Here is a 57,671-nt window from a genome sequence, read left to right on the forward strand (position 1 = left end):
AATGATGGAGATTTTGCAAATAAGTTGATGCATCCCAAGTATAGGATTGATAAAACATATTTGGCTAAAATTGAAGGATCTCTTGAAGTTGAGGCAATTAAAAAACTTCAAAGTGGAATTAGGATAAAGGGATTCAAGGCAGCACCTGCAAAAGTAAAAGTGGTGTCACATGATAAGAAAAAAAATACTTCAATTGTGCGCATTACAATTCATGAAGGTAAGAATCATCAAGTAAAGAATATGTTTAAAGAAGTTGGTCATCCTGTTGTGAAGTTATCTCGTGAAAAATACGCTTTCCTCACATTAGACGGATTGGTATCTGGAAAATATCGAGAACTAACAAGACAAGAAGTTGCCATGTTGAAGGATCTTAATTAGTCTGTTATATTATAAAAATAAAATATCATAGTTGGTTTTCAGGGCAGGGTGAGATTCCCGACCGGCGGTAAAGTCCGCGACCCAATTTTATTGGCTGAATGGGTGTAATTCCCATACCGATAGTTAAAGTCTAGATGAAAGAAAACAGATGGAGTCTGTTTTGGTGTGCCCAAAGTAGACTCTTTTTATTTGGAAATCAACTCGAAAGGTTGATACTATGAAAAATGAAAAACGATTTAGAAATTTGATAGGAATTTCTATTTTTTCAGCATTAGGAGCAATACTATTATTTTTTGAATTCCCTGTGTTATTTTGGTTACCCTTTTTAAAAGTTGATTTTAGTGATGTGGTAACAATAATTGGTGCATTCGTATATGGACCAATAGGTGGAACTTTAATAGCATTTATTAGATCACTAATACATTTGATTATTAGTGGTTCGGGAGTTGCAGGGGTAATTGGTAACTTCTCAGGATTTGTAGGATCAGTTTCATTAATGTTGCCATTTTATTATTTTTGGAATAGAGATAAAAAAGTTACGGCAGTCATCAGCAGTACAATTTCAATGACCGTAATTATGTCGTTGTTAAATTACTTTGTAATTATGCCATTATATATGAATGTTGTTGGTATGCAGCTAGGAATGAGCTTAGGAAAATATATATTAACTGGTGTTATACCATTCAATATAATTAAGGCATTAATAATAAATATTGCGGTTATTTTAATTTATCCAAGAATGAGAAACTTTTTGACAAAATGGAGAAATGCTTAGTTGGTAAATATTAAATCTTCTTAATATTCTATTAAATTGCTCCATGACAATACCTGATATGTGATATCCTTTAGAGGATAATAATTAGGAGGTTGGTTTTAATGGCCAATAACGATAATAATAATTTTTTTGGCGGATCAAAAATCCCTAAGACAACATCAGGAATCGACGGGTCAGTTTCGCCCGAAGATCTTGTAAAATATAATCTTGGTTCAGCAAAAAATGAACAAAATATTCCTGCAAATGGTAACACTGTAGTCGGTCAAAATAATGATTCGGCATTTAATGACGTACCTTCATTTAACGATACTGATGAAGTTAAGGCAGATTCTGCACCAGAAAATGACTTTACTCGTCCTACGATGACATCAGCAGTTGATCCAGTACCTTCACCTGATGAAGTGAAAGCAGACGCAAATGTTGATGAACAAAAACCTTGGGAAAATAGCTTCGATTCAGATACTGACGAAGAAGGACACATATCAAGAGCAGTAAGTAATGAAAAGAAACGTGGTAATAAAACATTAATTGCTACTTTAGTTATTTTGCTTATTGTATGTATGTTTACACCAGTTGTTATCAAGGCGTTGAATAGCAACAATAACAGTAACTTGGACTCAACACAGACAGCAAAATCTCAAGATTCTAGTTCAAGTAAGTCTAAAGATACATCAAGTACTTCAAAGAAAAAGAAGTCAACTCCAAGCAAGAAGAAATCAAAAGCAAAAGAAACAACTGATAACAGTATAGATACATCAAGTAATACTGATTCAACTAGTGCTACAGATACTACAGGATCAGAAGCAGCATCTACAGATAATAGTTCTCAATCGAATTCTTCTGCAAATGCAGGTACTTCATCAAATAGTTCTACTGCTACAGATACATCATCATCTTATTACACCGTAAAAGCCGGTGATAACTGGTATAGAATCGCTTATAACCATGGAATGACAACAGCACAATTGCAAGCATTAAATGGTGGAGCAACAACACTAACACCAGGTACTACAATTCGTGTAAAATAAATAATAATTGATTGAGGGTCTTTGACATTAATTAATGTCTAGGCCCTTTTATTGTCAGGGAGAAGAAGATAATGCAAATTGCTATTGATGGACCAGCTTCAGCTGGTAAAAGTACTATTGCTAAAATTATTGCCAAAAGGCTCAATTTTGTATATTGTGATACAGGTGCAATGTATCGTGCTGTTACTTTATTAGCTAGGAATAATGGCGTAGACTATGGTGATACATCTAAAATAGTTGATTTAATGAATACTCATAAAATTCATTTCGTCAATGACTTGTCTGGACAACGTATATTTATTGATGATCAGGATGTATCTGAAGAAATTAGAACACCAGAAATAACAAATAATGTTTCGCAAGTTTCAGCAATAAAAGAAGTGCGTGAAAAATTAGTTAGCATGCAAAGAGATTTGTCAAAGGACCATAGCATTGTTATGGATGGACGAGATATTGGTACTACTGTATTACCAGATGCTGAGATCAAAATATTTTTGATTGCTAGCGTTAAGGTTAGAGCGGAAAGAAGATTTAAAGAAAATCAAGAGCGTGGAATAGATACACCTTTGTCAGTTCTTGAAGATGAAATTGAAGCAAGAGATTACAAAGATTCTCACCGCGAAGTTTCACCCCTTAGAAAAGCTGATGATGCTATAGAATTAGACACATCTAATTTAACTATTGATCAAGTAGTAGATGATATATTAAATATTATAGAAAATAAAAAATAGGAGAACAAAATATGCCAGTTCCTGTTGTTGCCCTTGTTGGGCGACCAAATGTAGGTAAATCAACGATATTCAATCGTATAATAAATAAAAGATTGTCTATTGTTGAAGATACACCAGGTGTCACAAGAGATAGAATATACTCAAGTGCCAGTTGGTTAGGTAGAGAGTTTAGACTTATTGATACCGGTGGTATTGATATGAGTGATGAACCAATGTCAGTTCAAATTAAAAATCAAGCTGAAATTGCGATTGATGAAGCAGATGTTATCGTATTTATCGTTAACGGCCAAACAGGCGTTACTAAACAAGATGAAGATGTCGCTAAGATTCTATATAAAACCAATAAACCAGTAGTATTAGCTATCAATAAAGCTGATAATCCTGAACAACGTCAAGATATATATGATTTTTATTCATTAGGTTTTGGAGAACCTAATCCAATATCTGGTTCACAAGGTACCGGTATTGGTGACTTACTTGATGAAATTGTTAAATCATTCCCAACAGATAACGAACGTGAAGAAGATGACACAATTAAGTTTTCATTTATTGGTCGACCAAATGTAGGTAAATCTTCTCTAGTTAACGCTATTTTGGGTGATGACAGAGTAATCGTTTCAGATATGCAAGGTACTACTAGAGATGCAATAGATACAAAGTATCATGATGACTTGCTTGATGAAGATTTTACAATTATTGACACTGCTGGTATTAGAAAAAGAGGAAAAGTATACGAAAATACTGAAAAGTACTCAGTTCTAAGAGCTTTAAGTGCAATTGATAAGTCTGATGTTGTTTGTGTTGTTCTAAATGCTGAAGAAGGCATCAGAGAACAAGACAAAAAAGTTGCTGGTTATGCACATAATGCTGGTAAAGGTGTAATCATTTTAGTAAATAAATGGGATACTTTGAAAAAAGATACTCATACTATGAAAGATTTCGAAGATGAAATTCGACGAGAATTTCAATATTTGTCATATGCACCAATAATTTTTACATCTGCTGTAAAAAATCAAAGATTAGACAAAATACCTGAACTTGTTGTTAGAGTAAATGAGAATAGGGAACGTAGGATACCTTCAGCAATTCTAAATGATCTGTTATTAAGAGCAACATCTATTGCGCCTGCGCCAGTAGTAAAAGGTAAGAGATTACGTATTTACTATATGACACAAGTTGCAGTAGGACCGCCAACTTTCGTAGTATTTGTTAATGATAGTGAATTACTGCATTTTTCTTATGAAAGATTTTTAATTAATCAATTACGTGAAACATTTGATTTTGAGGGAACACCTATTAAAATATTGCCTAGAACCAGAAAATAGTAAAAATATAATTTAAAATTTTACATTTTATTATTTTTTTTGTTAAAAAATAACTTATTTTAATGAGAAACCCTTTAAAACGCTTGAAATAGGCGTTTCACTATGTTAATTTTTAGTAAGAATGATATGTAATGAGTTCATCGTTCATTTATTCTAAACAAACCTATTCCGGAGGAATTTTAAGTATGGCTAACAAAGCAGAACTTATCGATAGTGTAGCAAGCAAAACAGGCTTGACAAAGAAAGACGCAACTTCAGCAGTAGATGCTGTATTTGCTTCAATTCAAGAAAATCTAACAAAAGGTGAAAAAGTACAACTAATCGGCTTTGGTAACTTTGAAGTTCGTGATCGTGCAGCCCGTAAAGGCCGTAACCCACAAACTGGTGAAGAAATCAAAATTCCTGCAAGCAAAGTACCTGCATTCAAACCAGGTAAAGCTTTGAAAGATTCAGTTAAATAATTTACCTTTAAAGAGTGGTCTTATGACCGCTCTTTTTCAATTTAATTAAATGGAGAAATATTTATGAGCAAAGCAGAGGAAGTCATGGAAAGTATCGATTCAGGGGATTACTCTGATATTGAAGTTAAAATTTTAGAATCAATTCAACAAGACGATGAACAGACACAATATTCTCTAGCTGAAACATTGATGAGTATTGGATTTACCGTACAGGCAAAAATTATATATGAACACTTAAATGAATTGTATCCGACTGAGGGACAAATATTATCAAGATTAGCCGAAATATCAATTTCTGAAGATAATATGGATGAGGCTTTGGGTTATATATCAGAAATCACACCAGATTCTGAAGCCTATGCCCAGAATCTCCTTGTATCAGCTGATATATACCAGGCACAAGGATTGTATGAGGTAAGTGAACAAAAGCTCTTAGAGGGGATTAGAATGTTCCCAGATGAAGAGGTATTTAAGTTTGCATTAGCAGAATTATACTTTGATGAAAATAAATTCAGTAGTGCTATAACCTATTATGATTTTCTTTTGGACGAGGATATTAAAACTTATTCAGGTATTTCGATCACAATGAGAAAAGCTAGCGCTTTGTCAGGTATCGGTGAATATGAGGAAGCCATTGAAGAATACAACAAACTTAATGCTCTAGAATTAAACGAGGACTCTCAATACCAATTAGGTTTCTTGTATAATCAAGTTAAAGATTATTCTAAGTCTATCTCCACGTTAGAAAGTCTTTTAGATACAAATAAAGACTACCCTACGGCATATGCGACATTAGCGGATGATTATCTTAATTTAAAGGATAATCAAGAAGCATTTAGATATGCACAATTAGGATTAAATTTAAATGAATTAGACGAAAATTTATATCGTATAGCATTTGAAGCAGGTATTAACGAAAATCCTGAAGAGGCATTATCTATAATCACTAAGGGTATAGAAACAGTAGAAAATCCATTACCACTGATTATCAGTTTAAGTGATTATTATATTTCTCATGGAAGATATCAGTTAAATCTTGATTTATTGGAAAACAGTGAACTGAATAATAACCCTAAATTAATTTGGAATCTGGCAAAATCTTATTTTGAACTGGGCGATATTAAAAAGTCTAAGGAATTCATTGTTACCGTGTTAGAAGATTATAAAGACAATTTAGATTATTTAACTGATTTGGTTCAAATATTACAGTCAACAGGGGATAATGATCTATTGAAAGTTGCTTTGCAACTCTACATAAAAATTAATCCTGATAACGAAGTAATGAATGATCTTTGGGAACAACTGAATTAATGAGGTTTATGAATTATGAAAATCACTCAATTACCAGAAGACTTTAAGACAGCACTGCCAATTTTAGAAGAGCTTGAAAATGCTAATTTTGAGGCTTATTTTGTTGGAGGTAGTGTCAGAGATCACATTTTGGGTTTGCCAATTCATGACGTTGATATTGCTACCAGTGCTTATCCTGAGGAGATCAAGCAGGTTTTTACTCATACTATTGATACCGGAATTCAGCATGGGACAGTAACTGTTTTATACAATAAAATTCCGTATGAACTAACCACATTTAGAACAGAGAGCGGTTATCAGGACTTTAGAAGACCTGATAAGGTAACTTTCGTCAGATCTTTAGAAGATGATCTTAAACGTCGAGATTTTACAATAAACGCATTAGCTGTTGATAGAATGGGTAATGTCATCGATAAGTTTAATGGTATTCAAGATTTAGATAATAAGATGATTAAAGCAGTAGGCGTAGCCTCTGAAAGGTTTCATGAAGATGCGCTTCGCATGATGAGAGCAGTGAGATTTCAATCACAATTAAATTTTGAGATTGAAGAAGAAACAATTAAAGCAATTGAATCAAATTCTGAGCTTTTAGAAAAAATTGCTGTGGAACGTATCCGTGAAGAGTTCATTAAGATGATGTTAAGTAATCATTGGCAAAAAGGCTTTAAAGATATGATTGACATGGAACTATCTGAGTATTGTCCAGAATTTAAGGGGAATAGTTCAAAGTTAAGATCATTGTTGAATTTTGATGAACTGTTATTTGAAGATGAAGAATCTATTTGGATGGGACTTGGTTATGTACTTGAATTAAATTCAAGTGGACTCAATAAACTTCTAAGAAGTTGGAAAGTATCCAATAAAATACGTGAAGCTAGTGTTAATAGCTTTAAAATGTTGAAGCTGATTGAGGAAAATCAATTAGACACATATGATTTTTATAAGTTAGACATATCTAATTATGAACGAGTTAAAAAATTCAAAAACTATCTATCCATTGAAACTAATTTGGATGAATTGAGTGATGAAATTAATAAAATTTCAATAAAAAATTCAAATGATATCAATTTTACTGGTCAAGATATAATGACTGTTTTAGAGATAAAACCAGGACCTCAAATCGGTAATTACATGCTAAATATTGAAAAGGCTATCATATCTGGTACGATAGGAAATAATCATGATGAAATACGTGATTTTTTGTTATCAATTCGTTAATCATAAAGTACTTGCTGTGTTATTATAATTAAAGAAAGTATTTTTTATTTGAAAGGATGAATATTATGTCAAAGCACGTATTTAAAGAACTAAAATTTTATTTTAGAAATGATGATACATGGACTGTCGATCACGCAGAAATGAGTGATGTATGGATTTCACGTGTTACAACTAGTTATGGACGTATTTCAGGTGGACGTATGCAAGAGATACATCCATGTAAGAGTTTTAAGATTGAAATTCTTCCTGAAGCTGATTATATTAAGGACGCGGATGTTTCAACTGCTGCTATGGTAGATGGAATGTTCAACCGTGTAATTAAGTATCAAGATATTGAAAAATGCGAAATCGTTTTTGAAGATGAAAAAGATAAAGAACCTATGGAAATTTATTTCCCATTCAAAGCAAAAGACGCTGAAGAAATTGATAACGTTTATCAAACATCTGCTATTTCAAAAGAAAATGGTAAACTTTACATCGTAATTGATGCTGAAGAAACAGTTTTGGATGTCTATAAAGGACAACTCTAAAAATAAGAAGCCCAATGGGGCTTTTTTTTATGCATTCAGTAACTTAAAATAGTATTTAATAATTAAATAAAGTGGTGAAAATGTGAAAACCTTAAATATAACAAATGCATCAAAGTCTTTTGGAGATAGAACCTTATTTTCTGATGTTTCATTTACGATAAATGAACACGATAGAATTGGTCTTTTAGGATTAAACGGTCAGGGTAAAACAACGTTATTAGATGGAATTGTTGATAGTTCATCATTGAATACTATAAATATTGAAAAACCTAAAAACTATAAAATTAACTATTTAAAACAACAACCAGAGTTAAATGAAGAGCATTCTGTGATTGATGCTGTATTCGAAGGAGATAACGAGAATTTTAGATTAATCAAACAATACGAATTAGCTTTAGAAGAATTTAACAAAAATTCTGAGAATAAAAAAGTTCAAGATGAATTTTTTAAATTACAAGAAGAAATGAATGCTAAGGATGCTTGGCAAATAGAATCTGATGTAAAAACAATCTTGAACAAACTGGGTATTACTGAACTAGGTGCTATCATAAGAAATCTTTCAGGTGGTCAACAAAGAAGGGTTGCTTTAGCACAAACGTTAATTTCTGATGCTGATTTACTGATATTAGATGAGCCCACTAACCACTTAGATTACGAAGCTATTGAGTGGTTAGAATCATACTTGAATAAATTTCAGGGTTCTCTTTTATTTGTTACTCATGATCGTTATTTCTTGAATAAAGTAACAACAAGAATTTTAGAGTTAGAAAATCAACATATCATTGAATATGATGGAAATTACGAAAAATATTTACAACAAAAAGCAGCAAATGAAGAGATTAGTGCTGCTGAACAACAACACAAAACTCAACTATTTAAAAAAGAATTAGAATGGATGAGGGCAGGTGTTAAGGCCAGAGGAACTAGACAACAAGCCAGAGTGGATAGATTTAAAAATCTAAAGGATGACCTTTCAAATCAACCAGATTCTCAAAAGGAAATGTCAATCGATATTGCTCAAAAGAGACTTGGAAATGATGTTTTTGAGATCAAAGATGCTAATTATGAAGTAGATGGACACAAGATAGTTAGTGATTTTAGTTATTTAATAAATAATGGTGATCGTATAGGAATTACTGGATCTAATGGATCTGGTAAAACATCATTTTTAAATATCTTAGCTGGCAGAAATCAATTAGACTCTGGAATTTTAAAAATTGGTCAAACAGTAAGTATTGGTTACTACACACAACATACAGAGAAAATGGATCCAGAAAAACGTGTTATTAGATATCTTGAAAGTATTGGTCAAGGTGTTAAAAATACAAGTGGATATTCAATGTCCGCTTCTCAATTGCTGGACACCTTTAAGTTTGATCATAAGATGCAGGGTGCTTATATTAGAGAGTTATCAGGTGGAGAGAAAAGAAGGCTTTACTTATTGGCAATTCTTATTCAACAACCAAATGTTCTATTACTTGATGAACCAACAAATAACTTAGATATTGGTACTCTAACTATTTTGGAAAACTATCTTGATAATTTTGAAGGAACAATTTTGGCAGTATCTCATGATCGCTACTTCTTAGATAAGGTTGCAGATAAACTGCTAATTTTTGAAGGTAATGGTAAAATTTCTGAGAGTTACTTGAGTTATTCTGAGTATCTCGCAGAAAGTAAAACAAAACAAAAAGATAAAGCTGTGGTAACTGAAAATGTAAAATCAGATACTGATGAATCAAAAGAAAAAACTAAGTTAACGTATGCAGAAAAAATCGAATTAGAAAAATTAGAACCAAAAATTGAAAAAATTGATGAAGAATTAACGAATTTAAAATTAGAACTAGAAAACTCAGACAATGGCTATCAGGAATTAATGGATTATCAAAAGCAATACGATGAAAAATCTAAAGAAGCAGATGAACTGATGGAACGCTGGGAATATCTTAGTGAGTTTGCATAGGAGAGTCTTATGAATGAAGATCAATATTTGACGCTTTTAAGAAGTGTTCTTGAAACCGGTGATACAAAAACAGACCGTACAGGTACAGGAACTATTAGTAAATTTGGTTACCAGATGAGATTTGATTTAAATGAGTCATTTCCTATTTTGACGACAAAAAAAGTTCCCTTCGGTTTGATTAAAAGTGAATTATTATGGTTTTTGCATGGTGATACTAATATTAAATATTTACTAGAGCATAAAAATCACATATGGGACGAGTGGGCATTTAAAAAATATGTTGAAAGTTCAGATTATACTGGTCCAGATATGACTGATTTTGGTATAAGATCTCAAAAAGATCCCATATTTGCTGAAGAATATCACAATCAGATGAATTTATTTGACGAAAAAATTTTAAATGATGATTCATTTGCTAAAAAATATGGTGATTTAGGATTTGTTTATGGAGCTCAATGGCGACACTGGCAAAAACGTGATGGTGGATTTATAGACCAAATTGCTAATGTTATTGATCAAATTAAGAAAACACCTGACTCTAGAAGATTAATTGTCAGTGCTTGGAACCCTGAAGATGTTCCAACCATGGCACTTCCACCATGTCATTCATTGTTTCAGTTCTATGTAAACAATGGAAAATTATCTTGTCAGCTTTATCAGCGAAGTGGGGATCTGTTTTTAGGTATTCCATTTAATATTGCTAGTTATGCACTTCTCACACATTTGATTGCACGTGAATGTGAACTACAAGTGGGAGAATTTGTCCATACAATTGGAGATGCACATATTTATTCCAACCACATAGAACAAGTTAAGGAACAATTGAGCAGAACACCATCTTCATTAAAACCTCAATTGAAAATTAACAGTGAAAAGAGCATATTTGACCTTGATGTAACAGATATTGAGTTGGTTAATTATGACCCACAACCAGCTATTAAAGCTGTAGTGGCAGTATAGGAGATGTTGTAATGATGGGATTTGTTTGGGCAGAGGATATTAATCATGTTATTGGTAATCAGGGACATCTCCCTTGGGTTCTCCCAGATGATATGAAAAGATTCAAAGATTTAACAACAGGGAATGTAATATTAATGGGACGTAAGACGTACGAGAGTTTTCCCAATGGTTCATTACCTAATCGCAAAAATATTATACTTTCTAGAGATTCTAATTATTCTGCCGACCCTGAAGCTATTGTGGTTCATTCTAAAGAAGAATTGTTCCACCATGTGGAATTGGATGATAAGATCATGGTAATTGGTGGTAGATGTGTATTTGAGTTGTTTAAAGACGATGTGGATTACTTATATGTCACAAAAATAGATTATTCGTTTGAAGGTGACGTAAAAATGATTTCGATAGATTATTCTAAGTTTGAATTAGTCGAAAAAAAAGAAGGTATTGTTGATAATAAAAATCATTACCAACATACCTTCGAAACTTATAAACGTATTAACTAACATATAGATAAACTGAGAAGTACATGAATGCTGTTCCAATAAGAACAAAAATATGCCAGATTACATGGACATACTTTAGATTTTTAATAAGATAAACACACGCACCTAGTGTGAAAGCAATTCCACCAGCTATTAATAGATAAATTCCCGTAGCACCTATAGAAATAAACAGAGGGTGCATTGCGACGACTATGGCCCATCCCATCAGTACATATAACATTGTTTCAATAAATTGATATTTTCCAACGTTAAATATCTTGTATAAAATTCCACAGATGGCTAGCAACCAGATGACTGAAAGTAAAATAATTCCGAAAGCAGTACCACGTAAACCAATCAAACAATAAGGTGTATATGTTCCTGCAATCATTAAAAATATAGAACTATGGTCAAAAATCTGGAAAACAGGTTTAGCTTTTGTGAAGTACAAACTATGAAATAATGTAGAACTTAAATATAAAAAGAATAAAGTGAATGCGTAGATTGAAAAAGCAGTTATTGCTAAGGGATCATGCATTTTTGCACCTTTTATGATAATGAAAACAGATGCAATTATTGCAAGGATAATTCCTATCCCATGGGTTACTGCACTAAAAACTTCATTAGTGATTATATAAGTTTTGGAAAAACTATTATTATTATTTTTCAATTGATTATTTTTTTCACTCAAATTATTAATTTACCTTCTTTGAATAGAATGTTAATACATATAGTTTACTCTAAAATTAGATTTTTTTTTTGTAAATCTGTTATAATTTATAAAAAGTAATAAACATGAACGAAAGTTGGAAAAAATGGGTAAGGTAAAAATTATCACAGATTCATCAGCACAACTTACTGATGAAGAAATTAAAGAAAATAATATCGGTGTAGTTCCTCTAACAATTACAATCGATGATGAAACCTTTGTAGATGGAGTTGACATTTCTCATGAAGAATTTGTTCAAAAAATGCATGCTTCAAAAGATTTGCCTACAACATCACAACCTTCAATTGGAACATTTATGGATGTGATTGATAATATTTCTGATGAATATACTGAAATATTATCTTTGAACATGACAGAATCTATCAGCGGTACAGTTAATGCAGCAAAACAAGTTATAGAAATGACTGACAAGAAAATGACAGTTATTGATACAAATTTCACTGATAGAGCAATGTCATTTCAAGTTATTGAAGCTGCTAAGATGTCTGAAGCAGGCAAGAGCCTTGAAGAGATTACAGCTAGATTAGATGAAATTCGTGCTAATACGCGTTTATACATGGGTGTAACTACAATTGAAAACATCTTAAAAGGTGGAAGATTAAGTAGATTTGCTGGTACCTTATCATCACTGCTTAATATCAATTTAGTATTAACTCTGAAGAATAATAGTTTGGATATTGCTAAACGTGGACGTGGTCGCAAAGTCATTGATAATTACCTTAAGGGTGTGATTGATGAAATTAAGGGGCTAGATAATATCAAATCTATTGGAATTTCATATGTAGATAACATGGATTTTGTTAATGAACTTCAAGAAAAAATTAAAGAAGTTCACCCAGATCTTCCAATCTTGATTAGAGTTACAAGTCCTGTAATTGCAACACACGCTGGACGTGGAGCGTTTGCTATAGAATTTTATACTGACTAAAACTGGTGAACTTTCATCAGTTTTTTTTTGAGGAATGGAAAGTTTATGAAAAAGAAAACTATATTTATTATATCTGCAATAGTTATCGTTTTAATTGGTTGTGGTATTGGTGGATATTTTTATTACCAACAACAGAATCAAGAAACACAACAAATCACTAAATCAAAAAATAAAACTACTAAAAAGAGTGAAAAAGTTACTAAAAAAACTAGTGTTTCTATAGTTGCAGTTGGTGATTCCTTGACACAAGGAGTTGGTGATACTAGCAAAAATGGAGAGGGTTATGTAACTCGCTTAAGCAAAAAGATCTCAAAGAAGTACAAAGTTAAAACCTCTACACATAATTATGGTGTTTCAGGTGATACAAGTACTCAAATTATGAAAAGAATTGATAATAATGATAAGATGCATAGCGATTTGAAAAATGCAGATATAATTACAGTCACCGTAGGTGGAAATGATTTCATGCATTTGTTACAAAAAAAAGGGCTTGATTTGACTTCAAAAGATATATCTACTGAAGAAGGCAATTTTGATAAGCGTCTTGTAAAGTTATTAGATGACTTGAGAATTTACAACAAGAATGCCCCCATTTATCTTATAGGAATATACAATCCATTTAGTATTTATTTATCTAATGTTACAGGTGCTACATCTGCATTTAAAAAGTGGAATGAGTCTTCTGAAAATGTTACAAAAGATATGTCAAATGTACACTTTGTTGATATCAATAATTTGTATGCAAGTAAGTATGCGATAAATGTCACTAAGAAGACCGGTTCTAATCCTTACTTATTTGATGAAGATCATTTTCACCCAAATTCTATTGGATATGATATGATGACAAATAAAATATTTAAAGAAGCTAAGAAAACTGATAAAGAATGGATTGATAAGTAAATGAAAAAAAGAAATTATTGGATGTATGCTTTTATAACTTTAGTAAGTGTTCTAGTAATTTTTCTATTGTTTTTAGGGACTAAAATATTTAGTTCACCAAGTGAAAAATATGAAGTAACTTCTAAAATTCAAAATGAAAATTCAGAAGTTTTTAAAGTTACAATGAACAAGAAACAAGCCAATCAGATGGCTGAGTATTATTTGAAGAACACTTTAAATAATGGAAAAACAGAATATCAGTTTAAGGTAAAAGACAATGCTGAATTAAGTGGTGACGCTGATTTCTTGGGCTCTAAAATTCACTTTGTTATTGTACTCAAGCCCTATGCGAAGACAAATGGTGACGTATTATTGAAAGCCACAAAAATTAAATTGGGTGATATATCACTTCCAATATCATTTGTTTTAAACTATGTAAATAACATGTATAATATTCCAGATTGGGTATCAATTAATTCTAAGGATAAGACTATCTTAATGAAATTTACTGAATATAAAACAAAAGATGGATATGGTATTAGAGCCAAGAAAATAGACTTAAAGAACGATGTTTTAAAATTTGATATGTTTAATTCTAAAATTACGGGAAACTAGGTGATTTTATGAGAAGAAGTTTCTATACTTACTTAATGACTTTGAGAAATGCTGAGAGTGTCGAGCCAGAAGCAGAATTTGCTAACAACGCCTTCTATGATCATTCTTTCCCAAAGCAAGAACAAAATTATGAAAAAATTTCAGAGTACTTGGAATTGAATGCTAACTATTTGCCAAGTATGAGTATATTTGATGAAGTTTTTGAAAAATATAAAGAAAATGATAAAAAGTAGACTACTGCATATGCAGTAGTTTATTTTTTTAGAAATATTGGTATGATAGGTCCAACATAGTTATAATTAAATTAAGAATATTTTTACAAGTTTAAGGAGGTAGACTTTATGGTTTTACAGTGGTATCCAGGTCATATGAATAAAGCAAAAAATCAAGTTCAAGATCGATTGAAACAAGTGGATATTGTTCTAGAGATTGTAGATGCTAGATTGCCGTTTTCTTCAAGAAACCCCGTTCTAGAAGATATAATTGGTCAAAAGAAACACATAATTATTTTAAATAAATCTGATTTAGCAGATCCTCAGAGAACTAAAGAATGGAAATTGAGTTTTCAACAAGAAGGATTGGCAGTAATTGATTTAGATGCAAAACATACAAATGCTTTAGGAAAAATAAATAGTGCAATCAGAAGAGAATTGTCTGAAAAAATTGCCAAATATGAAAACAATGGTGTTAAAAACTATCAAATTAAGGCTATGTGTGTAGGAATTCCTAATGTTGGTAAATCAACTATTTTGAACAAAATGGTTGGAAAAAATGTTGCGGTTACTGGAAATAAACCAGGTGTCACAAAGAATCAAAATTGGCTAAAAACAAGTGTAGGAATTGATTTATTAGATACTCCTGGTATTTTGTGGCCCAAAATCGATGATAATCGTGTAGGTTTGAAATTAGCCTTGTCAGGCGCTATTAAGGATCAAATTTTTGCACCAGATGATGTGGCAATATTTGCATTGTCATTTTTAGAATCATTTTATTTGGATAGTTTATTAACCGTGTATAATATAGAACCCAATGATTTAAGGAACAAAACTACACCTGATATATTGATGTTCCTAACAAATAAATTTGGCTATAAAGACGACTATGATCGTGCAGCACGCAAGATTATTAATGATGTTAGAAAGTTGAAGTTTGGTCCAGTTACTTTTGATGTGCCAGGTGAATTTTATGAAGAATAGCGAATACACTATTTCTGAAATAAAAAGTATCTTGCAAGATTCTCCAAGTGAAGATCAATTAAAGCACTTTCGTGAAGATAAACGAGCTGGAGTAATAAAACTATTAGAGCAATATAATAGAAGAAAACTTCAGTATGAAAATCAAATTCTCAAATTTGAAACTAAAAAAAAGTTTGAAGAACCTTTTTGGGATAAAGGTTTATACGTTGCTGGTGTTGACGAAGTAGGTAGGGGACCACTTGCTGGTCCTGTCGTCAGTGCTGCAGTTATTTTGCCTGAAAATAATACGTTAATAGACGTTGATGATTCAAAAAAATTGTCTGCCAAAAATCGTTTGGAAATATACAATCAAATATGTGAGCAAGCAGTTGATATAAGTGTTTCTATAGGATCAGTGGAATTAATTGATCAGGAAAATATATATCATGCTACTGAACTAATTATGAAAGATGCTATTGATAGTCTTTACATAAAACCTAATCATATTTTGGTAGATGCCATGACTATCCCAGTTGACATTGAACAAACAAAGTTGATTAAAGGAGACGCTAAATCAATTTCTATTGGTGCTGCAAGTATCGTGGCAAAAGTAATGCGTGATAACTTAATGAATTACTATGACCGAAAGTATCCAGAATTTAAATTCAAAAAGAATGATGGTTATGGAACAAAAGATCATTTGGATGCACTAAATAAATACGGAAGAACTCCGATACATCGTATGAGTTTTTCACCAGTCAAAAAAATCACTAAACTGTATTAACACCATTTTTCGTAATTTTAAAATAAAAGTGGTGTTTTTATTATGGAAAATTTTACTGAGTTCTTAATTAAGTGTCGTTATACACAAACTCTATCAAACCAAAATCTACTTAGTATTATTGATATATATTTAAAAAATGAAAATTACGAAAATATAGTGTTTGATTTTCTATTGTTAAAATTAGGTACTGATAAATTTGAAAAATTTACAGAAAAATTTGACTCTATTGCTGAAATACAGGAAAAGGCAATCACTTTTATAGATTCCAAATATCCTGAACAGCTCAGGCAAATATACAATCCACCAGCTTTGCTTTTTTATAGAGGAGATATAACTCTTTTAGAGACAAAGTGTATAGGAGTTGTTGGATCTAGAAAAGCAACAAAATATGGTGAAAAATGCTGTAATAACTTTATTCCTAATCTTGTTGGAGAGTACACAGTTGTAAGCGGACTGGCTAAAGGGATAGATGGCATGGCACATGTTGCCGCACTTAATAATAATGGCAAAACAATTGCTGTTTTGGGGAATAGTTTAGATATCTATTATCCTAAAATAAATGAATCTGTCCAAAAAGAAATATTTGAAAAAGGGTTAGTTATTACAGAATATCCTTCGGGTTCAAAAATCAATCGTTGGCATTTTCCTCAAAGGAATAGAATTATTTCAGGATTATCAGAAAAAGTTATAGTAGTTGAAGCTGAGGAAAGAAGTGGTGCTTTAATAACTGCCGACTTAGCTTTAGAAAATAATAGAGATGTTTTGGCGGTGCCTGGAAGAGTTGATTCTAAACTATCTGCAGGCTGTAATAAATTGATAGAACAAGGTGCTATTCCACTAATTAATTTAAATAATTTTTAGACTTTACTTTCTAAATTTGAAAATTAATGTATCATTTAGTTTGACAAAATTGTAAATGGTAATTAATATATCATCTCAGTAGAACCAATTTGGAAAGGAGCACTATACGTGCCACAACAAAAAAACTTAGTAATAGTAGAGTCACCATCAAAAGCTAAGACAATTGAAAAATATTTAGGTAGAAATTATCATGTTATCGCTAGTTTAGGTCACGTCCGAGATCTTCCTAAGAGTCGCATGGCAATTGATTTTGAAAACGATTATGAACCACAATATATTTCTATTCGAGGCAAGGGCCCTGTAATTAAGGACTTGAAAAAAGAAGCCAAAAAAGCAAAAAATGTTTATCTTGCAGCCGATCCGGATCGTGAAGGGGAAGCCATTGCATGGCATGTTTCGCATCTCTTAGATTTAGATCCAGAGGGTAAAAATCGAGTTGTATTCAATGAGATTACTAAAGATGCAGTAAAGCAAGCATTTAAAAATCCAAGAAGTATTGATATGAAACTTGTTGATGCTCAACAAGCTCGTCGAGTTTTGGATAGAATTGTTGGATACTCAATCTCGCCTATTCTTTGGGCTAAAGTCAAAAAGGGTCTTAGTGCTGGACGTGTTCAGTCTGTAGCACTAAGACTGGTAATTGATAGAGAAAATGAGATTAAAAAATTCGTTCCAGAAGAGTACTGGACAATTGAATCTACGTTCAAAAAAGGCAAGAGTAAATTTACTGCTAATTTCTATGGATTAGATGGTAAGAAACTAAACTTGAATGATAATGATGGAGTTCAAGAAGTCTTAGGACGAGTTGATAAAAAAAGTAAATTTAATATAGATAAAGTTACTAAAAAAGAACGTAAAAGAACTCCTGCTGCACCATTTACAACAAGTTCACTTCAACAAGAAGCTAATAAGAGATTAAACTTTAAGACTCGTAAGACCATGATGATTGCTCAGCAATTGTATGAAGGAATTAATCTTGGACGTAAGGAAGGTACTGTTGGTTTAATAACTTATATGCGTACTGATTCAAAACGTATATCAAGTATTGCTCGTGCTGAAGCCGCAGAATTCATTCATGAAACTTATGGTGAAGAATACGCTGCCGAAAAGTTAAGACACGACAAAAATCAAGAAGGTGCACAAGATGCCCATGAAGCTATTAGACCTTCATCAATTCTAAGAACACCCGAATCTCTTAAAGACATACTTTCAAGAGATCAGTTCAGATTATATAGTCTGATATGGTCAAGATTTGCTGCTTCTCAAATGACACCTGCAGTTTATGACACTATGTCAGTTGATTTATCACAATCAGGTGTAATGTTTAAAGCAAGTGGTTCTAAACTGAAATTTGCAGGATACCAAAAGGTTTATCAAAATTCTTCTGATAGTAGTAAGGACAATGTTTTACCAGATTTAAAAGAATCAGATCAAGTTGATTTAGTATCAAATGATCCAGCACAACATTTTACTCAACCACCTGCAAGATTTACTGAAGCTTCACTAGTTAAGACTCTTGAAGAAAACGGTGTAGGACGCCCATCTACTTATGCTCCCACTATTGATACAATTCAAAGAAGATATTATGTAAAACTAAATGGTAAAAGCTTTGAACCTACAGAATTAGGTGAAATAGTAGACGATTTAGTACAAAACTACTTCCCTGATATTGTGGATACTGATTTTACTGCTAATTTAGAAACAGAATTAGATAATATTGAAGAAGGCAAAGAAGATTGGGTTAAGGTAGTAGATCGATACTACAAACCATTTGCCAAAGAACTAGAATCAGCTGAAGAAAAGATTGAAAAAATTCAAATCAAAGATGAACCAGCCGGCATAGATTGTGAAATCTGTGGAGCTCCTATGGTTATTAAAATGGGACGTTTTGGTAAATTCTTTGCATGTTCTAGATTCCCAGATTGTCGAAATACAAAGGCAATTGTTAAAGAAATCGGTGTTACTTGTCCACAATGTAAAAAAGGACAAGTTATTGAACGCAAATCTAAGAAAAATAGAACTTTCTATGGTTGTTCAAGATATCCAGATTGTGATTTTGTAACTTGGGATAAACCAGTAGGTCGTGATTGTCCAAAAGATGGCCATTACTTAGTTGAAAAGAAGGTCAAAGGTGGCCGCCAGGTACTATGTCCAAATGGAGATTATGAAGAGGAAGTTCAAAAATAGTGGATAATCAAGAGTTAATTGATAAATTCATTGAAAATTTAACTGTCAATCATCATTATTCAGACGAAACAAAAAAATCTTATCTTGAAGATATCAAAAGCTTTAGAAGTTTCTTAGAAAATAATGGCGGATTTGAAAACTTTACTAAAGTTAACAAATTGGATGTAGAAACTTTTCTTAGTTACATGGAAGATAAGGATTATGCAAAAGAGACAGTTGCTAGAAGGATCTCAGGATTGAGGTCCTTTTATAGTTTTATGAAAAAAAATTCGATGATAGAAACCAATCCATTTGATATTGTAAGATTGAGAAATAAAGGTCGAAGACTTCCTCATTTTTTCTATGAAGAAGAAATAAATCAATTATTCAAAGCAGTTGAAGGTGATGATCCCTTATCACAAAGAAATTCTGCACTTCTTGAAATACTTTATGCAACAGGTATGCGTGTCAGTGAATGTGCCAACCTGCAAGAAGATCAAATTGATTTTGTGAATGGTATTATATTAGTTCATGGTAAGGGTGATAAAGATCGATATGTACCTTTTGGAACTTTTGCCCAAGATTCTCTTAGATTTTATATAGAAAATGGTAGAATAGACTTAATGGCAAAATATAATGAAAATCATAATTATATTTTTGTCAATAATAGAGGTAAACCTATCACCAGTCGAGGTATAGAGTATATTCTTGATCAGATTATCAAGAAAACTAGTTTGACTGCTGATATTCATCCCCATATGATTAGGCATACATTTGCTACTCATATGTTAAACAATGGTGCTGATTTGCGAACTGTTCAAGAATTATTAGGACATTCGAGTTTATCTACTACGCAAATATATACCCATGTAACCATGGATCATTTGCAAAGTGACTATAAAAAATATTTTCCTAGATGAGGTAATGAAATGACAACAATCGTAGCTGTTAAGCATGACGGACATACTGCAATTGCAGGTGATGGTCAAGTAACAATGAGTGAAAAATTCATCATGAAGGGTACTGCACATAAAGTGCGTCGTATCTTTGATGATCAAGTAGTTATTGGTTTCGCCGGTGGTGTTGCAGATGCAATTACACTTCAAGACTGGTTAGAAAAGAAGCTAAAAGAATATTCAGGTAATTTACAACGTGCTGCTGTTGAATTAGCACAAGATTGGCGTAAAGATCCATCATTACAAAAATTAGAAGCAATGTTGTTAGCTATGAACAAAGAAACATTGTTACTTATTTCTGGTAGTGGTGAAGTTATTGAACCTGATGAAGATGTTGTTGCAATTGGTTCTGGTGGTAACTTTGCACAAGCTGCTGCTATTGGATTACAACGTCATGCAAAAGATATGGATGCAGAAGAAATTGCTGTTGAATCCATCAAAATTGCATCTGAAATTGATATTTTTACGAACAATAATATTATCTCTGACAAATTTTAATTAAAGGAGTCTTAAAATATGACCCAAATGTTAACACCCAAAGAAATCGTTTCAAAACTAGATAATTATATTATCGGTCAAAATGATGCTAAAAAAGCTGTTGCTATTGCTTTGTATAACAGATATCGTCGTATGCAGGTAACTGATAGTCTAAAACAAGAAATTACACCCAAAAATTTACTAATGATTGGACCTACTGGTGTTGGTAAAACAGAAATTGCTAGACGTCTAGCAAAAATTGTTAATGCACCATTTGTTAAAGTTGAAGCAACTAAATTTACTGAAGTTGGATATGTTGGACGTGATGTTGAATCTATGGTTCGTGATCTAGCTGATGTTGCTGTAAAAATGGAAGAAGATGATCGCATCGAAGAGATGAGATCAAAAGTTTCCAAAAAAGTTGATAAAAAGTTAGTTAAATTGTTAGTTCCTGGACAAGAAAAGAAACAAAAGAACAACGACAATGGCATGAACTTTGGTGACATGATGTCTATGTTTGGTAACCTACAATCTGGTAATATCGGAGACGTTTTAGGTGGAAACAACGATGACGCCAATGATGACCCTGATAATAATAAAGATGTAACAGATAAGATTAGAAATGAAAGATTATCTGTAAAAGAAAAATTAGATCAAGGCTTACTTGAAGATGAAGAAGTAACTATTGTTGTTGAAGAATCTAAAAAAGCACCAATGAATGATCAAATGAACCAAATGGGTATCGATGTTGGCGAAATGATGGGTGCTATGATGCCTAAAAAAATGATTTCAAGAACATTACCAGTAAGAGAAGCTCGTGAAGTTCTAATTCAACAAGAAGCACAAAAGAATATTGATCATGATGCTGTATATCAAGCAGCTATTGATAGAACTCAAAATAACGGAATTATTTTTATAGATGAGTTTGATAAAATTGCTGGAAATGAGAAGAAGCAATCAGGTGAAGTTTCTCGTGAAGGTGTTCAAAGGGATATTCTGCCAATAGTTGAAGGTTCTCAAATCAATACTAAATACGGTCCTGTAAATACAGATCATATTTTATTTATTGCTTCAGGTGCTTTCGCAGAAAGTAAACCAAGTGATCTGATTGCAGAATTACAAGGTCGTTTCCCAATTCGTGTTGAATTGAAAGACCTAACAGAAGAAGATTTTGTTCAAATTTTAACTCAACCAAGCAATTCACTTACAAAACAATACGTTGCTCTTACAAGAGCAGATGGTCTAAACTTAACATTTACTCAAGAATCTATTGAAGAAATTGCTAAGGTATCATTTGACTTGAATAATACAAATCAAAATATTGGTGCCAGAAGACTATCAACAGTTTTAGAAAGAATTCTTTCTGAAATCCTATTTGAAGGTCCTGATATGCAAATGGGTGATGTAACAATTACTCAAGAATATGTCCAAGAACGAGTTGGTGAAATTGTATCTGATAGAGATCTTTCAAGATACATTCTATAGGAGACTGATTGAATGGGACTTTATGAAATAAAAAATGATTTTTTAACTGCTAATATTAACTCTCTTGGTGCTGAAGTTTACAGCGTCAAGAATGAATCAGGAACTGAATTTATTTGGCAGGCAGAACAGGATGTATGGGGACGCCATGCACCTATTCTCTTTCCAGTTGTTGGACGTTTGAAAGATGATTACTACAAAGTAGACGGTAATGATTATCAAATGGGACAACATGGTTTTGCTAGAGATAGAGAGTTTGAAGTTACATCTCAAACAGAAACAATGCTGGAATTTACACTTGAATATGATGATGAATCACTTACAAGTTATCCTTATAAATTTAGTTTGAAAGTAGTCTATCAATTAATTAAAGATAGTTTACAAATTAGCTATCTGGTTGATTCACTTGAATCAGAAAAAATTATGAATTTTTCTGTTGGGGCTCATCCAGGATTTAATATACCTTTTGATAATCAGTTAGAATATGAAGATTATCAAATCAAATTAGAACCACAAGAAACTCTTAATCGTATTCCACTAAAAGAATCTAATATTGATTTAAGCAAGGAATTTAGTGTTGATAATCAAAATGAACACTTAACTCATGATTTATTTAAAAATGATGCGATAATCTATCGTTTAAATAATCCATTAGTAATTTCAATTTCTTCAGAACAATCAGAACATTCAATTACCTTGGATACTGGAAATGCTAAGTTTGTTGGATTATGGTCACAATATCCTAGTGAAGGTAACTTTGTATGTATTGAACCTTGGTGGGGGATAGCAGATAAAGTAGATACTGATCACAATTTGGAAACTAAGTATGGTATTAACAAATTGAATCCAAAAGAAAGATTCGAAGCATATTACAGTATTTCGTTCAAATAAAAAACATCCTACACAATTTGTGTAGGATGTTTTTCTATATTCATAATGTTATTTATTCTGTTGTTGCTTTTTATATCTAAGTCCAATAGGTACCAAATTCTCAGTACCATTGAGAAGTCTTTTTATATTTGGTATATGTCTAATGTAAACAATAACCGCGACAATACATGCAGCTGTAGATAATACCCAATCGTGCATGAAGAAAGTTGATATGGCAAAAACCAGAACGGTAACTAAACTTGCCACGCTTACCATACTGGTAAGATAAACAATTGAAGCTAAACATATAAAACAAATTAAAAATAATATTGGACTGTATGCCAATAATATTCCAGCACTTGTTGCAACAGCTTTACCACCACGAAACTTCAAAAATATAGAGAAAACATGTCCAATAACAGCAAAAATACCTACAAATAAAATGAGATAATGATCTAAACCAAAGAAAGTTGGCATTAAAGCACCAAGTGTTCCCTTAAGAATATCCATAATTAAAACTGATGTACCAGCTACTGGCCCGAAAACTCTATAGGTATTTGTTGTACCAACGTTTCCACTACCATAGTCGAAAATATTTTTTTTGAAAAAGATTTTGCCAACGAGGTATGCAGAAGGGAATGAACCAACTAGATATGCCAAAATAATAGATATAAAAAGTTTCATAAAATCTCACATTCTTTTCTTCGTATTTTTAATAAATAAAAGCAATTAAAACTTATCCTATACATTATCTAATAAATCTCCAAAAATTAAAAGATAAGACTTAACTTATAGGAATATGGATGAGAACCTCTGGAAAGTGTTATAATCTCTAAGATATGTAAAAAATTTTAACAAAAAGGAATGAGTGAAATGCCTAAATCATCTTATGATGACTCGTCAATTCAAATTCTAGAGGGCCTTGAGGCTGTTAGAAAAAGACCTGGTATGTATATCGGATCAACAGATTATCGTGGTTTGCATCATCTAGTTTATGAAATAGTTGATAATGCAGTTGATGAAGCATTATCAGGCTTTGGTGACGAAATCAATGTAACAATTAATAAAGATAATAGTATTACCGTAGTTGATCATGGCCGTGGAATGCCTACAGGAATGCACTCTTCTGGAAAACCAACAATTGAAGTAATTTTAACGGTACTTCATGCAGGTGGTAAATTTTCAGAAAATTCTTATAAGACTTCCGGTGGTCTACATGGAGTTGGTTCATCAGTAGTTAATGCATTATCTGAATGGATGACTGTTAGAGTTGTTCGTGATGGACAAGTTTATGAAGAAAGATTTGAAAATGGTGGACATCCTGTAGGAACTTTAAAGAATACTGGAACCACTAAAGAATCTAATGGAACAACTATTAGTTTTAAACCTGATCCAGAAATTTTTCAAACTATAAAGTATAACTATGACACTTTAGCTGAAAGATTAAGAGAATCAGCTTTCTTACTTAAGGGTGTAAAGTTTACAATTACCGATAAACGTGGAGAAGAAGACAAGACTGAAGTCTTTTATTACGAAGATGGTATTCAATCTTTTGTTAAATATCTAAACGAAGATAAAGATACTATCGGTGGAATTTTCTACATTGAAGGAACAAATAGTGATATCGAAATAGAATTTTCTGGCCAATACAATGACGGATACTCGGAAAATGTAATCTCATTTGTTAATAACGTTCGTACTGTGGACGGTGGAACACACGAAGCCGGTATGAAATCAGGTCTTACCAAAGCATTTAATGACTATGCACGAAAGATCGGACTTTTAAAGGAAAATAGTAAAAATTTAGAGGGTACTGATATTCGAGAAGGACTATCAGCTATAATTTCTGTCAGAATTCCTGAAGAATTATTACAATTTGAAGGTCAAACAAAAGGTAAACTAGGAACACCTCAAGCAAGATCAGCTGTTGATCAACTAGTTTACGAACAAATGAATTTCTTCTTGATGGAAAATGGTGAACAAGCGCAAACACTTGTTAAAAAAGCTATCAAAGCACGTGAAGCACGTGAAGCTGCACGAAAAGCACGTGAGAATTCACGTAATGGAAAGAAAAACAAAAAAAATGATGGATTACTATCAGGTAAACTAACACCTGCTCAGTCTAAAAATTCATCTTTAAATGAATTATTTCTTGTCGAGGGTGATTCTGCTGGAGGTTCAGCAAAACAGGGTAGAGATCGTAAATTTCAAGCTATTTTGCCATTGAGAGGTAAAGTATTAAACACTCAGAAAGCAAAATTAGAAGATATTTACAAAAATGAAGAAATTAATACAATGATTTATACAATTGGTGCCGGTGTAGGTGCTGAATTTAATCTTGAAAATAGAAATTATGACAAAGTTATTATCATGACCGATGCCGATGATGATGGATCCCATATTCAAATTTTGTTACTTACATTTTTCTATAGATATATGAGACCACTAGTTGAAGCTGGACATGTATATATTGCTTTACCACCACTATATAAACTTCAAAAGGGTCGTGGGGCAAAACAAGTTATCGATTATGCATGGACTCCTGATGAATTAAAAGAAGGTATTAAAAAAATCGGTAAGGGTTATGACCTTCAAAGATTTAAAGGACTGGGCGAGATGAATGCTGACCAGTTATGGAATACTACAATGGATCCGGAAACAAGAATGTTAATTCGTGTAAATATTGATGACGCAGCTCTTGCTGAAAGACGAGTTACTACACTAATGGGTGACAAAGTTCAGCCTAGACGTGATTGGATTGAAAAAAATGTTAGATTTAATGGTAGTGAAGAAGGGGATAATATTCTTGAAAAGATTGATGAATCCACTGACTCTACTATTGAATTAGATGATTTATTGAATAAGGAAGAGGGTGAATAATTTGGCAAATGGTACTCCTAAAATTCAAGATCTTTCTTTAGAAAAAATTATGGGAGATCGATACGAAAGATATTCACGATCAATTATTCAAGAGCGTGCTCTTCCTGATATTCGTGATGGTCTAAAACCTGTTCAACGTAGAATTTTATATTCTATGAATCTTGATGGGAACACCTTTGAAAAGAGTTTTAGAAAGTCTGCCAAGGGTGTTGGTAATGTCATGGGTAATTTTCATCCCCATGGTGATTCATCAATTTATGAAGCAATGGTTAGATTATCTCAAGATTGGAAGTTGCGTAATCCATTAATCGAGATGCATGGTAACAATGGATCAATGGATGGAGATCCACCAGCCGCTATGCGATATACTGAAGCCCGATTAAGTAAAATATCAGCAGAAATGTTAAGAGATATCAACAAAGATACTGTTGATGAGGAATGGAATTTTGATGATACAGAAAAAGAACCTAAAGTTCTTCCTGCAAGATTCCCCAATTTACTTGTAAACGGTGCAACAGGAATTTCTGCTGGTTATGCTACTGAAATTCCACCTCATAATTTGGTAGAGGTTATTGATGCTACTATCAAATTAATTGAAAATCCAGATTCCACTCTTGATGATTTAATGAGGATTGTCAAAGGTCCAGATTTTCCAACTGGTGGTATTTTACAGGGTGCTAAAGGTATAAGAGACGCCTATGAAACCGGACGTGGAAAAGTTTACCTGAGATCAAAAACATCTATTGAAAAGTTGAGAGGTCACAAATCTCAAATAGTTATCTCTGAAATACCTTATGAAGTTAATAAAGCTATTTTAGTTAAAAAAATGGATGAAATTAGAGTTCTAAAAAAGGTTGATGGTATTGCTGAAGTTCGTGATGAAAGTGATCGTCAGGGACTATCAATTGTAGTTGAATTGAAGAAAGATGTTGATTCACAAGGTATTTTGAACTATTTGTTCAAAAATACTGATTTACAAATCTCATATAACTTCAATATGGTTGCAATTGCTGATATGCGACCTCAACAAGTTGGTTTAATGAAAATTTTGACTGAGTATATAAAACATCAAGAAGATGTTGTACTTAGAAGAAGTAAATTTGATTTGAACAAGGCACAAGCAAGAATTCATATTGTGGAAGGTCTTATTAAAGCATTATCAATATTAGATCAAGTTATTAAAACAATTAGAGCAAGTAAAAATAAATCAGATGCTAAAAATAATTTAGTTAAAGAATATGATTTTACTGAACCACAGGCAGAAGCTATTGTTTCATTACAACTTTATCGTTTAACAAATACTGATGTGACTGAGTTACGTTCAGAGTTTGATGATCTTCAAAAGAGAATTAGCTACTTAAACGAAATCATAAATAATCATGATAGGTTGATGTCTGTCATTAAAGAGGAACTTACTGAAGTTAAGAAAACTTATGGTAATCCTAGAAGAACTAAGATTGAATCTAAAGTATCTGAAATTGAAGTTGATACTAGTGTACTAATACCTAGTGAGGAAGTCAGACTTCTTGTAAGTCATAATGGATATATCAAGCGTAGTAGCCAACGATCGTATCAAGCTTCTTTTGAATCTGGTAACGGATTGAAAGACGAAGATTATGAAGTAATGAATGTTGAAGCTAATACAAGAGATCACTTATTCATGTTCACTGACAAGGGTAATTTAGTTTATCGTCAAGTCTATGAAGTTGAAGATGCTAAGTGGAAAGATACTGGTTCACATTTGTCTCAAGAAGTAGGATTATCGACGGATGAATCTGTTATTAAATCGTTTGTTTTTAAGGATTTAGAACAAAAAGGAACTTTCTTAATAGGTACAAATGAAAATACTATTAAACAAGTTGCATTTTCTGATCTATTACCAGGTAGAACTTATAAATCCAAAGCAAGTAAGTATGCTAAATTAAAATCTCTTGATAATTCCGTTATCGATATTAACTATATTGAACCTGATAAACAAGAAAGTTTAATCTATGTATTTACTGAAAAATCATATACATCAGCATTTCCTATTTCGGAAGTACCTGTAGTAGGAAGTAAGGCTGCTGGTGTGAAATTTGTAAGCTTAAAAGATGACGACGAATTAGTGAGTTACTTTGTAAGTTCAAATGATGCAGATATAATTGCATTACTAACACAGCGTGGTTCTTACAAACAGATGAAGCTTAAGGAAATACCAACAACCAGTCGTGCTCGTCGAGGAGTACTGACTCTAAGGGAACTAAAACGGGATCCACATCGTATTAAACTAGTAACAAATGTAAATAAGAGTCAAAATCTAATAATTGAGACTGATTTACAAAATGAAATAAATATAGATTTATCAGAACATCCATTGGTAGATAGATATTCTAACGGTTCATTCATTATGGACATTGAATCAGACGGAAATCCATTGAGATTTATGAAGATTGATAGAGATGATCCTATATCCGAGATACCATCTCAGGAACAAAATTTATTTTAATTATTAAATCTTTTTATACCCCAGGAGGATTTGTCTATTGCTAGACGAAAATGCTAGAAGAGTCTTTAGTTCCAAAGCTTTAAATTATTTTGATGAGTTGACGAAGAACATGAGTTACACAAAGACAGCTCAATCATTAGGAATTACACAACCTGCTTTGACTCAACAAATCAAAAAGATAGAAAAAGTTGTTGGAGCACCTTTATTCTATAGTATGGGAAAACAGATTTATCTTACAGATGCTGGGGAAACATTGCTTAAATCAACACATGAAATGTTTGATTTAATCAATGATGTCACTGTTAAGATACAACAGGATTCAAACTCTAAATCAGGTATTATAAGAATTGGTATATTATCTACAATTGCATCATCTGTAGTTGATGATTTTATTGTTTATTACAACAAAATTAATCCTGATATTGAATTGGATTTGCTTTCTTTGAGTAGAAATGAACTTTGGGATAACATGCAAAATAATAAAATTGATCTTGCTATCATGTATCTTCCTGAGAAAAACATTAAAAACTGGAAGCATTTTAGAACGCATAAAATTATGGATGATAAGATTATGCTGATTCATAATGATGATAGATTGAAAGACAAGAAATCTGTAACTTATAAAGAAGCTATAAAGTTACCATGGGCATCATATTTAGAAGGTTATTATATTTCGGATTTAATTATAAATAGTTTTACTAATTCATTAGTTGATCTGCCTCAAGTTGTTGCTAGATTTTCATCGCCATACCAACTACTAAAATTTACAGATAGAACTGAAAATGTATATACAGCTCTTCCTGAGAGCTTCTGTTTAGGTCATCTGACAAAAAATACTAATTTATATCAAGTAGCACTTGAACCTAACATATCATTTGAATTATCATTTGTTTATAAAGAAAACAAGGAAAAAATTGGAAAAATTAAGGATATATATAGTGAGTGGGAAAAATTCTTACTTGAAGAAAGCTATAAAAATAGACTTATTTCATCCAGCCTTGTTGTATAGGAGAATATTATGACTAAAGAAAAACAATTTGTATTTGGACACAGTAATCCTGATACTGATGCAGTAGTTGCAGCAATTGCATACTCATACCTATCAAATCAATTGGGATATAACACTGAAGCCATTGCTCTAGGTGAACCAAATGAAGAAACAAAATTTGTATTCGATAAATTTGGTTATGAATATCCAAGAGTTATGAACTCAACTAATGGTGAAGTTTCTAGTGTCATGCTAGTTGATCACAATGAATTCCAACAAAGTATTGATGACATTGCTGATATGGAAATTACACATGTTGTTGATCATCACAGAATTTCAAACTTTGAAACAGCTAATCCATTGTTCTATCGTGCAGAACCACTTGGTTGTACAAGTACAATATTATGGAAAATGTTTGTTGAACAGTCTGTTGAAATTCCAGCTCAAATAGCATCATTGATGTTATCAGCTATAATTTCAGATACATTACTTCTTAAATCACCAACAACTACAGATCAAGACGCTACTGCAATGAAGAGCTTGGCTGAAATTGCTGGTATTGATTACGAAACTTATGGTCTAGAAATGCTTAAAGCTGGAACAAATTTGGATAGTAAATCTACTAAAGAACTAATTAATATGGATGCTAAAACTTTCGATATGAAAGGTAACAATGTCCGAGTAGCTCAAGTAAATACTGTCGATGTTAATGATACTCTTACTAGGGAATCAGATTTTGTAAATGATATCCAAAGTGAAATTGCTAGTGAAAATTACAATTTATTCATTCTTTTGATAACTAATATTCTTACAAGTGATACAACTGGATTGATTCTTGGAGATGATTCAGCTATTGCTGTGTTTGAAAAAGCCTTGAATACTAAGGTTTCTGACAACAAAGCTTCACTTCCAGGAGTTGTCTCACGTAAAAAACAAGTTGTTCCTCCTCTAAATGAAGCATTTTAACAAAAAAGAAAGTTATTGTAAGATTTTCTTGAAAACGCTATCTTACTAACGTATAATAACCTTTGTTAATAAAAACTGCTAGTTTGTTAACTAGCAGTTTTTTTATTTAATCAAATGATCTATAGAGGGAGTACTATATTATGAATATAACTAATATCTTAATTGGATTAATTCCAGTTATTGGCTGGGGATTTTTCCCAGTGTTGACAGGTATTTTTGGAGGAAAACCTGTTAACCAAATTATGGGTGCTACATATGGTACATTGATTGCATCAATTATCGTTGCACTTGTTACACAAACACCAATACTAACAGGAAAAGAATTCCTATTTACATTCTTGTCTGGTGTTTCATGGGCATCTGCACAAATTCTTGTATTCTATGCATTTACAAAAATGGGTGTTTCAAGAACAATGCCTATTTCAACAGGATTTCAATTAATTGGAGCATCTTTATGGGGTGTCTTCGTACTAGGAAACTGGGGATCTGCAGTATCTAAAATTGCAGGATTTTCTGCAATTATCTTGATCATCGTAGGTGTTTGGTTGACAACATATAGTGAAAAGAAAGATAACAGTGAATCAAATAGCTCAGATATCATGGTTGGTCTAATTCTTGTATTAGTTGCTGAAATAGGATATCTTGCATACTCTGCCTTCCCACAAGCAGTTACTGTTAAAGGATTCGAAGCATTCTTCCCACAAGCATTGGGTATGGCAGTAGTTGCTACAATCTTTGCATTCGCAACAAAAGACAACAGAGCATCAAAACCATTTACAACAAAGAGTTCATATACTAATATCATTAGTGGTTTCTTCTTTGCTCTTGCAGCACTATCTTATCTAGTATCAGCTCGTCCAGAAGTTAATGGACTTGCTACTGGATTTACATTGTCACAAATGAGTGTTATTGTAGCTACTCTTGGTGGTATCTATATCCTTCATGAAAAGAAAACAAACAAAGAAATGGTTTATATCATTTCTGGTTTACTTCTTGTAGTTGTAGCTGGTGTTGTAACAGCATTCTTAAAATAATTTCAAAAGCAAAAAGCACATCGGAAAATCCGATGTGCTTTTTTGTTAGGGTTATATATTATGATAATAGTTCTTAAAAGTACGTGTTATAAAATTGGAGGATTTTACACATAAATACTTTCAATATTTACATTGCATCTAAGTCAAATAATCATTGGCTATTCAACACACTCAATATAACGCGATTTTACTTAGTCGTAAAATGGTTAGCATAAAATATAATTTTAATAATGGCTGTTACGAATAGGTTTATAATTCTCTATATATTCTCCAATTTCATCTAAGGATTCAGAAAATAGGATAGAGTCTCTGTCAGACTGTTTCAAAAAACCGTCAGTTACCATTTGATCATAAAAATGTTTTAAATGATCATAATATCCATCAATATTATAAAAAATTGATGGTCGACTGTCTTCTCCGATAATTGCCCATGAGAATGTTTGAGAGATTTCTTCCAATGTACCAGGTCCTCCAGGTAAGGCGATACTAGCCATTGAATCTTTCATCATCATATATTTTCTAATGTCCATATTATCAACAATGTCCAATTGAGAAATTTTACTATTAGCTAATTCCACATTAGATAGATTTTGAGTAATAATCCCATGAGCGTAACCACCACTAGCCATTACACTACGAGATACAACTCCCATCAGTCCAGCGTTACCGCCGCCGTATGTCAATCCGTAGCCATTTTTGACCATCCATTCACCAAGTTCAGTTGCCAAATCTACGTATTTTTGATTGTTTCCGATAGATGAACCACAATATACTGCAATACTTTTCATAATTTAATGCTTCTTTCTTTAAAATTTATTTTTATTTTCACGATATAGCCGACTATAGTAGATAAAAGACGATTCCGACAAATGGGATATTTTGTATTGTTGAAATTCGTCAGGATTTATTTGGCCAAGTGCTACAATTATTGATGCTGAATTTAGTTTTTTGATTGAAAGATCCATATCTAAGATATCAGAATCAATTTTCAAATCACGATATAATGACTGAACCTGTAATAAAGGCGATTTAGCAGAAAAATTACGGCTCAAAAAAAGATTATTATCTTTCCAGTAGTCTGAATATGGTTTAATATAATTTCTATACTCATTTAAAAATTTTAGTTCAAAGTCAACAAATTGCAACTTTAAGAATTTACGATAGAAATTAATTTCTAGAGCCTCTTCATATGTAAATCCCTTAATTAAGCAGAGGATAAGAAGTCTTGTGTAAACCTTCAAATCAGTTCTGTTCAAATACAAATCGGGGTGTTCAAAGATATCTATAGGTAGATCATCTGTTTTTTTTATTGGAACACTTTTGATAAACAAGCTCGGTATTTGGTTAGTTACTTTTATAGAGTATAAATATTTAAAATATACATTGAGGTTACTGATGACTTTATTAACGGTAGTAGGGCTGTAATCTAATATGTTGAGTAGATATTCTTTGAATTCTTTGATATTGAGTTCATCAATATCATTTAAATTGTTCGATTGTGAAAAACCAGGATTATTAACTTTCTCATAGTTTAAAAAATTACTTAATGAGTTAAGATATTCAGTTTTAGCTCGTTCGCTAATATTTCGACCATTAAGGTAAATTTTGAATGATTCCCAATGTGGAATTTGAGTCATGGCTACCTCCGATTACATTGATTATTATACAATAACGAATGGATGTGGGATAAATGAATATTTATTTCGATAGTTTAAATTACAATAATAATAAATACTTTATCTGTGTTACCGATAATGGGATAAATTTTATAGGATCACCCAATCAAGAATTAGAAGAAGTACTAAATTTTTATCCAGAAGCTAATTTAACTCATAGAAAGTTAGATAGAGAAAAACAAGAGATTTCAGAGTATCTTGCTGGTGAGAGAAAGAAATTCGATTTACCAATTGATCTGGTGGGAACAGAATTTCAAATGAAAGTATGGAATGCTATAAGGTCAATACCATATGGAAAAACTATTACTTATTTAGAAATTGCCAATATGATTAATAATCCAAAAGCAATTAGAGCAGTTGGAACTGCAGTGGGAAGAAATCCAATACTAATGATTATTCCTTGCCATAGAGTCATAAGAAGCGACGGTATAGATAGTGGATATCGTGGGGGATTAGCAATGAAGAAAGAATTATTAATCTTAGAAAAAAGGGGTTAGATGTTGGAACCTGAACAAATACTAAAAACAAATTTTGGTTACGATCAATTTCGGACAGGTCAATTAGAGATTATAAATCGAGTTATGGCAGGCAAGAGGACAATAGGTATTATGCCGACTGGCGGTGGGAAATCAGTTTGCTATCAAATACCTGCTCTGATGTTTTCTGGTATTACATTAGTCATATCACCCTTAATTTCATTAATGAAAGACCAAGTAGACGGGTTAAATGAAATGAATATACCTGCCACTTTTTTTAACAGTACCTTAGATTATATAGATATGTCGGAGAGAATGAGATATGTTGAAAGTGGTGCTGTAAAACTTATCTATGCAGCACCTGAGCGCATTGAGAATACCGATTTCTATGGTTGGCTGTCTAGTCTGCCTATTGATTTAGTTGCTATTGATGAAGCCCACGTTCTATCTTCATGGGGGCATGATTTTCGACCTAGTTATCTGGCTATGGTTAATTTAATAAATCAATTACCTGCACAACCAAATGTATTAGCATTGACTGCTACAGCTACAAATAGCGTTCAAACTGACCTGGCACATACATTAAATGTTAGTGATGATAATATTATAACTACAGGATTTGAAAGAGATAATCTTGCATTAACTGTAGAAAAATCAGTAAGTAAACTGCCTTATATATTGAGATATGCTAAAGAACATAAAGATCAATCTGGTATTGTTTATGTCGGTCGCAGAAAAGATGTCGATCGAATTTATGAATACTTAAATGATCACGGTATAAAGGCGGGGAAGTATCACGCCGGAATGAGTGATGAAGATCGTAAGAATGAGCAAGAAAGATTCTTGTTTGACGAAGTTGACGTCATCATTGCAACTAATGCTTTTGGTATGGGAATTAATAAAACTAACGTTAGATACGTGATTCATTATTCTATGCCTGGTACTATTGAGAATTACTATCAAGAAATAGGAAGAGCGGGTAGAGATGGATTACCATCAGAAGCTGTTTTATTATATTCACCAGCAGATATTCATCTTCATTTATTCTTTATTGAAAAATCAGAAGCAGATGAAGAATATAAGCAGAGTTTGAACAATAAACTTCAAAATATGAATCAATTAGCTACAACTGAGATGTGCTTAATGAAGTATATTTTGAAGTATTTTGGTGAAACTAATTATGATAAATGTGGCAAATGTAGTAATTGTACTGATGTACGCGAATCAATTGATGTGACTAAAACCACTCAAATGGTTCTTAGCTGCATCATAAGAATGGATCAAAGTTATGGTAAAAAATCAGTAGCGAGAGTTCTGGTGGGAAAACAATCTTTAAACAAGAATGCTCGAGATTTTAGTCATTTATCAACTTATGGGTTATTAAAAGATAAAAGTTTAAAAGAAGTAGAAGAATTTATTGACTATGCTCTTTCGTCGAATTACATTGAGATGACTTCAGATCAATATCCAGTTTTGAAGGTTACTCAAGAAGGGTTAGAAATACTAAAATCAAATAAGAAAACCTATAAGAAGGTATCCAAAAAAGCACCTGCGGTTAATAATATTAAAATTGCTGATGGAACATTTGATGAGGGATTATTCCAAGAGTTACGTCGTATAAGATTGACCATAGCTCATGCACAGGATATACCACCATTTGTTATATTCTCTGATAATACGCTTAAAGAAATGGCACAAAAACAGCCAGTTTCTTCATCACAATTTTTAGAAATATCTGGTGTTGGTGATGCTAAATTAGATAGATACGGAAAGAGATTCATGGAAGTTATTTCTGAGTATATTTCTGCATAAAAAAATCCTGACAAAAGTTGTTGGGATTTTTTTATATTAAAGTATTGACAACTTTATAATCACTGTTATGGTTAAGCAGTACACTAGAACGGAGGAACGATAATGGAATTCAAAGATAATATTCCCATATATCTCCAAATTGAGGATTTGATTCGTAATAATATTGTTAATAATGAATATCATTTAGGTGACAAAATTCCATCGGTAAGAGAACTGTCACTGGAATTATCAGTGAACATAAATACCGTGCAAAAAGCGATCTCAAATTTAGTAGATGATGGAATAGTAATCACTAAAAGAGGGCAGGGTAATTTTGTGACTGAGGATGTTTCAGTTATTGATAAGCTTAGAGAAGATCAAATCCACGAGATTGTAGAAGAAATGTATGATGCATTATCTGCATTAAACTTAGATAATGATCAAATAATTTCAAAAGTAAAAACTTATATAGAAAAAAGGGGGAATTAAAAAATGGAAAACGTAATAGAAATAAAGGATTTATCATACAGTAAGGTAACCAAAAAGATTCTTGAAGATGTCAACTTGAATATTGATAGTGGAAAAATTGTTGGATTAATCGGTGAAAATGGGGCAGGTAAGACTACACTTATGCGTATCATGGCCGGTTCACTACCAAACTATACTGGAGATGTAATACTATCCAGTGAAAAAATCATTGAAATGAAAAAACAAAAAGTTAGCTATAGCTATACTTTAGAAGGATTTTCTAAAGGTACTAGAATTAAAACAATTTTAGATTACTATTCTACAGTTTATGCTGATTTTTCAAATGAAAGATATCAAGAAATTGCAAAATTCCTGGATATTGATGATTCTAATAAATTGTCACAACTTTCAAAAGGTATGAAAGAAAAATTTATTATTGCACTGACTTTGGCAAGAAAAGTTCCTATCTATCTTTTAGATGAACCATTCAGTGGTATTGATAGCATGAGCCGCAAAAAGATAATTAATAGTATTTTAGGGTGGGTAGACGATGATTCTATTGTTATTATTAGTAGTCATCATATTGAAGAAATTGCCAATATTTTAGATGAAATTGTTTTAATTAAGGATGAAAAAATTATAGCGCACGAATCAACAGAGGACATTCGTGAAAAGAAAAATATGAGTATTGAAGATTATTATGAAAGTTTTTACATGTAGGAGGGGATAAAAAATGACAAGTCATTCAACAATGTTCAAAGCACTATTTAAGCAAAAAATGAGATACACAGGAACCGTGGGTATTTTATGGGTATTAGGAACAATAGTAATGTCACTATTTGCAATTGGCAGTAGCAATAATATAATAGATTCGATTACAGTTATTGCGTCTTCATGGGGAAGTCTTTTACTAACATTTGGAATGCTAATTGGCTTAACGTTTGCCGATTATGGAATATTTAATAATAATAGATATAGATTAGTTCCAATTTCAGATTCAAAATTGTACTTAGCTAATATTGAATCAAGTATTTTGGCAATGATAATTAGTTTTGCTGTATATCTTTTTGGACTTGCATTATTACAAGCTCATCCAGTAATAGAAGCTATGAATCAAGTTATTAAAGAAATGCCAAATATACCTGGAGATGCATATCTAGCATTCATTCTTATTCTATTGATAATTGCACTTAATGTTGTATTTTTTGTTAGTATTGTAGACTTTTTGATTATGGGATCACTTTATTTTTCTCATTTTGTTGCTGATAGATATCAAAAAGTAGCAAGATTTGGACTTTTTGTAATTCTTGCAATTGTTTGTTCTTATTTATTCGACAGTGCAACTACACTAATTAACAATTATTCAAACTTTTTTGACTTTTTAAGTAATCAAGGAAGTTTACAAGGTCTTTCTATTGGGTTGTTAATAACAGTAGCACTTGTTGCAGTATTTGTTGTAATAGATATCTATGTTCTACCACATATAGAAGCTGATAAATAAAAAAACATATGGATTAAATTCCATATGTTTTTTTATTTAAATTTATCTAATTCATTAGTCAAATGATCCAAGCTATGAAGAAGAACTTGTTTTTCTTCGTCAGACCAATCGGATAGAGCTTCTTTAATAATAGAGGTACGGGTATCGCTAATTTGTTTATTAAGCTTATTACCTTCCTCGGTTAGTGTAGATATTCTAACGCGTGAATCCTTCAGGGAAGGAGAGGAAGTAACTAGATTTGAATTTTCTAATTTATCTATCTGTCTACTAACACTTGAATAATTTTTACCAACAATATTGGCAATCTCACTTACACTTATTGGTTGTTTTCTTGCAATGGCTGAAAAAATTGGAAAAGCTGGTGCTTCTAATTTAACATTTGCACTACTAAGTAGTTTTTTGTCATTTTGAGGATTATTAAAGAACCCTACTAGATTTATGAGTGTATTAAATATTTGATTATCCATAATGTAGCTATTTTACCACAATTACAGCACGTGGATTATTAGGTGCAGACCAAGCCTCTTCAATTTGTTCAATTGAAAATTTAGAAGTAGGGACGGTAATATTATTATTACCTGCCCAATCAAATAACTCAGAAATAGACATGAATAAAACTTTCATAGAAACACTGCGGACTCCACTTCCTAGTATTTCTATCATCGATGATCGTAGCAGAGTTGATGGAAGATTGATTTCTGTTTCTCCTGAAGCAGTACCGATGCTAACAAATTTTGTTGGTTTACCTGAACTTGCAGTGGCAATTAATTTCATAATTGATAAGGAACTTTCTCCCCATAAATAATCTAGAACAATATCTATGGAGTTATCAGATAAAATTTTATTTAAATCATTCTCAAAATTATTTCCAATAACAGCGTAACCTTCAGCATCCAATTTTTTTAAATTATCTTCGTTTCGACCAGAAATAAATACTTTTTTCGCTCCCAATTCTCTAGCTACTTTTATTGCAAGAGAACCTGCTACACCTGTAGCACCATTAATAAGGACAACTTGACCTGCTTTTATTTGTGCACGATATTTCAATGCAGCCCATGAGGACATTCCAGGATTAGCAATTGCAGCGGCAGTTACGTCGTCTAAATTATCTGGAATAGGTAAGATCAATTTCTCATTAACTAAAGTTTGTTCAGCAATGCTACCATATGGTTTTTCTGTTTTGCCGAAATATATTCGTGTACCATCTTCAAGAGTACCGACACCATCTGTTCCAGCAATTAATGGGAATTCATTGGTTGAAGAGTAGTGTTTTCCCATAGATGAAGATTTTGAAAAATTACTCAAAGCTGTAGCAGTAACATTTACTATCTTAAATTTATCTTTGTTTTCTGGATTTTTAAAATTTCCTAAAGTGGGAATTGTATTTTGTTCTTTTATTATTGCAGCTTTCATATTATACCTTCTTTATATATATTAGTGCATTTTGCACTTATTTATAAAAATAGAATAACATATAAATGTGCAAAGTGCACTGTTTTTTTACTTTAATTTTTTTATGATTAGTGTCATTCTATTAATTATAAGGGGGATTTTAATATGAAAAAAATAAAGACTTTTGCACTAATGTCTACAGCATTGATAGCAATGACTTTTGCTCCAATTACTAATGTGGCTCAGGCTTCAACAGATACTGACAATATTGGTACAGAAAATATTATGTCAGTTGCATGGTTCCAGACGTCTTCAGAAGCTCGTGCACTGTATTATCAAGGATATAATACAGCTACAAACAATATGAGAAACAAGCTTGCTCAACCATCTGATAAGCCATATGCTGTGGTTTTAGATATTGATGAAACAGTATTGGATAATTCTCCATATCAAGCATATGCATTGAAGAATAACGTTAGTTATCCAACAAATTGGCATAATTGGATTTTATCCGCTCAAGCTAAAGCCTTGCCAGGAGTTAAAAACTTTTTGAACCTTGCTAATGCAAATGGAGTATCCATTTTTTATGTTAGTGATCGTAGCAAATCAACTGAAACAGATGCTACAATTAAAAATCTTACCGAACAAGGATTACCACAAGCTGATACTGACCACGTATTGCTAAAATCTGACGGCGAAAGTGGAAAATCTGCACGTAGATCACAAGTAGAATCACAATATAATGTTATCGAGTATATCGGTGATAATTTAACCGACTTTAATGATCCTGAAACAAATAGTATTGACGGAAGAAACGATGATGTTAATACAGATTCCACATATTTTGGGGACAAATATATTATATTGCCTAATCCTATGTATGGTGGTTGAGAATCAGCAATATATAACAATAATTACGCAATATCTGATGCGGAAAAGAGTAAACTACGTCAATCGTACTTAAATTATTATGATCCAAACACAGACAGCGTTACTCAAATAAAGGCATTTTAAGTGAAGGAAGATATATTATGAAAATTGATCATGTAGCTATTTGGACGAGTGATTTGGAGAAAATGAAAAATTTCTACCAGAAATACTTTGATGTGGAGATTTCTGATTTATATGTAAATAATAAAACTACATTCAAATCTTATTTCATAAAATTTGAATCTGGTAGTCGAATTGAATTAACCACAAAACGATTTTTATTTGATAATGCTATGGATACAATAGGATATTCACACATAGCGATAGCTGTTGGTGATCAGTCAGCTGTTGACGAATATGTTGAAAGGTTCATGGCTGATGGTTATCCAATAGTTAGTGGTCCTCGTACTACTGGCGACGGTTATTATGAAGCAGTTATACAAGATCCTGAAGGAAATTTAATTGAATTAACAACAGATTAAATTAAGATGTCCACGAAAGTGGGCATTTTTTTGTGCTTGATAAATTGTCGAATACTTACTTCGTATAATATATATTATGTAACCTTAGTTTGGAGAATTCACATTTGAAATTATTTAGGTATTTCCTATTACCTATTATTGGTGTATAAAGATAGTTTCCTTATGCTGATAAGTTTTCAAACAAAAAAGACCATCCAGTCCCACTTATATTGGAGTAGAACGATCTTTTACCGATACTTGCATTTAATCTAACATTTTAGAAAATAATTGAATATAAATTTCAATGAATTCCAGATACATATCCTTACTTATGTGTTCATTTATAACGTGAGCTTGTCTGGCATCTCCCGGTCCAAAAACAAGAAATAGAAAATCAGAGGGTTTATCTCGAACAAGATTTGAAGCATCTGTAATTCCAGAAAGCGGTAAAACAGGAATTGTTGTACTAGAGAATGTAGTTGCAATTTCGCGGGCATAATTAATAAATTTAGAATCTGCTTGTGCCTGAACTGGTAATTCATTCATCAGCACTTCTAACATTAACGGTACAGGGACAGCTTCCGTTGCATACCTAGAATTATATCTGGAAATGATCTTATTTAATTCCGTTAATACCATTTCATTGTTATATTCTGGAACAGTCCGTACATTAATTTCTGCTTCTGCATAATCAGGGATAGAGTTAACTTGGGTACCGCCAGTAATAACATCAGCATTAAAATCCATTGGTCCAAATAATTCACTTTTTGGATTATTTGGATCGCTAAATGTTTTATTTGCTTCGCTAATAACGTTAATCAATGAGTTGATTGCATTATATCCTAGTTTAGGTATTGAACTGTGAACAGTAATTCCCTTAGAGATAATCTTAAGATCCATAGATCCTTTTTGTGCATGTCCAATATTAAAACCAGATGGTTCAGCAACTAGTAAAGCACTTGCATCTTCCATGTAGCCATTTTCAAAAAATGCACGAGAACCACTTTCACCAACTTCCTCCCCTGCAGTTGCTAACAAACGGATAGTTCCTTTTGTTGGTTTTCCAGCATGATTCAGTTCAATCATAGAAATTACTAGAGCAGCAAGACCCGATTTCATATCGTTAGTTCCTCTACCAAAAAGATTGCCATGCTTCTCAGTCATTGTAAAGGGGTCACTATCCCATGCAGTAAGATTTCCTGAATCAACTACATCCATATGACCAGTTACTGCTATAACTGGACTACCAGTTCCTATTTCAGCAACTAAGTTAGATCGGTTTCCACTAATGTGTAAAATAGTGGATGAAATATTATGCTTTTCAAAAAGATTATTAAGATATTGTGCGACCTCAGTTTCATTATCATTAACAGACTGAATAGCAACTAGGTCCGCTAAAATTTGAATGCGTTCTTCTGTGTTAATAACTGTCATAATGTTCTCCATAATTAGACTAATTTAGTTGCTAAAATTATACCAAAACTTATTGTTCCTAGTGCAAGAATAGCATTTGTTAATTTTACAATATCTGAAAATTTTTCATTTGCAATGATTTCTCGTATTGAATTGGTAATGACAATCGTATACGAATTTACAACCAATACCGTATTTAAAAGATAACAGAGCTAGCAAACTAACAACAAATTCACCAACTACCAAATCCTGCAATTCCAATAAAAAACTCAAAATTGAATCATTCTATAGTACAAGCAATGGAGCTATAGATTACTAATCTTGCACATATAACTTGCATATATAATGAAATCTTTTCCGATTCAAAATCACGAGATAATTGATTGATCGAAACTTCTAAAGTTTTGAAATTAAATCAAGAGAGTCCGTAATTGATTCTGATGAGCAATCCAAACTTTTTTCAACATGATTTTTAACTATTAAACTTTTAACACTTTTGATACTTGATTCGATAGCTGTTAATTGAGTTAACACATCAGAACATTCTCTTTGATCTTCCAACATTTTTTGAACTCCACGAGCTTGTCCTTCAATTCTTTTCAATCTGTTTAAAACTTGGGAATCACAATCCATATTCAAGATCTCCTTGCCAAGACGTTGTACCGCCACTCACATTTACTACATCATATCCATTTTGCTCTAAGTATGCTGATGCCTGTTGAGATCTGGCTCCAGAGCGACATATCACATAATACTTGGTATCTTTATCTAGTTGCTTAATATTTTTTTGTATAGAGCTTAATGGGAAGAATCTTGCACCAGGAACGTGTCCTGATTCAAACTTGTCTGATTCTCTAACATCTAAGATATTAGCGCCATTATTCAATTCCTCAGCGAATTGATTTTGATCTATTGATTTCATTTTACTATCTCTTCTTTTTTAATTTCTGAATACAGATTGTATGCACCGTCAAGATTTTTGACGTCAAAGCCATGTTGTCTCAATATTTGTTCAGCTGTATAGCTTCTTTGCCCAGTTAGACAGCTGACAATGTATTTATTACTTTTGTTTAGTTTATCTAAATTATCGCGTAATACATCTAACGGAATATTAATTGCACCTTCGATGTGTCCAAGTTCAAATTCAGATTTACTTCTAACATCAACCAATAATTCTCCGTTAGCAAGTAAATCTCTTAATTCGTGCCAGTAAACTGGAACTGTATTTCCTTCTAAGATATTTTGGCCAATGTATCCAGCCATATTTACGATATCTTTTGCTGAACTAAATGGGGGTGCATATGTAAGCTCAAAATTAATTAAATCTTCGATGCTTAATTTACTATATATAGCAGAAGATATGATATCTATTCTTTTATCTACGCCATTTTCCCCTATAGCTTGAGCACCGTATATTAATCCGTTATTTGGATTGAATATAATTTTAAGTAAAATATTTTTGCTGTCAGGATAGTAAGAAGCGTGATTTGTACCTCTGACATGTAGAGATTTGTATTCTATATGTTGTTTCTTTAATTGTTTCTCGTTCAAGCCTGTACTTGCTGATTCTAAGTTAAAAGTTCTAACAATCGATGTACCAATAGTTCCTTGGTTTATTCTATTTTTTCCAGAAATAATATCAGCAACCATACGTCCTTGGCGGTTAGCAGGTCCTGCAAGTGAAATAAGTGATTCTTCTCCAGAAGTATACTGATTGACCTCTATAGCATCACCAATCGCAAAAATATCGCTTATATTTGTTTGATATTGATCGTTAACCTTGATACTATTTCTGATTCCAAGTTCAATTTTTGAATTATTCAAAAATTCTGTATTTGGTATAACTCCAATGGAAATAATATTCAGATCACTTTCTATTTTTGAATTATCTTCTAAAACTATCAATTTACCATTATCTTTAAATGTCTTTATGGAATTTTGCTTAATGATTTCTATGTTATTTTTTATAAGTTCATCTTCCACGAATAAAGCCATTTCTTCATCGAGAGGAGGCAATATTTGCGTCCCTTTTTCAATTATGTGGACTTTAATCCCTCTTTTTACTAGAGATTCAGCCACTTCTAATCCTATAAATCCAGCACCTGTAATTGTTGCAGTTTTTATATTATTGTTCTCAATAAAGTTATATATTTTATCTACATCAGGAACATTTCTTAGTGTGAAAATGTTATCAGCTGATTCAATTCCTTCAATTTCTGGTACGAATGGTTTAGCACCTGGTGACACAATCAACTTATCATAAGTTAATGAATACTTTTGATTATCGTTCATGATAGTTACTTGATGTAATTCGGGATTAACTGCAATCACTTCACTGTTAACACGAACGTCAAGATTATATCTATTTTTTAGTTTTTCGGGTGTCTGCACAATTAAATCGTCATGATTAGTTATCTCTCCACCTATATAAAATGGTAGTCCACAATTAGCAAAAGAAACATTTGGCCCCTTCTCAAGAACAATAATTTCTGAATTTTCATTTAATCTACTTAATCTAGTTGCAGCAGACATTCCACCTGCAACACCACCGATAATAACGTATATCATTAATATTTACCCCACAGTATTTCTGTACTTTATTTATACCCCCTAGGGTATATTGAATTAACAAAAGTATCAATAAATAAGTATTGAAATATAAATATAAAATAAAAAAACACCTATCCAAAGGTGTTTTTTTAAAATTAATATCATCATTTGAAAATCTTTCTATCTTATCAAAATTTGGTATGTTTAGATCCAGAATCAAAAGTTAGTTTTTATTTTCTGCTATCTCTTCTAATCTGAATAATACGATATCTTGGATTAATTTTTCTGGTAATTTTTCGTTATATGGAAATTGAATTGCACCCTTACTAGTTTTGTATTTAGATAATTGATCAGAGAACTTAACTATTGGACTTGAAGATGGATAATATCCCAAATGATTTTTTGACGCATTAAAGTGAACTAAGTTTTCTTTATAATAAAATGTTGGCATTCCATAGGAAATTTTTTCTGTCGTGTCTTCTGGTACTACGGATTTTATTATAGAGTAGATCTCAATCATAGAGTTCTTTTTGATGGGATCTTTTTCTTTTTCAATGTAATCAGTTATTAAAGTCATTTATTTACCTCATGAGATAAAAAAAGAATACTTTTCAGTATTCTTTTTTAGTTTAATTTTTATCTTACTGTTGTGTCGATGCTGTTTACCCAAGTGTTGTTACCAATTAGGTAGTATGTTACACCGTTAACTGTAACTGTTGCACTATATCTCCAACCAGAAGCTGCTGGAAGAGTACGTGATGAAGGGTTAAGATTTGCACCATCTTTAGTATAAACTAGTGCACCCCAGTGTTTAACATTAACAACACCTGAAGCTGAAACAATCTTGTCACCTGCATCAGTAGCAGGTTTTGTATCGTCACTGTTTACCCATAGGTTTTGTCCGATTAAGTAGTATGTAACACCATCTACATCTGCTGTTTTTGAGTAGTTATAGTATTGACCAGCAGGCATAAGTTGATCCATTGAACGGAATCTGTTTAGGCCATAACGATATGAATAGTTCATTGCGCCCCATTCTCTAACCTTGATTGTACCTGAAGCGTCTACAGCGTTTGATGGCATTGATAGGTCAGTTGTAGCTGAAGTTGATGTAGCTACATCAGCAGCTTGAGCTACGTTTTGTGTAGCAGAAACACCCATCAAAATAGTAGAACTTAATAGTAATCCAGTAGCGATATTTCTAGTTTTCATAAATAAAAAACCTCCTATATAGTGAAACTGTTATACTCACAGGATATCATATATTATCTTAAAAAAAAATTACCTTTTTAAATAAAAATTCTAAAATAATATATTTTTCACAAAAAAAAGACATGTTTACACATGTCTTTTTAAAATTATCTATTTGATTGTTATATCTGATGCTTTTAACCAAGCGTTTGTACCAACACGGTACATCTTACCAGCATTTGTTTGCATGTTAACTGTAACACGATCGATAACCCATGTAGAACCCTTTTCTACATATCTACCACTTAGTTTTCCATTATTGTCATATATAGGAACAAAGTTATTTGCTGTTATTGGTTTTTGTGATGATAGGAATGATGCCCATGAAAGAACATCATTTGATGATACAAATTGATTTTCAGAGATATGGAAGAAATAACTGTTGTTCATTATAGCAATCATATCTGAAGAATACTCATTGTTAGGAGCTAGGACAACATTATTCAACTTGTTACCATTTCTATCATAGACTGGAATAGAGTTATTAGGTACTGTTACCCCACCCCTTAAGTCTAGATATGTGTAATTAGCAGTTTTTGTGTAGTCACTACTTGTTTTTGATGAATCAACTAAATCATATTTTGATACATTAGCATAGTCATTTGATCTTGATAGAAAATAATTGTAGTTGTTATTTTGGTTAACAGAACTTGAAGCAGCTGCATCATTACCGAATTCTTGTGCAACATAGATAACACCGTTTGAAGTAATTGTTATTCCAATACCTACATAACTAACGTATGGATTTAACATTGATTTTCTGTGGCCAAAGTCAGGCTTAGGATCATGTGTTTCTAAATAAAATTCTTTAATCATTTTTTGTGAAATTGTAGTAGGATCAGTCGAATTAATCAAAGAGTATCCCATTAAAGAAATATTCTCGGCAGCATTGTAATTATAAGGAGCCATTTGACTGGCACTCCAACCAATATGATTATCTAGCTGTCCTTCTGAAGATAAACTATCAGTTCTTTTTTGAGCATATGTGTTTAGTTCAGTTCTAGTTTGTAGTGTAGGTAATCCATTTTGTGAACGTAATCTATTAAGTTCTTTCAGGATTGCTTGTTTAGTAGCTTCAATATCAATTGAGCTTGCTGCAGATGATTGTGTAACTGCAACATTTTCATTGTTGGAATTAGTTACATTTTCAGTTTGTACTGTGTTTTGGTTTTCTGTGTTGACATTATCAGCTAAAGCAACAGAAGGAAAACTGGATACTAATATTAGACCAGCAGATATAAGTACGATTAGCCTTGATTTTTTAATATTCATAAATTAATACCTCTAATATAAAATAATACACCAATTATCACATTAAAATGTAATTAAATAAAGATTGAATTTTAAAAAAACAAAATAAAAAACCCACCAAATAATTATTGATGAGTTTTTTATTTTGTTTAGCTAGCAGGAACAACAAAACTACGAGGAATAACAAAATCAGATTTTCCACCATTTGGGAACATTCCTTGAGTATAACCTCTTAAAGATCCGTAATATCTACCTGGTGTTGCGCCAAATGTTTTACTATATCCAATTGGACCATCGGTAGAGTATCGTTTAAATGAGTCAAGATGAGTATTATTCATATACACATCTGTATTAAGAGCATAAGGCTGTGTTGAATAAGGAATATATAAATCATATTCAACTAAGTTATGACCAACGTAGTATATTTGGAAGTCACCTATAGCTACACCTACGACAATAGGTGCAGTTGCTCCTTCAGTAACTGCCGGTTGACCAGAAGTATTGCCACCTCCACCGTTCATACCATAACCAGCATCCTTAATATCTAAATTAATTTTTCCATCAGATATTAGTATTTTTCCACCAGATGAAAGCTGCTTTGTTTGGTATTGTACAGAACTAGCATCAAAGCTACTTGAATCAGACACAGTTTCAGCATTTGATCCGGTTAGTGTAGCCTGAGAAATTCCAAGAAGTCCAATCGTTACAATTAAGCTCCCCAATAAATATTTTTTTAACATAATATTAACCCCCTTTATGTTATATGATGATTATATCATATATAAATTAAATGTGTTATAATTATTGCATCAAAAAAATATTTATTTTTGATGCAATAATTATAAAAGGGGTGTTTTATTATGAATAAAAGAGTTAATTTAATTTTGACTACTTTTGTACTTATGTTGGGATTGATAACTAATTTTTCTGTGACAAAAGCAGATAATTTGGTTCAAAGTATTGATACTAGTTCAATAGCAAAATACAATGATAACGGAGATATAATTTCTTCAAATATTTTAAATGTTAAAAATGATACCAGCATATATAAAATAATTTCAGGAGAATTTGTTAAAACAACTGAAAGTATCAAATCAGGAAGTTCTTGGTTAGTTGGTGTAAACGTATTAACAGATGACAACCACACTTATTATCAAATATCTACTAATCAATATGTGATAGCTAGTCCTGATGTCTCATATGTATTTTCATTAGGTATATCTTCACTATAAAAGATCTTACGGTCTTTTTTATTTTTGCTAACATAATAATGTAATCTAGTATTATGTAGATATATGTGCAATAATGCACATATACAAATATAAATTCGGGGGAATTTAATTATGAAAAAAATTATTTTTGGTATCATCACAGCTGTATTACTATCATTAGGTTTATCTGCAACAGGTAATGTTGTCAAAGCTGACAATATGGTTCAGTCAATAGATGCTAGTCATGTGGCTAAATATGATGAAGATGGAAATATTAGAAGTGCTAACACTTTGGAAATTATGAAGTCAGTAAATGTATATCAATTGAAGAATGGTCAATTTGTAAAAACAGATGCAACTCTAGCTGTTGGGAGTGAATGGCTTGATGGAGTTCAAGTGACAACTGATGATAGTAAAGTCTTCTATCAAATTTCATCAGACCAATATATTACGGGTGATTTAGGTGATATTGCAGTTGGATTTATCGTGTATTTACCTATTGTTGCCAATTCATAAAAGACCGCAAGGTCTTTTTTTATTTCTATAAATTATTATGTGTTCTTAAGATGTTAACAAAATAAATCTATTTAAATGTATAATAGTCCGGTTCAAATCTTATGAATTGGGGTATTTTTTATGAAAAGAACATTTTATTTGGCAAGTGCCATAGTAGTTTTATTTTCTGCTATGTCTTCTATTGGTAATGAAGTTCAAGCAGCTACTGATAAGGAAACAACTACATCTGAAGTTGTAAAAGATGATGGTAGTAAGGTTAAAAATGTTGATACTAGTTTGGTAGCACAATACGATAACATGGGGAAATTAGTATCTAAGAATCTTATCACTATTAATAAGCCAGTTTATACATATACTATTGAAGACGGTGAAATGGTAGCTACAAAGACAAAATTAGACGTTAATTCTTCTTGGCTTGTTGGAGCTCAAGTAACAACTCAAGATGGGAAAACATTCTATCAAATTTCAACAAATAGTTATGTACTACAAGATGACAATGTTTCTGTAGTGAAGATGCAAACTGTATTTGCACCTAAAGATACAAAATAAAAAAAGACACTTCAAAGTGTCTTTTTTTTATTTATCAAATTCTTTGATCCAAGCTACTGCCAAAGCGCCTTTACCAAGATGAGTTCCAATTACAGGGCCAAAATATGAACGGTCGATCTTAACATCCGGATATACTTCTTTGAGATGTTCAGCCCATTCATTTCCTGCTTGAATATCATCCCCATCAATAACTAGCATACGGAGTTGATAATCAGCGTTTTTATAAGCATTAGCCAATTTTTCTTCGGCTTTTAACTTTGCCTTTTTGATTGATCTAACTTTGTCATAAGCAACTATCTGATGTGTTTCGTTATCAAATTCAAGTAGCGGTTTAATTTGTAACATTGTACCAATGACAGCAGAAGTATTGGAAAGTCTACCACCTTTAACCAAATTCTTAAGATCGTTAACTACGAATGCTTCACCAGTTGTAGTTTGTAAATCATGAATTCCATCGATAATTTCATCAACTGACTTACCTTTACTTGCTTGCATAGCTGCGTATTCTACTTGATAACCCATTAATCTGGTTGTTATTTGTGAGTCAATAACTCTAACATCTGCGTTTTCAATTGTTTGAGCTGCAGTTTTTAGGTTATTAACAAAACCCGAGATTGTGCTTGCTAAGTGAATGGATATTATAGTATCATATCCTTCTTTGGCAAGGTCATCATATATGTTTATCATTTCTCCCATTGAAGGTTGTGCTGTAGATGGTAGTTCTGGTGAACTTTGTAATAAATCATAAAATTCGGAAGTATTTATATCAATATCTTCCTTGTATGTTTTACCATCAAAGACTACTTCAACTGGGACTATTTTTATATCATATTTCTGCACTAATTCTGCTGGCAAATATGATGTACTATCAGTAACAATAGCGATTTTCATAAATTATCAATTCCTTGTTTGATTAAAGTATAATGAAAGTATATGTTTTAGATTATAGCACAATAGAATTACTATTTTATCGTAAAGAATAATTAATTTCTCTAAAAGAAAGGTCGAATTAAATGTCATTTGACGGAATGTTCACCCATTCAATGGTTGATGAACTCAATAAAGAATTGGCTGGTGGTCGTATTAGTAAGATACAACAGCCATTCCCTAATGAATTAATTTTAGGTATTAGAAGTAATAGAAAGAGCAAAAATTTGCTGCTATCTGCTCACCCTAGTTATGCAAGAATTCAAATTACTGAGCTACCTTTTGAAAATCCAGCAAAACCTTCTACATTCGTAATGTCACTTAGAAAGTACATTACTAGTGCCATTGTTCACGGATTTAAGCAAGTTGATAATGATCGTATTGTTATGATTGATCTTAGTGCAAAAAATGAACTTGGGGATGTTCATGAGTACACTATGGTTATAGAAATAATGAGTCGTCATAGTAATATTTTTCTAATCAACAAGGAAAACAACAAAATAGTGGATCTTATTAAACGAGTATATCCGGAAAACAATAGTTATCGTGGTCTACTACCTAATGATGATTACGTATTGCCACCTTCCCAAAATAAAGAAAATCCTTTTAAATCAACAATTGGAGATTTCCAAAATATTACTGATAAAAGTGAATTACGTGAAAAATTTGAGGGTCTTGGTGTTGATACGGCTGATGAGTTTTCGGCTTTGTTATCGAAAGATAAGGATCCCATAGAATTTGTATATCAGTTTAAAAATGGTGTCTCCCCTACTGTTCAGAAATTGAACAAAAATGGTAAATTATCAGTTTCCGCATTTCCTTTTGAAGAAACAGCCTCTGAATTTGTTAAATATGAATCGTTAAGTCAGGCACTTGATAATTATTATGTTGATAGTGCGAGAATTGATCGTATTGAGCAACAGACCAAAAGCATAATTAGCCGTTTAAACATTGTTTTAAAGAAGGATAAATCAAAACTAAAGAAGTTACATGAGCAACTGGAAAAAACTTCTATAATGGACAAATATAATCTTTATGGTGAACTTCTAACTACATATATGTCTCAAGTTAAGCAAGGCGAGTCAAGTATCACCCTACCTAATTATTATGACAATAATTCTGATGTAAAAATAAAGTTGAATCCTGAACTTTCACCTTCTAAAAACGCGCAAAGTTACTACAAGAGATATAGAAAATTACAAAACTCTATACCTCATATTGAGGAGCAGACAGAGATAACTCAAAATGAAGTAGATTATCTTGAATCAGTCCTTGCTTCACTTGAATATGCTGATGTTCACGACGTTGATGGTATTATTGAAGAATTAATCGAGTCTGGATATGTTAAAAATCGAGGAAAAAACAAGAAGAAAAAGAAGAAGCGTATAGTTGGTGAACAATTTAAAACAACTAATGGCATAGAATTTGTTGTTGGAAAAAACAATATTGAAAATGATCAGTTAACAATGAAGCTGTCACAAAAAAATCATTATTGGCTTCATGTTAAAGACATCCCTGGTTCTCATGTGATTCTAAAATCTAGTGAACCAGATGAACAGTCTATTGTAGAAGCAGCGAGTGTTGCTGCCTATTACTCTAAGGCAAGAAATTCATCAAAAGTTCCGGTTGATTATCTGCAAGTTAAAAATATTAGAAAACCAAATGGTGCTAAACCTGGTTATGTTATTTTTGAAGGTCAAACTACTATCTTGGTTGATCCTAGTAGAGAATTAGTGGAAAAATTAAAAGAAGACTAGAATTCTAGTCTTCTTTTTTGTTTGAATCAAAAAGATAATTTTCAATATCTTCTTGAGGCAATATCTTAATTTTTTTATTATCTCGAATCAACAGATAGAATTGATCGGTATTCTTAAATATTTCTTCTAGATTATCTGTTTTCTCTAGAGTATTACCTAAGATTAATTTGACTAAAGTATCAATCATATGAATCGAACTACCTAATTCATGAATGACAATATCTTCATCAATACCGTGATATATCCTAGAAATGACCCAGTTGCCCTTTAAGTAGACTAAATCAAAACTAAAGATATTAATTTTATCGTTTTCTTCTAGAGCATTTGAAATTAATGTGTATATTTCATCTTTTTCAGTTTCAGTTAAAAAGTTATTATATGAACCTATTTCAAAACTTTCAGAATTAGACTCATTTCGGTAAATCAATGATGGGATTCGAATTCCTGATCCATCAGTAATTGACATTAATCTTATGGAAATATCACTTTCCAATTTGTTATCCACTACTAATTCAGAATTTATTTTAAAAACTTTATCACTATCATCTTCATTGAGAACTGTTTCAGATAAATCAATTATCTTAAAGACTTTTTCTTCTGGAATTATATTTAGAGAATTTAATTCATAGTGTGGATCATCTATTTGAAAAACTTTTTCTCTAACTGATAAAGGAGAATTCCATGGTTCTCGACCTACCACGACCATTTCTAATCCATTTTGCTGAATAGATTGCGAGAGTTGCATTAGAACAAATTGTTTAGCCATCAAGGTTCTTTTACCAAAAACTATTGGAGACCTGACAATTATTTTATTCTTATCAGAGAATTTTAGATCATTTGATATTCCTGAAGTAACAAAATAATTATTAAAATTATATTCGTTCTTCTGGACAGGAACAGACTGCTTACGTTTTACCACAGTGTGATTAACAGGATCTTTAGATTCTTGGATAATTTTACTATTACCAATTCCCTTGATACCGTAACTAGTAAGCTGTTCGATATCTTCAATACTTAGTGATTCAGAGTCCATTAGATTAAAATTAGAAATATTTTCCAATGCAGTTAGATATGGCATATTAATATTCGTTATCTGTCTAAGTTCTTCTAATTCAAATCCTCGATGGATTGCCTCAACGATTACATCAATTAACCAATTGGTGGGATGAATGATTTTTTCAAACAGTTCATCATCACTCAGTTTTTTAAGGTAATCATGTTTTTGAGAAGTATTATTCAATTTGTCATTAAGAGATCCACGGTTTAATACTTCCTCAATTCCTAATCCATTGACGATTAGACTGTCATTCGAAGTTTTACTTGGTCCAAGATATTGTGGTTCGCTATCATTCCATTGTGGAATTCTAGATGTTATATGATCCATAAAGTTTTCAGTTGCACCATTAAAGGTTGTTCCAGCATCAATCTGAAGTTTATCAAGCCTATAACCTAATGATAATTCGACTGCGACTGTTGCCATTGGATAACTTGCTGCGTATTCCAAAAATTTAGTTTCTTCACTAAGTCTTGGGATGAATTCGGTTATATAACAATCATGTGTCTCATGGTTGTACGCAAAATGAACAGTACAAGCACCTTGGATATCAAAGACTTGAGCTAATTTTATAGAATAGTTACGTAGTTTTTGATATTTGGAATCGTTTAAAGATATAGCAGGAGAAATTAAATGTGAGTCTAAATGATGGATACCAATAGGTTCAATATCTTCAATAGAACCCATCAAAGCTGAATTATCAAATCGATCTCTAACTACCGTAAATGAGTATTCACTAAAACCTCTAATACTACGTTCAATTTCGATCTTAGATTCTTCAATTTCTTCTAGAGACATAAAGGTATCTAGTTCATAAATATTTTTGATATTGGTCCAGCCACTAGAATTACGGTTGGAATATCTACGTCGAGCAATAATAGGAAAATCTATTGACCTGATAAAATCATAGATCTCTTCTTCATCACTTGAAGAAATAAAGTTAATTACTGGTAGATCATTTTGCATCAGAGTTTTTACAAATACTTCTCTTTTAAAGGTCGATAGAGCAGCGTGCTTATTAGTTCCTAATATTTTAGTACCACGTAATTTATCGTTAAGACCTGAAATAATTCCCAGTGCATTTCTATCCCCAAGTGTAGGTAAAATTGCATCAGGATGAAATTTTTCTAGAAACTCTAGGACACTTTCACCATTGACTTTTCTAACAAATATTTTGTCAAAAAATTTAACTGACGATAATAAGAATGTAGGATCCTCAATGATTATCGATGTTTTATAACCTAATTTGTGTAAAATTTCAGCAGTATCATAAATGGAAGTTGATAAATCAACATTTGTTTCACTTTTAGTAGGTCCTAGTATTAAGATACTGTGGACATCACTTGTTACCATTTATGTATACCTCCCCTATTTTGTTCTTTATTAGATTCCATTGATTGTATAAATTCATCAAAAATATAGTATCCGTCGCTAGGACCTGGAGCTGCTTCAGGTTCAAATAGTGAGCCAGTAATAGGCAGATACTCGTGACGTATACCTTCGATACTTCCATCATTAACACATATATCAGTAACAATTAGATTAGAATTACTGATTGAACTTTTATTAATAGTTAGTGAGTGATTGTGATTTACAAAGTCTATTTTTCCACTGGCTACTTCTTTTACAGCAATTGATGAATCATGGTGAGCCATATCTAAGGTTTCAATATCACAATTGTTTGCAAGTGCAATTAAAAGTGTTCCTAAGCCTATTCCTAGAATTGGGTATTTAGTTTGAAGTTCTTGAATATTTTTTAACGTATTAGGTAAATTTTCCGGATGACCAGGTCCATTAGAAAAGATAATGCCATCTGGGTGTAAAGCTTCTATTTCTTCAACTGAAGTGTTGTAGTTAACAATAATTGCATTGGTACCTCGGTAAGAGAGCTGTCTTAAAATGGAATACTTAAGACCTAAATCCACAATAACAACTTTTACACCTATATTAGGGTTTGGATATGATTGTTTAGTGGACACCCTTTTTACTAAATCTGGTGGTAGAACTAGTGCTTTGATTTGGTCTTTAGCATGTTCATCATAAGTATCCATGATACTTGCTTTCATTTCACCATGTTCAGCAATATGATCAGACAATGCACGCATATCAACATTTTTTATACCAGGTATGCTCAATGATCCTACCCAATTTTCAAAAGGAATAGTACCATCGACGGTGGATCCGATTGTTGTACCTACAACTACACCCTTACATCTGGAATTAATGGATTCATAGAAATCACGGTTAATCCCTGGAGTACCTATTGCTGATGTTGAGAATGCCAAAATTTGGCCTTCAGCGTTAGGGTCAGTGATAGTTTGTTCTATTCCTGTTCTAATGTTAGAAATTATGAGCTGACCAGTTGTAATAACTGATGAACCAAATCCAATTCCAGGAAAAACTGTACCATCTTCAAGAATAAGATAACGTTTCATTATTTTTGTTTCCTTTGTTTTGGAATATTAATCAATTTCTACGCGATCTTCCCCATCGATCTCTTTCATGAGTACTTTAATGGTTTCTTTTTGAGAAGTTGGGATATTTTTACCAATGAAATCAGCACGGATAGGTAATTCACGATGACCTCGATCCACTAATACAGCAAGTGAAATCTTTTTAGGTCTTCCCATAGACATAATTGCATCCATTGCAGCACGAATAGTACGTCCAGTATATAGAACATCATCTGTTAAAATGACATGTTTATCGTTTATATCAATATCAATATCTTCAATTTTATTAGTATTGACGTCATCATTTTTATCATCTCTAAAAGGAGTAATATCTAGCTCTGCAACTGGAACGTTAAGATTTTCAAGTTGTTTTAATCTAGATTCAATTCTGTGAGCAACATATACACCACGAGTTTTTATACCAACAAGTACCAGATTATCGATTCCTTTATTTCTTTCGATAATTTCATATGTAATTCTAGTAAGTGCACGTGTCATTGTTTGACCGTCGATTATTTCTTTAGCCATAATTAACCTCTGCTAATATTTCTTAATTTATTGAGTGTTTCTAAAAAAATAGTTGGTGGTTCAGTAGAAAATTCTAACCATTCTTCAGTTTGGGGATGTACGAATCCTAATGTTTGGGCATGTAGGAATTGACCATTCCCTTTCAAAGTATTCTTTGGTCCATATAGTGGGTCTCCAGCTACTGGATGACCAATATATTGTAAATGAACACGAATTTGATGAGTTCTACCAGTTTCTAGTTTAAGTTTTAGAAGTGAATAACCTTCAAATTGTTCTAAAACCTCAAAGTGAGTAACTGCATTTCGACCATTTTCAATAACTGCTTGTTTTTTACGATCAGATTTGGAGCGACCTATAGGAGCATTGATCTTTCCACTTGTTTCTTTAAAGTTTCCATGAACGATAGCCACATATTCACGTAAATTAGATTTCTCTTTCAATTGTTTCATCAGAGAGAGTTTGGCATCATGATTTTTTGCAATCATTAATAAACCAGAGGTATCTTTATCAATTCGATGCACAATACCTGGACGTATAAGGTCGTCGTCATTAATTTGTGCATGATATAAAATTGCATTTATTAAGGTTTGGTCTGGATGACCTGCAGAGGGATGTACTACCATTCCCTGTGGCTTGTTAACAACCAGTACATCGGAGTCCTCATAAATAACATCTATTGGAATATCTTGTGGGATAGCCTCAATAGGTTTTTCCTCTGGAACAAATATCTCTACTTGATCATTCAGCTTGATTTTAGTACCAGCTTTTAATACACCGTTGTCATTTAATTTTATGTTTTCATCTTTAATTAAATTTTGAATTTGGGATCTGGTAAATTCAGGTAATTTTTCACTTATGTAAGTATCAAGACGAACCTTTGAATTAGAGTCACATGTTAATTTGATAACTTTTTTATCTATTTTTCTTCACCTGCTGACGTAAATAATAGTGAGCAAACCAATAAAATAACACCTACTGTTATATATGAATCTGCTAAATTAAATATTGGAAAATTTATAAAATCTAGTGCAAACATATCTGTTACATATGAATTAATTAAACGATCAATTCCATTTCCAATAGTTCCTGACAATAATAAAAGTAACGAGAAAACATATAGTTTATCTTGAAATTTGCTCTTATAAATAAGATAACAAAGGACGATAATTGCCACCAGAGTAACAACTATAAAAAACAAACGTTGGCCTTCTAGCATACTCCACGCTGCCCCATCATTTCTAATATTAGCTATTGATATTACACCAGGTATAAAATTGTGGAATGATCCTAAGGGGATGTTTCCACTTATATATAACTTCAATAATTGATCAAGAATAACTAAAATAATAACAAATAAAAAATAAAATACTGGCATTAGAATAAACCTGAAATCCTTCCGTTATTATCAACGTCCATATTTAATGCTGCTGGTTTTTTAGGCAAACCTGGCATTGTAAGAACACTTCCTGTAAGTGCGACGATGAAACCTGCACCCAATTTTGGCATTAATTCATTAACATGAAGAGTAAAATCTTTTGGAGCACCTAACATAGAAGAATCGTCACTAAATGAATATTGTGTTTTAGCAATACAAATTGGCAAATTATCCCAATTGTTATCATTGATAATTTTTAATTGTTTTTTTGCAGAAGAACTTAATTCAATATTTTTTGCTCCATAAATTTCTTGAGCAATTATTGATAATTTTTCTTCAATAGCCAAATTTAAATCGTAAATTGGATGGTAATCGTTATTTTTTTCTGCTGCTTCTACAACAGCTTTTGCTAGGTCAATACCACCCTCACTACCATTGTGGTGAATTTCAGTTAGCTCTACTGGAACATTTTCGCTAGAAATTAATTCTTTAAGTGTGCTTAACTCATTATCAGAATCTGTTTCAAAACGATTAATAGAAACCACAACAGGAATATTGTATTTTCTCATATTTTGGATATGTCTCTGTAGGTTCTTGTATCCTTCTTGTAGGGCATCAACATTCTCATTTGCAATCTCTTTTAATGCTTGTCCGCCGTTGTATTTTAGAGCTCTAACAGTTGCTACAATTACAATAACATCTG

At 32.0% G+C, this 57,671-nt stretch carries 61 protein-coding genes and 1 riboswitch (2 of these 62 running past the window's edge); of the genes, 40 read left to right on the plus strand and 21 right to left on the minus strand.

Annotated features, from left to right (window positions below; translation table 11 throughout):
* The 12 genes from EKN01_RS02900 to EKN01_RS02955 all read left to right on the plus strand — a co-directional run.
* On the plus strand, positions 1-378 hold the 3' portion of the coding sequence (locus tag EKN01_RS02900) for a pseudouridine synthase (RefSeq protein ID WP_129044894.1). It extends 348 nt beyond the left edge of the window; the window shows 378 of its 726 coding nt (coding positions 349-726); its start codon lies off the left edge, out of view; its stop codon occupies positions 376-378.
* A 30-nt stretch (positions 379-408) separates the two neighbouring features.
* Positions 409-528: riboswitch (FMN riboswitch) on the plus strand.
* A 67-nt stretch (positions 529-595) separates the two neighbouring features.
* Positions 596-1,153, plus strand: coding sequence for an ECF transporter S component (locus EKN01_RS02905; protein ID WP_129044895.1), 558 nt, complete (start codon positions 596-598; stop codon positions 1,151-1,153).
* 101 nt (positions 1,154-1,254) lie between these two features.
* Complete coding sequence (locus tag EKN01_RS02910) at positions 1,255-2,181, plus strand: LysM peptidoglycan-binding domain-containing protein (protein WP_129044896.1); 927 nt, start codon at positions 1,255-1,257, stop codon at positions 2,179-2,181.
* 71 nt (positions 2,182-2,252) lie between these two features.
* Positions 2,253-2,912 carry a (d)CMP kinase gene (gene cmk / locus EKN01_RS02915; RefSeq protein ID WP_129044897.1) on the plus strand — a complete coding sequence of 220 codons (660 nt, stop codon included), beginning with the start codon at positions 2,253-2,255 and terminating at the stop codon, positions 2,910-2,912.
* Between the two features lie 11 nt (positions 2,913-2,923).
* Entirely contained in the window at positions 2,924-4,237 is a 1,314-nt protein-coding gene (gene der / locus EKN01_RS02920) for a ribosome biogenesis GTPase Der (protein WP_129044898.1), read from the plus strand.
* A 185-nt stretch (positions 4,238-4,422) separates the two neighbouring features.
* Positions 4,423-4,698, plus strand: a complete 276-nt coding sequence (locus EKN01_RS02925) for an HU family DNA-binding protein (protein WP_099974731.1) — start codon at positions 4,423-4,425, stop codon at positions 4,696-4,698.
* A 63-nt stretch (positions 4,699-4,761) separates the two neighbouring features.
* Positions 4,762-6,009, plus strand: coding sequence for a tetratricopeptide repeat protein (locus EKN01_RS02930; RefSeq protein WP_129044899.1), 1,248 nt, complete (start codon positions 4,762-4,764; stop codon positions 6,007-6,009).
* A 15-nt stretch (positions 6,010-6,024) separates the two neighbouring features.
* Positions 6,025-7,227 carry a CCA tRNA nucleotidyltransferase gene (locus EKN01_RS02935; protein WP_129044900.1) on the plus strand — a complete coding sequence of 401 codons (1,203 nt, stop codon included), beginning with the start codon at positions 6,025-6,027 and terminating at the stop codon, positions 7,225-7,227.
* A gap of 65 nt (positions 7,228-7,292) precedes the next feature.
* Entirely contained in the window at positions 7,293-7,757 is a 465-nt protein-coding gene (locus EKN01_RS02940) for a hypothetical protein (RefSeq protein WP_099974734.1), read from the plus strand.
* An 82-nt stretch (positions 7,758-7,839) separates the two neighbouring features.
* Positions 7,840-9,720: an ABC-F family ATP-binding cassette domain-containing protein gene (locus EKN01_RS02945; RefSeq protein ID WP_129044901.1), complete on the plus strand. Its 1,881-nt coding sequence runs from the start codon at positions 7,840-7,842 to the stop codon at positions 9,718-9,720.
* Between the two features lie 9 nt (positions 9,721-9,729).
* Entirely contained in the window at positions 9,730-10,680 is a 951-nt protein-coding gene (locus EKN01_RS02950) for a thymidylate synthase (RefSeq protein WP_129044902.1), read from the plus strand.
* 11 nt (positions 10,681-10,691) lie between these two features.
* Positions 10,692-11,183, plus strand: a complete 492-nt coding sequence (locus tag EKN01_RS02955) for a dihydrofolate reductase (RefSeq protein ID WP_129044903.1) — start codon at positions 10,692-10,694, stop codon at positions 11,181-11,183.
* On the opposite strand, the gene trhA is transcribed toward EKN01_RS02955, so the two are convergent.
* On the minus strand, positions 11,176-11,853 hold the full coding sequence (gene trhA, locus EKN01_RS02960; RefSeq protein ID WP_241685232.1) for a PAQR family membrane homeostasis protein TrhA: 678 nt from the start codon (positions 11,851-11,853) through the stop codon (positions 11,176-11,178). The two genes, EKN01_RS02955 and trhA, sit on opposite strands and share 8 nt — an antisense overlap.
* Positions 11,854-11,977: 124 nt before the next feature.
* Between trhA and EKN01_RS02965 the strand changes: the two genes are divergently transcribed.
* The 12 genes from EKN01_RS02965 (at position 11,978) to EKN01_RS03020 (ending at position 23,106) form a co-directional block, all read left to right on the plus strand.
* Complete coding sequence (locus tag EKN01_RS02965) at positions 11,978-12,820, plus strand: DegV family protein (RefSeq protein ID WP_099974738.1); 843 nt, start codon at positions 11,978-11,980, stop codon at positions 12,818-12,820.
* A gap of 45 nt (positions 12,821-12,865) precedes the next feature.
* Positions 12,866-13,720, plus strand: coding sequence for a DUF459 domain-containing protein (locus EKN01_RS02970; protein WP_129044904.1), 855 nt, complete (start codon positions 12,866-12,868; stop codon positions 13,718-13,720).
* The gene (locus EKN01_RS02975; protein ID WP_129044905.1) at positions 13,721-14,314 is read left to right on the plus strand and encodes a YpmS family protein; all 594 of its coding nucleotides are present in this window, start codon (positions 13,721-13,723) and stop codon (positions 14,312-14,314) included. It begins immediately after the preceding gene.
* An 8-nt stretch (positions 14,315-14,322) separates the two neighbouring features.
* Positions 14,323-14,547: a YozE family protein gene (locus EKN01_RS02980; protein WP_099974741.1), complete on the plus strand. Its 225-nt coding sequence runs from the start codon at positions 14,323-14,325 to the stop codon at positions 14,545-14,547.
* 108 nt (positions 14,548-14,655) lie between these two features.
* Positions 14,656-15,510, plus strand: a complete 855-nt coding sequence (ylqF, locus tag EKN01_RS02985) for a ribosome biogenesis GTPase YlqF (protein WP_129044906.1) — start codon at positions 14,656-14,658, stop codon at positions 15,508-15,510.
* Complete coding sequence (gene rnhB, locus EKN01_RS02990; RefSeq protein ID WP_129044907.1) at positions 15,500-16,273, plus strand: ribonuclease HII; 774 nt, start codon at positions 15,500-15,502, stop codon at positions 16,271-16,273. The genes ylqF and rnhB overlap by 11 nt, the downstream gene beginning before the upstream one ends.
* A gap of 42 nt (positions 16,274-16,315) precedes the next feature.
* The gene (gene dprA / locus EKN01_RS02995; RefSeq protein WP_129044908.1) at positions 16,316-17,134 is read left to right on the plus strand and encodes a DNA-processing protein DprA; all 819 of its coding nucleotides are present in this window, start codon (positions 16,316-16,318) and stop codon (positions 17,132-17,134) included.
* Between the two features lie 108 nt (positions 17,135-17,242).
* Positions 17,243-19,321 carry a type I DNA topoisomerase gene (gene topA / locus EKN01_RS03000; protein WP_129044909.1) on the plus strand — a complete coding sequence of 693 codons (2,079 nt, stop codon included), beginning with the start codon at positions 17,243-17,245 and terminating at the stop codon, positions 19,319-19,321.
* Positions 19,321-20,220, plus strand: a complete 900-nt coding sequence (xerC, locus tag EKN01_RS03005) for a tyrosine recombinase XerC (protein WP_129044910.1) — start codon at positions 19,321-19,323, stop codon at positions 20,218-20,220. The genes topA and xerC overlap by 1 nt, the downstream gene beginning before the upstream one ends.
* Before the next feature lie 9 nt (positions 20,221-20,229).
* A complete protein-coding gene (gene hslV / locus EKN01_RS03010) occupies positions 20,230-20,754 on the plus strand; it encodes an HslVU peptidase proteolytic subunit (protein WP_099974747.1) in 525 nt (174 codons plus the stop codon).
* 18 nt (positions 20,755-20,772) lie between these two features.
* Positions 20,773-22,218, plus strand: a complete 1,446-nt coding sequence (gene hslU, locus EKN01_RS03015; RefSeq protein ID WP_099974748.1) for an ATP-dependent protease ATPase subunit HslU — start codon at positions 20,773-20,775, stop codon at positions 22,216-22,218.
* Between the two features lie 12 nt (positions 22,219-22,230).
* Positions 22,231-23,106, plus strand: a complete 876-nt coding sequence (locus EKN01_RS03020; RefSeq protein ID WP_129044911.1) for an aldose 1-epimerase family protein — start codon at positions 22,231-22,233, stop codon at positions 23,104-23,106.
* A 48-nt stretch (positions 23,107-23,154) separates the two neighbouring features.
* Here EKN01_RS03020 and plsY read toward each other — a convergent pair whose 3' ends face one another.
* Positions 23,155-23,769: a glycerol-3-phosphate 1-O-acyltransferase PlsY gene (gene plsY / locus EKN01_RS03025; RefSeq protein ID WP_099974750.1), complete on the minus strand. Its 615-nt coding sequence runs from the start codon at positions 23,767-23,769 to the stop codon at positions 23,155-23,157.
* A gap of 180 nt (positions 23,770-23,949) precedes the next feature.
* Here plsY and parE point away from each other — a divergent pair, with 180 nt between their 5' ends.
* From parE to rbsU, 5 genes are all read left to right on the plus strand, one after another.
* A complete protein-coding gene (gene parE, locus EKN01_RS03030; RefSeq protein WP_338323304.1) occupies positions 23,950-25,965 on the plus strand; it encodes a DNA topoisomerase IV subunit B in 2,016 nt (671 codons plus the stop codon).
* A gap of 1 nt (position 25,966) precedes the next feature.
* The gene (gene parC, locus EKN01_RS03035; RefSeq protein WP_129044913.1) at positions 25,967-28,450 is read left to right on the plus strand and encodes a DNA topoisomerase IV subunit A; all 2,484 of its coding nucleotides are present in this window, start codon (positions 25,967-25,969) and stop codon (positions 28,448-28,450) included.
* A gap of 37 nt (positions 28,451-28,487) precedes the next feature.
* A complete protein-coding gene (locus tag EKN01_RS03040; RefSeq protein ID WP_129044914.1) occupies positions 28,488-29,459 on the plus strand; it encodes a LysR family transcriptional regulator in 972 nt (323 codons plus the stop codon).
* Between the two features lie 9 nt (positions 29,460-29,468).
* A complete protein-coding gene (locus EKN01_RS03045) occupies positions 29,469-30,404 on the plus strand; it encodes a manganese-dependent inorganic pyrophosphatase (protein WP_099974754.1) in 936 nt (311 codons plus the stop codon).
* Positions 30,405-30,544: 140 nt separating this feature from the next.
* A complete protein-coding gene (gene rbsU / locus EKN01_RS03050; RefSeq protein WP_129044915.1) occupies positions 30,545-31,438 on the plus strand; it encodes a ribose/proton symporter RbsU in 894 nt (297 codons plus the stop codon).
* 224 nt (positions 31,439-31,662) lie between these two features.
* On the opposite strand, the gene EKN01_RS03055 is transcribed toward rbsU, so the two are convergent.
* Together EKN01_RS03055 and EKN01_RS03060 are read right to left on the minus strand one after the other, a co-directional pair.
* Entirely contained in the window at positions 31,663-32,226 is a 564-nt protein-coding gene (locus EKN01_RS03055) for an LOG family protein (protein ID WP_129044916.1), read from the minus strand.
* A gap of 18 nt (positions 32,227-32,244) precedes the next feature.
* Positions 32,245-33,075, minus strand: a complete 831-nt coding sequence (locus tag EKN01_RS03060) for a site-specific integrase (RefSeq protein WP_129044917.1) — start codon at positions 33,073-33,075, stop codon at positions 32,245-32,247.
* A gap of 53 nt (positions 33,076-33,128) precedes the next feature.
* On the opposite strand from EKN01_RS03060, the gene EKN01_RS03065 reads away from it, so the two are divergent.
* The 5 genes from EKN01_RS03065 to EKN01_RS03085 all read left to right on the plus strand — a co-directional run bounded on the left by EKN01_RS03065 (position 33,129) and on the right by EKN01_RS03085 (position 37,350).
* A complete protein-coding gene (locus EKN01_RS03065; protein WP_129044918.1) occupies positions 33,129-33,611 on the plus strand; it encodes a methylated-DNA--[protein]-cysteine S-methyltransferase in 483 nt (160 codons plus the stop codon).
* Complete coding sequence (gene recQ / locus EKN01_RS03070; RefSeq protein WP_129044919.1) at positions 33,612-35,402, plus strand: DNA helicase RecQ; 1,791 nt, start codon at positions 33,612-33,614, stop codon at positions 35,400-35,402.
* A 102-nt stretch (positions 35,403-35,504) separates the two neighbouring features.
* Entirely contained in the window at positions 35,505-35,870 is a 366-nt protein-coding gene (locus EKN01_RS03075; protein ID WP_129044920.1) for a GntR family transcriptional regulator, read from the plus strand.
* 3 nt (positions 35,871-35,873) lie between these two features.
* Positions 35,874-36,569 (plus strand): ABC transporter ATP-binding protein, encoded by a 696-nt coding sequence (locus EKN01_RS03080; protein WP_129044921.1) that lies wholly within the window; start codon positions 35,874-35,876, stop codon positions 36,567-36,569.
* 13 nt (positions 36,570-36,582) lie between these two features.
* A complete protein-coding gene (locus tag EKN01_RS03085) occupies positions 36,583-37,350 on the plus strand; it encodes a hypothetical protein (RefSeq protein ID WP_129044922.1) in 768 nt (255 codons plus the stop codon).
* 32 nt (positions 37,351-37,382) lie between these two features.
* Here the strand turns inward: EKN01_RS03085 and EKN01_RS03090 are convergent, their stop codons facing one another.
* Both EKN01_RS03090 and EKN01_RS03095 read right to left on the minus strand, forming a co-directional pair.
* Positions 37,383-37,817 carry a MarR family winged helix-turn-helix transcriptional regulator gene (locus EKN01_RS03090; RefSeq protein ID WP_241685233.1) on the minus strand — a complete coding sequence of 145 codons (435 nt, stop codon included), beginning with the start codon at positions 37,815-37,817 and terminating at the stop codon, positions 37,383-37,385.
* Positions 37,818-37,824: 7 nt separating this feature from the next.
* Entirely contained in the window at positions 37,825-38,763 is a 939-nt protein-coding gene (locus EKN01_RS03095) for a quinone oxidoreductase family protein (protein ID WP_129044924.1), read from the minus strand.
* 144 nt (positions 38,764-38,907) lie between these two features.
* Here EKN01_RS03095 and EKN01_RS03100 point away from each other — a divergent pair, with 144 nt between their 5' ends.
* Entirely contained in the window at positions 38,908-39,633 is a 726-nt protein-coding gene (locus EKN01_RS03100) for a 5'-nucleotidase, lipoprotein e(P4) family (protein WP_241685234.1), read from the plus strand.
* Between the two features lie 140 nt (positions 39,634-39,773).
* Entirely contained in the window at positions 39,774-40,154 is a 381-nt protein-coding gene (locus EKN01_RS03105) for a VOC family protein (RefSeq protein ID WP_129044925.1), read from the plus strand.
* A 243-nt stretch (positions 40,155-40,397) separates the two neighbouring features.
* Here the strand turns inward: EKN01_RS03105 and EKN01_RS03110 are convergent, their stop codons facing one another.
* The 8 genes from EKN01_RS03110 to EKN01_RS03145 form a co-directional block, all read right to left on the minus strand.
* A complete protein-coding gene (locus tag EKN01_RS03110; protein ID WP_129044926.1) occupies positions 40,398-41,567 on the minus strand; it encodes an ArgE/DapE family deacylase in 1,170 nt (389 codons plus the stop codon).
* A gap of 375 nt (positions 41,568-41,942) precedes the next feature.
* Positions 41,943-42,179: a metal-sensitive transcriptional regulator gene (locus EKN01_RS03115; protein ID WP_241685235.1), complete on the minus strand. Its 237-nt coding sequence runs from the start codon at positions 42,177-42,179 to the stop codon at positions 41,943-41,945.
* Entirely contained in the window at positions 42,169-42,468 is a 300-nt protein-coding gene (locus EKN01_RS03120) for a rhodanese-like domain-containing protein (RefSeq protein ID WP_129044927.1), read from the minus strand. The genes EKN01_RS03115 and EKN01_RS03120 overlap by 11 nt, the downstream gene beginning before the upstream one ends.
* Positions 42,465-44,114, minus strand: coding sequence for an FAD-dependent oxidoreductase (locus EKN01_RS03125; protein WP_129044928.1), 1,650 nt, complete (start codon positions 44,112-44,114; stop codon positions 42,465-42,467). The genes EKN01_RS03120 and EKN01_RS03125 overlap by 4 nt, the downstream gene beginning before the upstream one ends.
* Positions 44,115-44,319: 205 nt before the next feature.
* A complete protein-coding gene (locus EKN01_RS03130; RefSeq protein WP_129044929.1) occupies positions 44,320-44,673 on the minus strand; it encodes an iron chaperone in 354 nt (117 codons plus the stop codon).
* A gap of 59 nt (positions 44,674-44,732) precedes the next feature.
* Positions 44,733-45,308 (minus strand): SLAP domain-containing protein, encoded by a 576-nt coding sequence (locus EKN01_RS03135; protein WP_129044930.1) that lies wholly within the window; start codon positions 45,306-45,308, stop codon positions 44,733-44,735.
* Positions 45,309-45,458: 150 nt separating this feature from the next.
* Entirely contained in the window at positions 45,459-46,619 is a 1,161-nt protein-coding gene (locus EKN01_RS03140; RefSeq protein ID WP_129044931.1) for a CAP domain-containing protein, read from the minus strand.
* A 128-nt stretch (positions 46,620-46,747) separates the two neighbouring features.
* Positions 46,748-47,338: a hypothetical protein gene (locus tag EKN01_RS03145; protein WP_129044932.1), complete on the minus strand. Its 591-nt coding sequence runs from the start codon at positions 47,336-47,338 to the stop codon at positions 46,748-46,750.
* Positions 47,339-47,458: 120 nt separating this feature from the next.
* On the opposite strand from EKN01_RS03145, the gene EKN01_RS03150 reads away from it, so the two are divergent.
* The 3 genes from EKN01_RS03150 (at position 47,459) to EKN01_RS03160 (ending at position 48,874) form a co-directional block, all read left to right on the plus strand.
* A complete protein-coding gene (locus tag EKN01_RS03150; RefSeq protein WP_129044933.1) occupies positions 47,459-47,830 on the plus strand; it encodes an SLAP domain-containing protein in 372 nt (123 codons plus the stop codon).
* Positions 47,831-47,941: 111 nt separating this feature from the next.
* Positions 47,942-48,325 (plus strand): hypothetical protein, encoded by a 384-nt coding sequence (locus EKN01_RS03155; RefSeq protein WP_129044934.1) that lies wholly within the window; start codon positions 47,942-47,944, stop codon positions 48,323-48,325.
* Between the two features lie 120 nt (positions 48,326-48,445).
* Positions 48,446-48,874, plus strand: coding sequence for an SLAP domain-containing protein (locus EKN01_RS03160; RefSeq protein ID WP_129044935.1), 429 nt, complete (start codon positions 48,446-48,448; stop codon positions 48,872-48,874).
* Positions 48,875-48,901: 27 nt separating this feature from the next.
* Here EKN01_RS03160 and EKN01_RS03165 read toward each other — a convergent pair whose 3' ends face one another.
* Entirely contained in the window at positions 48,902-49,765 is an 864-nt protein-coding gene (locus tag EKN01_RS03165; protein WP_129044936.1) for a DegV family protein, read from the minus strand.
* A gap of 122 nt (positions 49,766-49,887) precedes the next feature.
* Here EKN01_RS03165 and EKN01_RS03170 point away from each other — a divergent pair, with 122 nt between their 5' ends.
* Positions 49,888-51,558 carry an Rqc2 family fibronectin-binding protein gene (locus tag EKN01_RS03170; RefSeq protein ID WP_129044937.1) on the plus strand — a complete coding sequence of 557 codons (1,671 nt, stop codon included), beginning with the start codon at positions 49,888-49,890 and terminating at the stop codon, positions 51,556-51,558.
* Between the two features lie 4 nt (positions 51,559-51,562).
* Here EKN01_RS03170 and EKN01_RS03175 read toward each other — a convergent pair whose 3' ends face one another.
* The 6 genes in view from EKN01_RS03175 to EKN01_RS03200 are tightly spaced (at most 27 nt apart) and all read right to left on the minus strand, a layout consistent with a single transcriptional unit that may run on beyond the window.
* Entirely contained in the window at positions 51,563-53,965 is a 2,403-nt protein-coding gene (locus EKN01_RS03175; protein WP_129044938.1) for an ATP-binding protein, read from the minus strand.
* A complete protein-coding gene (locus tag EKN01_RS03180) occupies positions 53,959-55,047 on the minus strand; it encodes a carbamoyl phosphate synthase small subunit (RefSeq protein WP_129044939.1) in 1,089 nt (362 codons plus the stop codon). Before EKN01_RS03180 ends, EKN01_RS03175 begins: the two co-directional genes overlap by 7 nt.
* 27 nt (positions 55,048-55,074) lie before the next feature.
* Positions 55,075-55,593, minus strand: coding sequence for a bifunctional pyr operon transcriptional regulator/uracil phosphoribosyltransferase PyrR (pyrR, locus tag EKN01_RS03185; protein ID WP_129044940.1), 519 nt, complete (start codon positions 55,591-55,593; stop codon positions 55,075-55,077).
* A 2-nt stretch (positions 55,594-55,595) separates the two neighbouring features.
* On the minus strand, positions 55,596-56,498 hold the full coding sequence (locus EKN01_RS03190) for an RluA family pseudouridine synthase (RefSeq protein ID WP_432264336.1): 903 nt from the start codon (positions 56,496-56,498) through the stop codon (positions 55,596-55,598).
* Between the two features lie 11 nt (positions 56,499-56,509).
* Positions 56,510-56,968, minus strand: a complete 459-nt coding sequence (gene lspA / locus EKN01_RS03195; protein ID WP_129044942.1) for a signal peptidase II — start codon at positions 56,966-56,968, stop codon at positions 56,510-56,512.
* A protein-coding gene (locus EKN01_RS03200) for a formate--tetrahydrofolate ligase (RefSeq protein ID WP_129044943.1) crosses the window boundary here: on the minus strand, positions 56,968-57,671 show its end. 979 nt of this gene lie beyond the right edge of the window; only the last 704 of its 1,683 coding nucleotides appear in the window; its start codon lies off the right edge, out of view; the stop codon is at positions 56,968-56,970. Before EKN01_RS03200 ends, lspA begins: the two co-directional genes overlap by 1 nt.

The sequence above is a fragment of the Companilactobacillus metriopterae genome (genome assembly GCF_004117915.1).
GTDB lineage: Bacteria > Bacillota > Bacilli > Lactobacillales > Lactobacillaceae > Companilactobacillus > Companilactobacillus metriopterae.

Coding starts and splice junctions, on each gene's coding strand:
- EKN01_RS02905 (WP_129044895.1), top strand. CDS start 596: ATGAAAAATGAAAAACGATTTAGAAATTTGATAGGAATTTCTATTTTT.
- EKN01_RS02910 (WP_129044896.1), top strand. CDS start 1,255: ATGGCCAATAACGATAATAATAATTTTTTTGGCGGATCAAAAATCCCT.
- cmk (WP_129044897.1), top strand. CDS start 2,253: ATGCAAATTGCTATTGATGGACCAGCTTCAGCTGGTAAAAGTACTATT.
- der (WP_129044898.1), top strand. CDS start 2,924: ATGCCAGTTCCTGTTGTTGCCCTTGTTGGGCGACCAAATGTAGGTAAA.
- EKN01_RS02925 (WP_099974731.1), top strand. CDS start 4,423: ATGGCTAACAAAGCAGAACTTATCGATAGTGTAGCAAGCAAAACAGGC.
- EKN01_RS02930 (WP_129044899.1), top strand. CDS start 4,762: ATGAGCAAAGCAGAGGAAGTCATGGAAAGTATCGATTCAGGGGATTAC.
- EKN01_RS02935 (WP_129044900.1), top strand. CDS start 6,025: ATGAAAATCACTCAATTACCAGAAGACTTTAAGACAGCACTGCCAATT.
- EKN01_RS02940 (WP_099974734.1), top strand. CDS start 7,293: ATGTCAAAGCACGTATTTAAAGAACTAAAATTTTATTTTAGAAATGAT.
- EKN01_RS02950 (WP_129044902.1), top strand. CDS start 9,730: ATGAATGAAGATCAATATTTGACGCTTTTAAGAAGTGTTCTTGAAACC.
- EKN01_RS02955 (WP_129044903.1), top strand. CDS start 10,692: ATGATGGGATTTGTTTGGGCAGAGGATATTAATCATGTTATTGGTAAT.
- EKN01_RS02965 (WP_099974738.1), top strand. CDS start 11,978: ATGGGTAAGGTAAAAATTATCACAGATTCATCAGCACAACTTACTGAT.
- EKN01_RS02970 (WP_129044904.1), top strand. CDS start 12,866: ATGAAAAAGAAAACTATATTTATTATATCTGCAATAGTTATCGTTTTA.
- EKN01_RS02975 (WP_129044905.1), top strand. CDS start 13,721: ATGAAAAAAAGAAATTATTGGATGTATGCTTTTATAACTTTAGTAAGT.
- EKN01_RS02980 (WP_099974741.1), top strand. CDS start 14,323: ATGAGAAGAAGTTTCTATACTTACTTAATGACTTTGAGAAATGCTGAG.
- ylqF (WP_129044906.1), top strand. CDS start 14,656: ATGGTTTTACAGTGGTATCCAGGTCATATGAATAAAGCAAAAAATCAA.
- rnhB (WP_129044907.1), top strand. CDS start 15,500: ATGAAGAATAGCGAATACACTATTTCTGAAATAAAAAGTATCTTGCAA.
- dprA (WP_129044908.1), top strand. CDS start 16,316: ATGGAAAATTTTACTGAGTTCTTAATTAAGTGTCGTTATACACAAACT.
- hslV (WP_099974747.1), top strand. CDS start 20,230: ATGACAACAATCGTAGCTGTTAAGCATGACGGACATACTGCAATTGCA.
- hslU (WP_099974748.1), top strand. CDS start 20,773: ATGACCCAAATGTTAACACCCAAAGAAATCGTTTCAAAACTAGATAAT.
- EKN01_RS03020 (WP_129044911.1), top strand. CDS start 22,231: ATGGGACTTTATGAAATAAAAAATGATTTTTTAACTGCTAATATTAAC.
- plsY (WP_099974750.1), bottom strand. CDS start 23,769: ATGAAACTTTTTATATCTATTATTTTGGCATATCTAGTTGGTTCATTC.
- parE (WP_338323304.1), top strand. CDS start 23,950: ATGAGTGAAATGCCTAAATCATCTTATGATGACTCGTCAATTCAAATT.
- EKN01_RS03045 (WP_099974754.1), top strand. CDS start 29,469: ATGACTAAAGAAAAACAATTTGTATTTGGACACAGTAATCCTGATACT.
- rbsU (WP_129044915.1), top strand. CDS start 30,545: ATGAATATAACTAATATCTTAATTGGATTAATTCCAGTTATTGGCTGG.
- EKN01_RS03055 (WP_129044916.1), bottom strand. CDS start 32,226: ATGAAAAGTATTGCAGTATATTGTGGTTCATCTATCGGAAACAATCAA.
- EKN01_RS03060 (WP_129044917.1), bottom strand. CDS start 33,075: ATGACTCAAATTCCACATTGGGAATCATTCAAAATTTACCTTAATGGT.
- EKN01_RS03065 (WP_129044918.1), top strand. CDS start 33,129: ATGAATATTTATTTCGATAGTTTAAATTACAATAATAATAAATACTTT.
- recQ (WP_129044919.1), top strand. CDS start 33,612: ATGTTGGAACCTGAACAAATACTAAAAACAAATTTTGGTTACGATCAA.
- EKN01_RS03075 (WP_129044920.1), top strand. CDS start 35,505: ATGGAATTCAAAGATAATATTCCCATATATCTCCAAATTGAGGATTTG.
- EKN01_RS03080 (WP_129044921.1), top strand. CDS start 35,874: ATGGAAAACGTAATAGAAATAAAGGATTTATCATACAGTAAGGTAACC.
- EKN01_RS03085 (WP_129044922.1), top strand. CDS start 36,583: ATGACAAGTCATTCAACAATGTTCAAAGCACTATTTAAGCAAAAAATG.
- EKN01_RS03090 (WP_241685233.1), bottom strand. CDS start 37,817: ATGGATAATCAAATATTTAATACACTCATAAATCTAGTAGGGTTCTTT.
- EKN01_RS03095 (WP_129044924.1), bottom strand. CDS start 38,763: ATGAAAGCTGCAATAATAAAAGAACAAAATACAATTCCCACTTTAGGA.
- EKN01_RS03100 (WP_241685234.1), top strand. CDS start 38,908: ATGAAAAAAATAAAGACTTTTGCACTAATGTCTACAGCATTGATAGCA.
- EKN01_RS03105 (WP_129044925.1), top strand. CDS start 39,774: ATGAAAATTGATCATGTAGCTATTTGGACGAGTGATTTGGAGAAAATG.
- EKN01_RS03110 (WP_129044926.1), bottom strand. CDS start 41,567: ATGACAGTTATTAACACAGAAGAACGCATTCAAATTTTAGCGGACCTA.
- EKN01_RS03115 (WP_241685235.1), bottom strand. CDS start 42,179: ATGGATTGTGATTCCCAAGTTTTAAACAGATTGAAAAGAATTGAAGGA.
- EKN01_RS03120 (WP_129044927.1), bottom strand. CDS start 42,468: ATGAAATCAATAGATCAAAATCAATTCGCTGAGGAATTGAATAATGGC.
- EKN01_RS03125 (WP_129044928.1), bottom strand. CDS start 44,114: ATGATATACGTTATTATCGGTGGTGTTGCAGGTGGAATGTCTGCTGCA.
- EKN01_RS03130 (WP_129044929.1), bottom strand. CDS start 44,673: ATGACTTTAATAACTGATTACATTGAAAAAGAAAAAGATCCCATCAAA.
- EKN01_RS03135 (WP_129044930.1), bottom strand. CDS start 45,308: ATGAAAACTAGAAATATCGCTACTGGATTACTATTAAGTTCTACTATT.
- EKN01_RS03140 (WP_129044931.1), bottom strand. CDS start 46,619: ATGAATATTAAAAAATCAAGGCTAATCGTACTTATATCTGCTGGTCTA.
- EKN01_RS03145 (WP_129044932.1), bottom strand. CDS start 47,338: ATGTTAAAAAAATATTTATTGGGGAGCTTAATTGTAACGATTGGACTT.
- EKN01_RS03150 (WP_129044933.1), top strand. CDS start 47,459: ATGAATAAAAGAGTTAATTTAATTTTGACTACTTTTGTACTTATGTTG.
- EKN01_RS03155 (WP_129044934.1), top strand. CDS start 47,942: ATGAAAAAAATTATTTTTGGTATCATCACAGCTGTATTACTATCATTA.
- EKN01_RS03160 (WP_129044935.1), top strand. CDS start 48,446: ATGAAAAGAACATTTTATTTGGCAAGTGCCATAGTAGTTTTATTTTCT.
- EKN01_RS03165 (WP_129044936.1), bottom strand. CDS start 49,765: ATGAAAATCGCTATTGTTACTGATAGTACATCATATTTGCCAGCAGAA.
- EKN01_RS03170 (WP_129044937.1), top strand. CDS start 49,888: ATGTCATTTGACGGAATGTTCACCCATTCAATGGTTGATGAACTCAAT.
- EKN01_RS03175 (WP_129044938.1), bottom strand. CDS start 53,965: ATGGTAACAAGTGATGTCCACAGTATCTTAATACTAGGACCTACTAAA.
- EKN01_RS03180 (WP_129044939.1), bottom strand. CDS start 55,047: ATGAAACGTTATCTTATTCTTGAAGATGGTACAGTTTTTCCTGGAATT.
- pyrR (WP_129044940.1), bottom strand. CDS start 55,593: ATGGCTAAAGAAATAATCGACGGTCAAACAATGACACGTGCACTTACT.
- lspA (WP_129044942.1), bottom strand. CDS start 56,968: ATGCCAGTATTTTATTTTTTATTTGTTATTATTTTAGTTATTCTTGAT.